Below are 56,626 nucleotides of genomic sequence, written 5' to 3' on the forward strand. Positions count from 1 at the left end.
GGGTCGTCGGCGGGGTCGGATGTGTATAAGGGACAGGGTGGGGAGGCCGTGGGATGGGGGCGCCTGTCCAGTGGGGTTGGAAACTCGGCAGCCGGACCTGCAAGAATGGTACCGCCTGAACCGGACCCTGCATAAAAAGCGGATCGTGACGGGCGGCCATTGGTCCACTCTATCTGTTTCGGAAGGCCCAATGGCCGCCCGTTACCGTATAACCGCGACGCCACACCGGCCGGGCGGCGCTTCTGCATGCCGCCGAAAACTGACTCCGCTACAAGCCGTTACCGCAGGGCGCGGACTCTGAACCAGAACTTCAATCGGCCTTGCAGTTCTATGCGCGCTGTGGCTATGGCTGGTCCTTGTTGTCTTTAAGCCCAGGTATCTGACCCATGCGCCTGCCAGGCCGTCTTTCCGCCGCCATCGACGTCCTCACCGACGTCGAAACCCGCAAGCGCCCTGTCTCCGAGGCGCTCAAGGCCTGGGGTCTCAACAATCGCTTTGCCGGGGCCGGCGACCGCGCCGCCATCGGCAATCTGGTCTATGACGCCTTGCGCCGCCGCGCCTCCCACGCCGCGCTGATGGGCAGTGACAGCCCGCGCGCTCTGGTCCTCGCCGTCGCCATCCGCGACTGGAACGAGGACCCGGCCGCCCTCAGCGACAGCTTTGCCGCTGACAGCCACGCGCCCGAGCCGCTCACCGCGGACGAACTGGCCCGCGCCGTCGGCCAACTCCCCGACGGCACCGCGCCCCATATCCTTGCCGACGTCCCCGAATGGCTCGCGCCCTCCATCGAGCGGGCCTTTGGCGACAATTGGATCGCCGAAGGGCAGGACATGGCAGGCCGGCCCTCGCTCGACTTGCGCACCAATACGCTCAAGGCCAGCCGCGACCGCGTGGTCAAATCCCTCGACCGCTTCCATCCGCGCCTCACCGCCATTTCGCCCGTCGGCGTCACCATGCCGGCCGGAGCAGGCGATGCGCGCACGCCCAATGTCACCAGTGACGAAGGCTATCTCAAAGGCTGGTTCGAAGTGCAGGACCAGGGCAGCCAGATCGTCGCCGCCCTCGCCAATGCCCAGTCCGGCGAACAGGTGCTTGATCTCTGCGCCGGGGCAGGGGGCAAGACCCTGGCTCTCGCCGCCGCCATGGGCAATAAGGGCCAGATTTTCGCCTATGACAGCGACCGAAACCGCCTCGCCCCGATCTATGATCGCCTCAAGCGCAATGGCGCTCGCAATGTGCAGGTCCGCGCCCCTCACCCCGGCGCGCTCGATGACCTCGCCGGCAAGATGGATCGCGTCGTTATCGACGCCCCCTGCACCGGCACCGGCACCTGGCGCCGCCGCCCCGATACCAAATGGAAGCTGACCCCCGACCTGCTGGCGCAACGCACTGCCGAACAGGCCGCAATCCTGGTCGAGGGCGCCCGCTACCTCAAGCCCGGCGGCACGCTGGTCTACATCACCTGCTCGATCCTGCCGGAAGAGAATGACGACCAGATCGTCGCCTTCATCAAAACCCACCCGGACTTCGTCTCACTGCCACCATCCGAGCTTTGGCAAGCCGCTTTCGGCACGGAAATCCACCCCGATGTGGAAACCGCCCAGTCCGGCATTGCGCTCACCCCGCGCCTCACCGGCACAGACGGATTCTATTTCAACGCCTTGCGCCGCGCCTCCTGATTCAAAACATCAGGACGTCGTCTCGGCCAATTCGCGCTTCTGGAGCCGTCCGGGACGGCGCTCCAGCCCGCGCGCCCAGCGCACCACCGGTTGCTCCAGCAGCAGGAAACTGAGTGTCGCCACCACAAAGCTGATGACGATTGCTGCGCCGCTCGAGGCCAGCCAGATCGTCCAGCCATTTTCTCCACTGGTCTCGAATGCCGGCGGCACCAGCCGCTCCAGCAGCCCGATCACCAGGAAATGCCAGATATAAACGCCGAACGACACCTCGGCGATATAGCGCGCCACTGGATTATCCAGCAACCGCCCGGCCAAAACCGACGAGGGCAGGGCCACCAGCCCCATGGCAATCGCCAGCGGCATAAAGGGGAACCCATAGGGCAGGTCCAGCCAGCCAAAGCCCTCATTGAGCCCGCCAATATGGGCCACCATCACCCAACCCGCAGCCACAACGCTGGCCAACCCGACCACATCGAACAAATACGAGTGCATCGCCGCCAGCTTCACCTGCACCCCGGCCGCCAGCGCCCCCAGCGCGAAAATGGCGAAGAACCCGATAGGATTAAACCGCGGCATCCACGCCTTGGCGCCGCCAACCAGCCCATATTTCCAGCCCCGCTCGACCTCGTCGATCGGCGCCCACTGCACCACCATCCAGTGCAGCGCCAGCACCACGCCAATAACGCCGACCCAGGCAAACCGCGCCGGCCAGCCCCTGAGGCCCACCGCAAACAGCACAGCCAGGAAAAACGGCAGCAGCAGATACGAGGTCACCTCAAACCCGATCGACCACAGCGGCCCATTATTGTTGACCGGAAACAGCGTCACCCAATGCCAGTCGCTGACGAGGAAGAACCCCGCGACAAACCGCACGATCTCCTCGCGCCCCAGATCATAGCCATAGATTGTCAGCCCCAGCAGGAAGCTGACAATCAGCGCCAGCCAGAACCCCGGCAGGATGCGCGCCGCCCGCCGCAGCGCATAAATCCCCAGCGAGGGCATCGGCTCCCCGGCGTCAAGCGCCCTCCAGAATGGCCGCGCCAAGAGAAACCCGCTCAGCACGAAAAACACCGCAACGCCGAAGCTGCCCATCACGGCCAAGTCCACCACGCCCTGGAACGGGCCCGGCACATTATTGCCATCCATGCGGAACGCCAGGTGATGCAACAGCACCATCAGGCAAGCGGCGGCGCGCAGAAAATCGGCGCCGAGCAATCGCTGTTGCGTCAAAAGACTCGTCCTCCGTGGGTCCTGCCCAACGCCTGCCTGATCAATTCGTTGCGATTATGACTATGCCCGCAAACCAGTCCTGCAAACTTGCACCCTTGCGGAATCTGCGGCGTGACGATATGGCCTCGCCATGAAAACCCCAGACACTGCCGCCCCCGACGCAATCCTTATCGTGGACTTCGGTTCGCAGGTCACCCAACTGATCGCGCGCCGCATTCGCGAGACAGGGGTCTATTGCGAAATCCACCCGTTTCAGAACGCCAGCGCCGCCATGGCCGCGCTCAAGCCCAAGGGTGTCGTGCTCTCGGGCGGGCCGGCCTCCACGCTGGATGAAAACGCCCCCACCATCGACCAGTCGATCCTTGATGCCGGCGTGCCGATCCTGGGCATCTGCTACGGCCAGCAGGCACTCTGCATGGCCCTGGGCGGCAAGGTCGAAGCCGGTCACCACCGCGAATTCGGCCGCGCCGAGGTCAAGGTACAAAAACCATCCGCGCTCTATGACGGCGTTTGGGACCTGGGCACCGAACACCAGGTCTGGATGAGCCACGGCGACCGCGTCGTCGCGCTCCCCCAAGGTTTTGAAGTCGTCGGCACCTCGGCCAACGCCCCCTTCGCCATGATCGCCAACGAAGCCCGCCGCATCTGGGCCGTGCAATTCCACCCCGAAGTGGTGCACACCCCCGACGGCGCCAGGCTCTACGCCAATTTCGTCCACACTATCTGCGGCGTGGAGTCCAACTGGACCATGTCAGCCTATCGCCACAAGATGATCGAAAAGATCCGCGATCAGGTCGGCACCGGCCGGGTCATCTGCGGCCTCTCCGGTGGCGTCGATTCCTCCGTGGCTGCCGTGCTGATCCACGAAGCCATCGGCGATCAGCTCACCTGCATCTATGTCGATCACGGCCTGATGCGGCTCAACGAGAGCGAACAGGTCGTCACCATGTTCCGCGATCAGTACAATATCCCGCTGGTCCATGTGGATGCCTCCGAAGTGTTCCTGCGCGAACTTGACGGCCAATCCGACCCCGAAACCAAGCGCAAGATCATCGGCCGCCTGTTCATCGAAACCTTTGAGGCCGAAGCTAAAAAGCTCGGCGGCGCCAATTTCCTCGCCCAGGGCACGCTCTATCCCGACGTGATCGAAAGCGTCTCCTTCACCGGCGGCCCCTCGGTTACCATCAAGAGCCACCACAATGTGGGCGGCCTGCCCGAGCGCATGAACATGCAACTCGTCGAGCCGCTGCGCGAATTGTTCAAGGATGAAGTGCGCGTTCTCGGCCGCGAATTGGGACTACCCGACAGCTTTATCGGCCGTCACCCGTTCCCCGGCCCGGGCCTCGCCATCCGCTGCCCCGGCGGCATCACGCCCGAAAAGCTCGATATCCTGCGCCAGGCCGACGCTATCTATCTCGATGAAATCCGCAAGTCGGGCCAGTACGACAAGATCTGGCAGGCCTTCGCCGTGCTGCTCCCGGTCCAGACCGTCGGCGTCATGGGCGATGGCCGCACCTACGAATTCGTCTGCGCCCTGCGCGCCGTCACCTCGGTCGATGGCATGACCGCCGATTTCTACCAGTTCGACATGAACTTCCTCGGCAAAACCGCCACCCGCATCATCAACGAAGTCCGCGGCATCAACCGCGTCGTCTACGACGTCACCAGCAAGCCCCCCGGCACCATCGAGTGGGAGTAGAGGGGAAACGGCGGCAATAGCATAGTTTCTACGCCGTTTTCTTTCTGACGGTCATTGCTCGGTCGGGTCTCATTTGCTTCGGTGCCCGTGGTCCACCCTTTGACCTGAACCCTAGGCTGAGGCGATGTAAAGCACGCTCTTCATTGCCTCCGACCGTAGCGTACCGTGGCGTACAAATCGGCGGGGCACGTCACCCAATGCGTCGCGTTCGAGACGAGCGTCCGCCTCTCTTGGCGTCCCCCTCTTTGAAGATGGTGAGGGTCGACCGTTGCCCACAAGGGCAGCAGTCCACAGGCCGCCGTTTTGGGGCCGAGAGCGGACCGGCCGGTTCTGTACTTCGGATGCAGATACCAGATACCAACCCCAATTTTCGGCTCACTGATCACCTGGCCTGCGACCGCTCGATGCGCTGGAGCCCAAGGCAGGGCATGCGTCTGCAGGGGGCCAACGTCGCTGGTTGGCTTCAAGAAACGCAACCGCAACTAGGGCTAAGGTCAGCGGCGACTGCGCCGAAGGTCGACGTCGAAATGAGGTGCCGCGCCATTACCGAGATCGACAAACCGGCCCTGGACATTAAAGGTCTTTTCGATCAATCCGCTGGCCGCCAGAGGGCCTGCGGGTCCTTCAAAGGATAGCCTGCCGCGATTGAGCAATACGACACGGTCGGCAACCATCATGGCCTGATTGAGGTCGTGGATGGCAAGAATGACGGTCACCCCGCGGTCGCGGCTTAGCCGTCCGACCAGTTCGAGCACCTCGACTTGATGGCCAATATCAAGGAAGGATGTCGGCTCATCCAGAATGAGGATTTCGGCCTCTTGCGCCAGCGCGGCGGCGATCCAGGCGCGTTGGCGTTCGCCGCCCGAAAGTTCGCGCAGCCCCCGGCCGGCAAGATCGGCAAGGCCAGTGCTATCCAGCGCCCAATCGATGGCGGCCTGGTCCTGCGAGCCATAGGCGCGCCATAGGCCGACATGGGCAAAGCGCCCCTGTCGGACCAATTGCTCGACCGACATCTCGTCGGGCGCGATGGGTGCCTGCGGCAGGAAGGATAGCCGTTTGGCCAGATCGCGGCGGCGCCAGCTGGCAAGGGCACGGCCATCAAGCTCCACGCTGCCGCTATCGGGCCGGGTCAGTCCCGCCAGGGCATGCAATGCCGTGCTTTTCCCCGAGCCATTGGGCCCGATAAGGGCGAGCACTTCACCCTTTTGCACCGATAGGGTCAGGGCATGCAACGCTTGCCGGCTGCCATAGCTGACACTGAGATCGGTACATTGGAGCGACATGGCGGGTCTCACGGGGTGCGGCGCAGCAGCGACAAAAGGATTGGCGCGCCACCGATAGCCGTGACGACGCCGATGGGGATTTCCTGGCTGCCGCCGATGAGACGGCCCACCAGGTCGCCGACCACAACCAACGTTGCACCCAGAAAAATCGTCAATGGCAGCACCAGGGCGAAGCGACGTCCGGCGATGAAGCGCGCCAGGTGGGGCACGACCAGCCCTACAAAGATCAGCGGCCCGACCGCGCCAACGGCACTGGCCGCGAGCATGCAGGCGATTAGCAGGATGATGCTGAACTGCCGCCGATAGCTCAGCCCGAACGATCGCGCCACATCGGCATCGAAGCGCAGCATGTCGATCGGCCGCCGCAGCAGCGGCAGTGCGAGCAGCCCCAGTAGGGTGAGCGGCAGCAGAAATACCACATGGTCCCAACTCCGCGCATAAAGGCTGCCCGCCAGCCATTGCATGACGATTTCGAGCCGCGCCGTGCCCCAACCCGAAATAATGCCCATGGCCAGGGCATGCAGCACGGCGCCAACGGCAATCCCGCAAAGCGTAACGCGGAGCGGGCTGAGACCGTGGCGCATGGCCAGAAAATAGACCACGACACCCGCCAGGCCGCCACCGAGGCAGCCGACCAGCGGCAGCCACTGCACCGGCAGCGAATACAGCACGTGCGGATCTGAATTAAAGCCATAGACGGCGACAAACAGGAAGATGCTGATGGCGAGCGTCGCGCCCTGCGAGACACCCATGATCGATGGATCTGCCAGCGGATTGCGGGTGATCGATTGCAGCAGCAGGCCCGCGACCGAAAAATGGATGCCGGCCAATAGGCCTGTGATCACCCGCGGCAGGCGGATATCGCCGATGATCAATCGGGCATCGGCCGAACCGTGCCCCAGCAGGACATTGAGTACCTCGCCAGGCGGCATATTGACGACGCCCATGAACACCGCTGCCGTGCCGGCCAGCAAGGCTACAGGCGCCAATGTCCAGAGCGGCCAATCGGGAAAGCGGGTCTGGATGGTGCCGGCGAGGTTCATGGCCCTGCTCCGGCCGTGACCAAGCTGCGGCGCTGCACCAGGTAGATGAAGAACGGCCCGCCGATTAGCGCGGTCAGTATGCTGATCGGCAATTCGCGCGGGGCGGCGATGGTGCGTGCCAGCACGTCGGCGAGAACCAGTATCATGCCGCCTAAGGCCAGATTGAGTACAATACTCCAGGCCTCGCCGGCCGGCTTCATCAGCCGCACCAGATGCGGTACGGCCAGGCCGATAAACGCGATCGGACCGGCAACCGGGGTAACCCCGGCGACCGGAGCGACTGCAAACAACAAGAGTAGCAGTTTCCATTGCCTGAGCCGTACGCCCATGCCAGCGGCCACCCCATCGCCCAGCTTGAGCAGGGCGATGATCCGGTGGCTGAGCAAAGCGCCGACAACGCCCATGCTCACCCAGGGCAGCATGAAGCCAACATGCCCCCACGAGCGTCCTTGCAATCCTCCCGAAAGCCAGAACAGTACGGATGGCGATTGTGGTCCGCCCAGCAGCAGGACATAGGTGGTGATGCCGCCCAGAAAGAGCGAGATGGTGATGCCGCCCAGCGCCAGATGGAGTGGTGACGCCTGTCCACCGCGCGCCACCCACAAGCATGCGGCAGCCGCAGCCAGACCCCCGGCAAAGCCGATAGGCGGGTAGTAGATCGAGGAAATGGCGGGCAGGAAAAAAAAGCACGATACGATGACGGTCACGGCGCCCGCCGTGACGCCGGTCAGGTCCGGCGCAGCAAGCGGATTGCGGGTGATCGATTGCAGCAGCGCACCCGACACCGCCAGCCCCGCGCCCGTCAGAAAGGCGGCAATGCTGCGCGGCAGCCGCAAGGTCCAAACGATGACGCCATCCAGTCCGTGATTGGGCGACAACACCGCCGCCACGGCGGCAGGCAGCGTCATCGCCTTGGCGCCGGTCAGCAGCCCGGCAAAGCCGATAGATATCGCCAGGGCCAACGCCATTGCAGCCAATAATGCGGAGCGCTGTGCGGGCTTCATGCGGGAGCCGCCGCCGATGGAACCGCCATGGCGCCGCGTTCAAAGGTCACGACCATGCCCAGCGCCGTGACCACGAGCCCGAGCGCCAACCCGATCCAGATGCCGGCCGGTCCAAGATGGAAATGCAATCCAAGCAGCCATGCCACGGGCACACCGACGACCCAATAGCCCACCATGGTCACCCAAAAGCCGATCCCCGCCCGCTGCACGCCGCGCAAGGCTCCGATCGCCACATTCTGCAAGCCATCGAAGACCTGCATGGCAGCGGCGAGCGGCAACAGGGTCAGCGCCACGGCCGTGACCGCTGCCTTGTCGGCGCCCAGGCCGAAAGCTGCCAGCAGGCTGTGCGGGATCAGCAGATAGAGCTGTGCAAACATCGCCATGACCGCAGCGACGACAACCAGGCCGGTACGGCCGGCCCGCAACGCCGCAGCGGCATTACCACGCCCGACACCTTCGCTCACCCCGATAGAGGTCGCGTGCGACAATCCGATGGACAGCATGAAAACGACATAGGTGATTTGATTGACCACGGCATGGCCGGCCAATGCCGCAGCGCCGAATGTGCCGACCATCAGGGTGATGACGGCGGTGAACCCGGCTTCCGAGCCGTAGGAACCCGCGGTGGGAATGCCAATGGCGAGCAGCCGGCGCACCGAATGCCAGATATCGGCGCGCGCTACCGGCCGCTCGAAGCGAAACGAGGCATGCGTGACCCACACAATGGCCCCGAACTGGGCCAGATAGGCGATGGAACTGCTGGCCGCCACACCGGCCGCACCCAGTCTGGGCAGGCCGAACGCGCCATAGATGAAGCCATAGTCGAACGCGGCGTTGATCACGATCGTGGCCAGCGTGATGACCAACAACGAATTGGTCTTTCTGCGGCCGACCACGACCCCGCGATAGGCGTAGAACCAGAAGAGCGGAAAAATGCCGGGCGCAACGAGAATGAGATAGTGCGCGGCAATGGCCGCAGCGGCCGGGTCCTGGCCCAGATGCCCCAGCATTCCGCCGCCCAGCACAAAACAGCCCGCGGCCAGCACTGTAGCGCCGCTCGCCACGATCAGCGCGGCGAGCAGATGGGCCGAGGCAACACCCTCGCGCTGGCCGGCGGCCACCAGATTGGAGGTTCCGACGATCAGTCCGAATCCCATGGTGCGGAGCAGGTTGAACGCGAAGAAGCCGAGCGCGCCACCGGCCAGCGCCTCGCCACCGAGCCAGCCCAGCATGACGATGTCCGTCGTGGAAATCGCCACCTGGGCAAGCTGCACCAGCGACAGCGGCAGCGCCAGGCCAATAATATGCCGGGCTTCGCGCAGACTAGGCAGCGAATTGGTCAAGAAGGGCAATCCTGTGCAGATGCAATGGCGAACCCGGAGGTCCAGCATTGGGTCAGCTATTCGACGCTCTTGCGGGGATGATCTTGGCCGCTTCAGCCCGGATATCGGGCATTGGGAACGTATCGGGATAGAGATAGTGCGCGGCTTCGCGCAGCACCATCTCGCGGGCAATGGGACCATGCGCCTCGACCCATTCGTCCCCGACATAGAAGACCCGGTTATTCTTGACCGCCGACAACATCTGCCAGATCGGGTTGTTCTCGTGCGGCCGATCGGGGCCGTAGTCATAGACGAAGATGACTTCGGGATCCGCGGCCAGCATGGCTTCCAGGCTCATCTCCAGGCCGAAATTATCCGGGATATGCGGGGTCGGATTGTGGCCGGCAACGTTCTCGCCGCCCAGCGCGGTGACGATCGCCGCCGTCATGTTCTCGGTATAGAATGTCCACGGCGCATCGCCGCCCCACATCACCTGGAAGCGCGGATGCACGTCCTTGGGCGCCTGGGCCGCAAATTCCTCGATATGTTTCTTGAATTCGGCATTGAGCTGCTGGGCCCGCTCGGGTTGGCCCAATATGGTGGCCAATTGGGTGATCGAGCGGTCGCTGTCGGAGAAGAGCTCCAGATTATAGGCCAGATAGGGCGCAATGTTCTGGTATTGGGCGGCATTGCCCTCGGTGTAGCGGCGCATGGCGACGATGACATCGGGCTTGGCTTGCGCCAGCAGCTCCAGATTGGGCGTGGCGCGCTGGCCGATCTGGGGCACATCGTCGAGGTAATCGAGCAGGAAGTCGGGGTTGCGGCCCTCCACCATATAGGTCGTCGCTACCGGCTTGATGCCCAGGGCAAGAGCAACGTCGGCGGCAAAATACGACACCGACGCCACGCGCTTGGCGCCGGCCGGCACCGTCACGGCAATTCCGCGATCGTCCACGAATGACATTTCCTGAGCCCCAGCGGCCGTGCTGACCAATAGTGCCAGACCGAGGACAGCGACACGAGCGCGAACCGGAGAGATGAAGGAAGACATCGAGAATTGCATATGCCCGCAGGCTCCGATAAATGTGATCATCAAAGTCAAGTTAGCGCAATAACACCACCCAAATGGCGCCACGCAATCGAAAGCTCGTCACGCCTGCATGACAAAAACTCAATCAGCATCGCGACGCCTGCCGTCGCTCAACGCCTTGCCGGCCTTCTCGGCGGCGGCCAGGCTGTGCAGTATTTCGCTGGCAGCCAGGGAATTGTGCGTGACGCCGGGGGCCATCAGCCGGCAGATCAAATCGCTTGAGGAAAGCCTTGGGTCCCAGTTGTTCCGGCGCGGGCATAATTCAATCGTACTGACCGAGGCCGGGCATCGGTTTCTCGCCCACGTCAACGGCGCCCTGGCGATGCTGCAGACCGGCGCCAGCACCATCGTGCCGGATCGCTCACACCTATCGATCCGCGCTCCGATCACCTTGGCCAGGCGGTGGTTGATCCCGCGCATCCGCTCCTTCTGCCAGGAAAATCCCGGCGTCGACATTGCCATCCACTCGCTGGCGCTTGGCGACGCTGCAGCCGCCGACATCACCATGACCTATGTGAGAGCCACCGATACCACTGCGCTCTCGCAGGCCTTCCTGCTCGATCGCACCATGGCCGTGTGTTCACCGCAGCTTCTGGCTTTGCGGGGACGCAGCCTTGCACCTGCCGAGTTGCTTGGCCTGCCATTGCTGCTCGATACCGGCGACGCATGGTCCTGGCGGCGGTGGTGCGCTGCAGCCGGTACCGGCTTTCATCCGCGCGGCGGCAGCATAACGCTCGACACCGACGAGGCTTCCATCGATGCCTGCCTGTCCGGATTAGGCGTCGGCCAGGCCAGTCCATCCTTCATCGAAAAGGAATTGCGAAGCGGGCAACTGGTCGCGCTCTGCGCCGACGTGGCGCCGATCGTGGGAGCCTATTCATTCGCTCACGCGCCCAAGAGCCTGCTCGCCGGCCAATTCGTCTCCTGGCTTCAAACCCAGAATGACACGGCCAAAGCAGCATTCGATATCGTGGCAGCTTAAACAGCGACCCGGGCCAGATCGAGTTCAGGTGCCGGCGCTTGCTGGCGACACCGACGGTGAGCGCGACTTGGTGATCGTGATCATCTTCGAACAGATCGATGACATGATCGATGAAGCCATTGCCGAACGGAGCGCGGATACCAACTGATCATCGGCGATACGTGGTGCTGGCTCAGAGGCGCCATGCGTCAGTTCATTTCGCAGCTTTGGTAAGAGACAGAGAATTCGTAAACCATGTCCGCCGCGCCCTGTGGATCGCGGGACGCGGTGTTCGAGAGACTCGCACATTCCAGTATGCGTAGCTCAACCTCTCGACCTTCGAGCTCTCGGCCAAGGTCGGGTCGCGCGTCGCCCCCGCGCTGCCGGAGCGTGGCGTCATGGCCGGGCCATGCCGCTGTGTATCACGCCCAAGGAAGCCGAGATCGTGGTTGGCCGCCAAGGCGGTCCGCTCGGTTCTCGGCTAATTCAAATTAGCTCGCTCAGATGCTCACACTTTGGCGCGCAGCAGCATGCCGAACAGATCGCGCGGATCATTGGGGTCGGCCAAGAGGTCAAGTTCCTGGTAGAACTCGCCATTGTCGAGGTGGTCGCGCACATAGCGCAGGGCCGAGAAATCCTCAGTGGCAAAGCCCACGGAGTCAAAAAGAGTGATCTGGGCGGGGCCGCTGCGGCCGGGAGCCTCGCCGGCGATGACCTGCCACAGTTCGGTGACAGGATGGTCGGGCGCCAATTGCTGGAGTTCGCCTTCGATACGGGTTTGCGGCGTGTATTCGACGAAGATATCGGAGCGCAGCAGGATATCGTGGTGCAGCTCGGTCTTGCCGGGGCAGTCGCCACCCACCGCGTTGATGTGAATGCCGGCGCCGACCATGTTATCGCTCAGGATGGTTGCGGCCCGCTTGTCGGCGGTAACGGTAGTGATGATCTGGGCGCCCTGCACCGCCTCTTCCGCACTGCCGCAGGGAGCGATGTCGAACCCTAGCCCTGCCATGTTGCGGATGAATTTCTGCGTCGCGGCCGGATCGATATCGAACAGCCGCAGCGACTTGATGCCCAGCACGGCGCGGAAGGCCATGGCCTGGAATTCGGATTGCGAGCCATTGCCGATAATGGCCATGCATTGCGCATTGGCGGGCGCAAGATATTTTGCGGCGATGGCAGAGGTCGAGGCCGTTCGCAGCGCCGTCAGGATGGTCATTTCGGAAATCAGCAGCGGATAGCCATTGCCGACGTCGGACAGTACGCCGAAAGCCGTTACGGTCTGGCGGCCGGTGGCGGTATTTTTGGGGTGGCCGTTGACATATTTGAAGCCGTATAGCGCGCCATCGCTGGTGGGCATAAGCTCGATGACGCCGGTCGGGCTATGCGCGGCGACGCGCGGGGTTTTGTCGAACAGCTCCCAGCGGCGGAAATCGTCTTCGATATAGTCGGCCAGCTCCACCAGAAACCGCTCGACCCCGATGGACCAGACCAGTTTCATCATGTGGTCGACGCTAATGAACGGCACGATATTGAGAGACTGGGTCATGGCACTCACGCTTTGCCGTTGGCACTGCCGAAGGGCAGCAAGCAGGGATCGCGCGGCAAGGTGACCAAGACGCTGGACCACCCGGTTTGCGCTGTAACCACGGCCTGATTGACCGTGATGCGGCCAAACAGGTTGATCAACTGTATCCCGTCTGGAAGCGAGATTGCATGCTCTTCTACAAGGGTCGCCGCCAGATCGCGCACGGCGGCGGTGATGTTAGTCTGAAGATCGGTTTTGGAGGCGCAGCCGATGGAGCCGATCCAGTCGGTGTGACGCAGGCGCGGCGTGGTCAGGGGATTACTGGCGTTGAGCACGTGTACGCGGATGGTTACGTCAGCGCTGGTTTCGAGAGCCGTGCCGGTGATTTCGCCGTCGCCCATCAGGGCGTGGACATCGCCCAGGGAGAGCAGGGCGCCGGGTACGTTTACCGGCAGCAAGACGGTGGTGCCGACAGCGATATGGGGGCAATCGAGGTTGCCGCCGTGACCGGGCGCGTAGAGCAAGGCGCTGGTCTGGCCGCTTTCCGGCGCGGTGCCGATGGTGCCGATCATCGGGCGGGCGGGCGTCATCATGGTGCGGCCGCCGAAATCGAGCAGCACGGTTTGCCCATTGGTGGCGGCGAACAGAGCATGCGGCTCGATGGCGCGGGCATAGGCGTCCCCGCCGAATGCCTTGGCCCAGTCGGCGTCTATATGGGTGACGGCCATAGGGGCGCGAGCGCCGATGGCGATGCCGAGGATGTCGATGGCGAGCACATCGCCGACTTCCGCGCCGGTGATGTAGATCGGTGCGCAGACCGGGTTATAGCGGCCGCCGATATGGGCAAGCACCGCGGCGTCGTCGGTCAATAGGGGCGCATCCGCGGTCAGCCGGTTGGAAAAGCAATCGAGCGTTTCGACCCGCACGATATCGCCCGAGGCGACATGAAGGGCGGGATGGGCAGCTGCGTCGAAGACATATTGATGCTGGTCGGCAGGCAGGCGCGGCGCGTGGGGGAAGGCAATGGTCATAGGGAAATCGTATGGTTTGGCTGTGCTTCAGCGGCGGTGGCTGCCAGCAATGCCTTTGTGTAATTGTGCTTGGGGGCGCCGAACACGTTTGCGGTCTGGCCCTCCTCAACGATGCGGCCGCGATCCATCACATAGATGCGGTCCGCCAGGTGGCGGACCGAGGCCAGATCGTGGGTGATGAGCAAGGTGCTCATGCCGCGCTCGGCGCGCAGGCGGCGGAACAGTTCCAGGACGCTGGCACGCACGGAAAGATCGAGCATGGAGACCGGCTCATCGGCGATGACCAGATCGGGTTCCAGCACCAGAGCGGCGGCGATGGCAACGCGTTGGCGCTGGCCACCGGAGAGGGTGTGCAGATGCCGCCGCATGAACAGATCAGCGGGGGTCAGATCGACAAAGGCGAGAGCCGCAGCGGCCATGGCGATGCGGGCCTGACGGTTGTCCCCGACATGGTGGATATCGAGACCCTCCATGATGATCTGCTGCACGCTCATGCGCGGATTGAGCGCTTCTGACGGGTCCTGGAAAATGAACTGCATGCGCCGGCGCAGCTCGCGCATGCCGCTGGCGGAGATGGTTTCGAGCGGGCGACCGCTGAATGCGACCTGTCCCGCGGTGGCCGCTTGCAGGCCGAGCGCGGTGCGGACCGTGGTGGTCTTGCCAGAGCCGGAGCCACCGATCAGGGCCACGATCTCTCGCTGACCTACTGTAAGGTTGACGCCATCCACCGCCAGGACGGGGGCGGCGCCGGATTTAAACAAACCAGTGCGGTCGAATTGGACGCTGACGCCGGTGAGGCTCAGGACGGGCGGGGTTTGAGTTGCGCTCATGCTGCAAGACCCGTTCCGGCAAAATGGCAGGCGCAGAGGCGCCCGTCGGCCTGTTGCTCCAGCCGGGGCGGTGTGCTGCGGCAGATATCGACTGCTTGCGTGCAGCGCGGGGCGAATGGACAGCCCACCAACGGCGTATCAAGGCGTGGCGGTACACCGGGAATCGAGACCGGCGCAACGGGGCTGTCGAGACGCGGCAGGGTGGCGACGAGGCGCTGCAGATAGGGGTGGCGCGGGGTGGCCATCAATTGGTTGGCGGGACCGTATTCAACGATTTCGCCGGCATACATGACGGCGAGATTGCCCTCGACGGCACTCACCAGTTGCAATTCGTGGGTCACCAGCACGAGGGCCAGATCGAGCGATTTGCATAGTGAGACGAGCAGTTCGATGATCTCGGCCTGCACCAGCGGATCGAGGGCCGTAGTGGCCTCGTCCGCCAGCAGCAGCTTGGGATCGCAGGCCAGGGCCAAAGCGATCACGGCGCGCTGGCGCATGCCGCCCGAGAGCTGGTGGGGGTAATAATTGGCGCAGGCCTGCGGCAGCCGGACCATGTCGAGCAGGGTCGCAATCCGCGCGCCCACCTTGCCGCGTGGCGTGCCGTGGAAGCGCAGGACGGCACGCAATTGGTGGGCGAGCGTGCGCACCGGATTGAGCGGATTGGACGAGGCCTGGAACACCATGGCGGCGTCTTTCCAGCGCAGGGCGGCCAATTGTTCCTCGGGGCAATCGAAAATGTCCACGCCGTCGATCACCACGCGTCCGGTGACCGTTGCAGCGGCCGGCAACAGGCCAAGCAGGGAGAGCAGCGTTGTCGACTTGCCGCAGCCGGATTCCCCCACCACAACGAGGCGTTCGCCCTTGTCGAGCTGGAAGCTGACATCGCGCACCGCGTGCAGTTCCCAAACCGCGCGCTCGCCGATCCACACATTGAGATTGTCCACCTCGACGAGGCTCATGGCTGATCTCCTGGGGTCAGGCGGCGGGAAAATGAGCGCACGCGTAAATCGGTGGTGTGAAGGCGCGGATTGATCGCGCTTTCAAGGCATTGCGAGAGCCAGTAACAGGCGGTGATCACCGTGCAGATGCACAGGCCCGGCGGGACGATGACCCACCACGCGTCGTTCAGCAGCGCATCGCGCTGGAAGGCAAAGCGGATCATGGTGCCCCAGGACAGTACATCGGCGCCGCCCAGCCCAAAAAATTCGAGTGCGGCCTGGGTCAGAATGGCGAGGGCTACGGCCAGTGCGCCGGTGGTGCTGATCAGCGGCAGAACCTGGGGCAGGATGTGGTGGATGATGATGTGGACCGGCCCGGCGCCCAATGCCTTGGCGCGCTGCACATAAACGCGCTCGCGGCCGGATTTGACCTGAGCGCGCACGACGCGAGCGGTGGTCGCCCAGAGCAGAATACCGATGACCACGATCATGCGCCACAGATCGGCGCCCCAGATGGCGGTGATCACCATGGCGAGAGGCAAAGCGGGCACGACGATGAAATAGTCGGTGATGCGCAGCAGGATGAGGTCGAGCCAACCGCGGGAATAGCCGGCCACCAGCCCGATCGTGCCGCCGATGAGAACGGCGACGGCGGCGGCGCAGAGGCCGACGATGACCGAGGGCCAGGAGCCGATGATCAGCAGGCGGACGACGTCGCGGCCGGCATCGTCAAAGCCCAGCCAATGGGCGGCCGAGGGGGGCGCATAGATCAGGCTCGTGTCGATCGGGCCGGGATCGATCTGCAACAGGCGGCTGCCGGCAGCGATGACGATGAAGGTCAGCAGCGTGCCGATGGCTACCCAAAGTTTTAGATTGGTGGTGCGAGGGCGCAGCGGCTTGGCCGGCGCAATGGTCTGGGCCGGGTCGCTCATTCAACAATCCTCGGATCGATCTTCATGTTGATGATATCGGCCAGCAGGTTGAAGACGATGACGCTGACGGTGATGACCAGCAGTGCGCCCTGCAGCAGCGGGTAGTTCCGGTCGGTGATGGCCTCGTACATGGCGCGGCCAATGCCGGGCCAGGAGAACACCGTCTCGATCACCACCGAGCCGCCCATAATGGTGCCCATGGAGAGCGCGATGAGAGTGACGATGGGGATGAGCGCATTGGGAATAGCGTAGCTGAAGAGGATGCGGCCGGCCGGAAAGCCCATGGCCTTGGCCGCGCCGACATAGTCTTCGCCCAAAGTTGCCAGGACTGATGAGCGCGTGACCAGCGTGTATTGCCCGAAACAGGCAGTGGCCAGGGTCAACGAGGGCAGGACGATGTGGCGCAGTCGATCAACAAAGAGCGGCCAGAACTCGGTTTCAAAGCTGAACGGATCGCTGGCGCCCGACGCCGGCAGATAGGCCGAAAAGGCCAGCACCAGCATGATGGCAATCCATTGGGTGGGTGCCGAATAGACGATGGTGGCCACATTGGTGATCACCGTATCGGTGGCGGTGCCGTGCTTATAGGCGGCCAGAACGCCGGTGCTGATGCCGACAAGGACCGCAATGGTAATGCCGAGCAGCGTCATGGGCACGGTATTGCCGACCGCCTTGATGACGTCCTCGGTGACGGGGCGGAGCGAGCTGTAGGACACGCCCAGATTGCCGCGCATGAGCTGATAAAGATAATCGCCATATTGTGCCATGAGGGGCTTATCGAGGCCAAACTCGGCAAGCAGAGTTGCCTTGAGTTCGGCCGAGCCGCCGGGCACGCGTGCCATGCTGGCTACGGCGTCACCAGGCAGCACGCGGAACAGAAAGAAGTTCAGTGTGATGGTGGCGAAAATGCCGAAGGCGACGATGCCGATCTTGCGCGCCAGATAGGAAAAACGGGTCATGCTGCTCGGGGGCTTGGGGGAAGGCGGCGGCAAGCGCCACCGCCTCATGTTTCGGCCTATTCGGCCGGGCGCAAATTCACGAAAGTGCGGTTGGACGTGTAGTTAAGGAAACCGATGGGGTCTTCGACAAAGCCGGTCCATTTAGGCGAATAAGCTTCGATATTGTTCTGCTGCACGGTGACGATGTAGGGGCGGTCGCGCTGAGTGATTTCCTGCATCTTCCAGACAATCGGCTGACGCTTGGCAGGGTCGATTTCACTAGCTTGTGCGTCGTAGAGTTCGTCATATTCGGGGTTGCAATAGCCGGACTCGTTGAGACCACCGACTTGCTTGCAGAGCAGAACCGAGAGGATGAAATCGGGGTCCATCTGTGGGATCCAGCCCCATTGGGCGATCGTCGAGCTGGCATAGGTATTGTCGGGGCCGACAATGGCGTCCGACACGGTGCTGCTATCGCCCTGCTCGGGCACTAGTTCCACGCCGATCTGTTTGAAATCGGCGGTGACGATATCGAGGGCGCGCAGGCCTTCGGCACCTTCGACATTGGCCGGGATCAGCACTTTGTAGCGCATGGGATGGCCATTGGCGACGCGGACGCCGTCGGCGCCCTTGGCGTAACCGGCCTCGTCGAGCAGCGCATTGGCTCGCTCCAGATCGAAGGTTTCCGGCACAATGGCGGGGTTGGACCATTCGCCGGTGACTTTGGGCACCATGGCGTCGCCGGGGACGGCGTAGCCGAGATAGGCGACGTCAGCAATCTTGGCCCGGTCGATGGCATGGGCGAAGGCCTCACGCACCTTGGGATCGCGAATTTCGGGGAAGGCCGTCTGATTTTCCGAGCTATTGAGGATCAAATTGTGGAAGCGCAGGCCGGGGAAATTGGCGACGTTGAGGCCGGCCTTGGTGACGGCATCGACTGAAGTAACCGGCAGCGGCGTCAGCACGTCGATCTGGTCGTTGAGCAGCGCCGAAACCATGGCGGTGGAGTCGCCGAAGAACTGGATGCCAACGCCTTTGAGGGCCGTCGGGGTACCATAATAATTGGGATTGGGCTGCATGATGATGGCCTGGTCCGGCTCGAACCGCGCCAGGGTGAAGGCGCCGCCGGCGACCGGTTGGTCATTGGCGAAGCTGGACAACGCTGCCCCATCGCCCTCCGCCAAAGGCGCCCAGATGTGCTCGGGCACGATGATCAGCTGCGCCAGCCGGCCGACCGCGTTGGCCGTGGGCTGCTTGAACGTGACCACCAGGGTCTGATCGTCGCTGGCCACGGCGGTATCGACATTGGCGATGGCGCGGGCGCGGCGGGCGGTGGGGCCATCGGCATGGGCCAGCAGCATGGTGATGGTGAAGGCGGCGTCCTTTGCCGTCACGGGCTGGCCGTCGCTCCACTGGCCGCCGGATTTGAGCTTGAAGGTCCAGATCAGGCCGGTTTCATCGACGCTCCAGGATTCAGCCAGGTCGGGCGTCATTTCCGAGCCGATGCCGGCCTGGCCAAGCGAGGGATAAAGCAAACGCAAGGCGGTGAGGCACGAGGACTGCGTGGTCGAATAGGGATTGAGCGAGGAGCAAGTAAAACTGGTGCCCACGCGCAGCACGCCATTGCTGGCATCGGCCATTGCCATGCTTGGCAGCGCCAGCGCCGTTCCCAGTACAGTCAATGCCAGAGCGCGCGACGCGCGTGAATGCCGTGTGCGACGGTTACGATCAGCAGCCATTTGTCCCTCGATGCCCAGCTGGGACCAGCGATTTACCAGTCCGATATAAAATATATTATACACAAGATCGCATCTGGCAAGCCGAATCTGGTCAGGCGAGCTGCGTCTATTCAAAGGGGCGATTTCGATAATGGACTTAACGGCTTAGGCGTCTTGGGCAGAGGTTTTCTGTTCAGCTAGTCGCGCAGAAAGACGGCTCCAGGCATTGAGCCAATTTTCCATTACGGCCTTTCCAGCGGCATCCGGCTTGCCGCTTTTGAAGGCCGCGATGATGGCGAGATGGTCGCCGCGAGTGAGCGAGCGGATCTGCGCATCGCCAAAGGCGAACCGCTCAAGGCGGGACAATTCGGCCTCGATCAGATTGAGGAATTCCTGCAGCACAGGCCCGGCAAGCTGGCGGAACACGTTGTGGAACGCCAGATCGAGCGCCACCAGGGCCGCCGGCTCGGTTTCAGTATCCATCTGCTCGTTGAGGGACAGCAGGCTTGCGAGATGCTCAGGGCCAAAATGGGCGAGGGCATCTTGCGCCGCCATGGCGTCCATCTGGGCGCCAACGCGATAAAGATCGGCGGCGCGCGATATGTCGGGCACGCTCACCCGGCTCTTGCGGCCCTTGCCGACCGTGATCAAGCCTTCCTGGGTCAGGCGGATGATCGCTTCGCGTACTGGCGTGCGGCTGATCCCCAGCAATTCGGCGACATCGATATCGCGGATCATTTCACCGGGCTTCAGCGGGCCATAGAGAATCCAATTGCGCAGTTCCTGATAGGCGCGATCCTGGGCATTCTCATAAAGGCTCGCGGCTTCGGCGCCTGGCAGGGGCATGGGTCGATCCTGGAGAGTTAAGACTCTGGCTCATAATATATTTTGTACAACAAGACAAAGACGCCTTCACGCGGCGTCAGACCGCCAGCGATTGAGATGCCGTTGGCAGGCTTGAGCCAGTGCCGCGCCGTCCCGGTCGCGCAGGGCCGCGACCATATCAAGGTGGTCCTGGCTGCTGGCCCGCATGCGCTGCATCGTGGTCCAGCTGTCCCTCGTGCCGGGCACTTCGCGCTCCCGCAGATCGTGGATCAACCCAGCCAAAGCGGGATTGCCGCAGCAATCGAACATCGCGCGATGGAATTGGTGATTGAGCGCCTGCAATTGTGCGGGTGGTTTTGTGTCGAGCGCGGTGTCGAAGGCCTGGGCGGCCTGGGCGATCCGTTCGATGTCGGCGGGACTGACGTGGTCGAGCACGGCCTGTGCGGCGGGTATTTCGAGCAGCAGACGCACATCGGTCATGTGGCTGCGCTCGTCCTGGCTGGTCTGCACCACTCGATACCCGCGATTGGGCACGTGTTCGAGCAGACGCGCGACGACCAGTTGGGACAGAGCCTGACGCACCTCGAACCGGGTGACGCCATAGGCCGTCTCGATGTCGATCTGACGCAGCCATTCGCCCGGCCGATAGCTGCCGACAAGCAGATCGGCGCGCAGGCGCTCGGCCACATCCGTCTTGTCGCTGCGCTTGGCCATGCCGATCCCGCCTCCAGTATTCCTCTACTAGCGAGCCAAGTTAGCCGCGTCCAACCATCCGGATAGAATTCCGGCGGCGCATCGGGCGATTGGTGCAAAGTCATGCCCCACGCCGTCCAGTGTGGTGAGCGGGGCCTTAATGCCGTGGGTGATGAGATTGCGCTGCAATGTCGCGATCCGTTCATGCCGGTCGGTGCCGGCAAGGTTCGCCTCCGCCGCGTAATAAGGCGCGCCATAGGATCGTTCGACGAGCCCCGCCGCGCGATCCTCCCCGCCGATTATCAGATGCACGGGAATGCGCGTCAGACCCGCCACGTCGAGGGGGCGGCCCAGAATAGTGGCGATATCCCCCGTGCCGGGCCAATAGGGCAGGGTGTTATCGATCAGTGTCACGCTGCCGGGCGCGGCGATCACCAGGCCCGCCAGGGTGCTCGCCTGGACGATGCCGAAACGCTGCGCGAACTGGCCGCCTCCGGAGAAGCCGAATAGGTAAACCTGAGCCGCGTCGAACGGGCAGAGCTGACTGAATTGGGCCTGCATGGCGGCGAGGATATCGAGATAATTCGCGCCAGGTTCGACGAGGAATTTATAGCCATCGCCCACGCCCGGATTGGCCGCGCCTTCGGCAAAGAGCGGCGCCAGGATGGCAAGATCGTGCTGGTCGGCCAGTTCGGCAAAGGCGTCGCGGGTTTCCCGGTAAATCCGGTCGCTACCGTGAATGGCGATCAGCAGCGGCCGATTGGCGCGACCCGATGGCGGCAGGCGATAGGCAAAGCCAAAGCGTGGGTCGATTGCGAGCTCGGCTTCACCAATCATTGCCGGCCCACCACCGTAACAGGCGTGGGACGACGCAGGGCCAATGTCGGCACCTTGCTCCGGGCGATGTCGACATCCCTAAGGTTAGCATCGACCACGAGCATGGTTGGCTCGTCGGCCGCGATGGCCATGATCTCGCCCCAGGGCGAAATGGCGACGCTGTGCCCATAGGTGGTCAGATCGGCATCGGCCCGGCCGCATTGAGCGGCGGCGATGACGAAGCAGCCGGTTTCGATGGCCCGCGCCTGCAGCAGCGGCAACCAATGGACTGGGCCGGTCACGGTCGAGAAGGAAGATGGGGCCAGGATGATATTGGCGCCGGCCTCGGCCAAAGCCACGAAGAGGTGGGAGAACCGCATGTCAAAGCAGATGAGGTGGATGGCTCCCGCTCCCGGCATCTGAGTGCCAAAGTGGGTTTGCTGTCAGGCAACCCGAGCAAAGGAGCCATCCGCCATGCAGATTACCACCATAGGCCTCGATCTGGCCAAGCGTGTTTTCAAGTTCATGCCGTTGACGCGGCTGGAGACGTCGTTTTGCGCAAGGCGCTGCGGCGATCGCAGGTTCTGCCGTTCTTCACCAAGTTGCCGCCCTGTCTGATTGGCATGGAGGCGTGCGGCACATCGCATCATTGGGCGCGCGAGCTGACCAAGCTCGGTCATGAGGTCCGCATGATGCCGCCGGCCTACGTGAAGCCGTATGTGAAGCGCGGCAAGAACGACGCGGTGGACGCCGAGGCGATCTGCGAAGCGGTGACCCGCCCGACCATGCGGTTTGTGGCGATGAAGTCGACCGAGCAGCAGGCGGCGCTGTCGCTTCACCGCACGCGCAATCTCCTGGTCAAGCAACGCACGCAACTGGTCAACATGATCCGCAGCCTCCTGGCCGAGTTCGGCATCGACATCCCCGAAGGTTTGCTGCGGGCGCTTGGCCTGGCACGCCAAATCGCAGCGAAAGAAATGGCACCAGACGTGCCTCCGATGGCGATGCAGATTCTTTGCCTGTTATGCGAACAGGTTCTCGACGCCCATATCCGTTTGCAGGCGATCGATCGTTCGATCCTTGTCCTGCAGAGAACTGACGACGTGGCACGGCGGCTGTCGACTATTCCAGGCATCGGCCCGGTCGGTGCAACAGCGCTGGCTGCATCGGTGGCTGATCCGGGACAGTTCCGTTCGGGTCGGGAGTTTGCCGCCTGGCTTGGGCTTACGCCTTCGCAAAACTCCAGTGGTGGCAAGGACCGACTCGGTCGGATTACCAAGATGGGTGATCGATATCTGAGGAAGCTGCTGGTGGTCGGTGCGACATCGTTGATCCGCGGAGCTAAATACAAGCCGGAGACTGCGGACCCCAGGCTGGTCGCACTCCTCGCCAGGAAACCGGTGCGCGTGGCGAGCGTCGCCATGGCGAACAAGATGGCCCGGGTGGTCTGGGCGATCATGGTTCGAGGCGAGGTCTACCAGGCTCGCCATATGCCCTATCTGGCAGCGTAAAGCGCCACGAGATGAGATCCTGAAGCGGGAAACAGTTCGAGCCGGCCAATCGGCTCTATGAGGTTGTGAGAGCGACGCGATGTGATGGCGAAACCGGTCAGGCCGGAAACAGGGACAACCCACGGACTGTCAGAGGCGTCATGGCCTGCTAAGCAGATTGGGACCTTGTTCGCCGACCCCATCAGGGCCAGCAGTCTCCTATGGCTGCATCAACAGGCCGGACAGAAGACTGCACCCGACCAACGCGCCATAACGTCGAATTACCTCTTGCAATGCGGGGGCCATCCACAGAAGATCGTCAGGCCCAGATTTGCCGATGGGGTGCGGACGAGCACGGCGGCATCGCCGGGGCGATAGAGCGCCGATTCCAGCTCGGAATCGTCGTCGAGCTGCGCATCGAACAAATGAACCTTGTCATAAGTCGCCAAAACCTCGCCCCGTGCGCCGATCAAGCAGGAGCGGTTGACCAGTACGCCGTCGTCCAGCCGCAGCAGAACTGAGCCGAGATTGACGCTGACGCCAAAGCGCCGTGCCGCGATGCGTGCCTGCGCGAGCACCAGGCAATCGTGTTCGCGCGGAATTGCCGCGCGCAGGGCTTGTTGGTCGCCGCAGAGCACATTGACCGCCTCAGGGAAACAAGCCAGCTCTGCCTCAGCAGCGGCTGCCCGCTCGATTTCGGCCACCACAATGGCAGTGTTGCTTTCGACATCGAGCGTCGTCGTCATCTGATGCAGTGAAATGCGCATGCAAACCCTCAAATTGGCGCCAATTTAAGCGCCAATATTTCGAGCTTGCAGCGTCAAGTCAACCTTCGCGGCGGCGACGTCAAAAGAGGGGCATCCGCGAGGGTTATTGCGGATATTCGGGCCATTGCGTGCCAACCAACCAGCTTGGCGCTGATCTGCCTTGAACGCAGCCTCCGAAGCGATGCGGATCGGCCGGATGGACCTGACCGTTGACCATCGCTCTCTGCTGTTCTATTAAAGAACAAATAGAGAACAGAAATGGCCGGTCAAAATGGATATGCAGCTTGATCTGTTTGGCGGTGGCACGCCAAAATTAGTGCAGGCGGGGCGAGTGTTCCCAACGCATCGCTGGTATTTCACCCTTCTGCCTCCACCCGCGATTGCCCAGGACGTGGAGTACTTCGCCTTGCAAACGTCGCGGCGTTTCGGTGTCCGGCGCCCCATTCGGGCGGCACGGATCCACGCGTCGCTCCATGGTATAGGCGAGGGTGACGAGATACCGGCCGACGACCTCGATGCCGCGCTGGAGATTGGCCAAGCTATCCGGCGGCCGGCATTTGACGTCACGTTCGATCGGCTCATGACGTTGGATGGGGGAGGCAAGGGCCGCAGAGGGCGGCAATTTCCGACAGTGCTCAGCTGCTCGACAGGGCAGCGTGAGATCCAGGCGCTTCATGCCGGGCTGCGGCGTGAGATGCTTCGGCGAGGCCTTGAGGGCGGCCCCTCAAGCATCTTGCCGCACATGACTTTGTGGTATGATACCGGCACGGTTCCCCAGCAGCCCCTGTCCCGGCCATTCCGCTGGCGCGTGCGGCAGTTCTTTCTCGTTCGCACCACACTTGGCGAGGCGCGGCCCGAATGTCTTGGGGAATGGCGGCTGGGCCGCTAACGCCCAAGCCAAGCGCGCATTTGCATTCCCCCGGCACCGTGCTAAACGTGCGCCCCAATTCATTCGTGACGCTAGGCCATCCATGTCCCAGGACAATATTTTCCGCGAAGTCGACGAGGAGCTCCGCTCCGACCGTATGCGCGCCTTCTGGCGCCGCTTCGCGCCCTATGTCATCGGTGCGGCGGTTGCCGTGGTTGCCCTGGTCGCCGTCAACGAAGGCTGGTCCTGGTACCATTCCAACAATGCCGCGCAGTCTTCCGACGAGCTTTATGCGGCCTTCGACCTGATCGAAGGCGGCGACCTGCCGGCGGCGCAGGCCGCACTCGATAAGGTGATTGCCGATGGCTCGGGCCGCTATCCGACCCTGGCCGAATTCCGCAAGGCCGGCGTACTGGCTAAGGCAGGCAACACTGCAGAGGCGGTCGCCGCCTATGACGCGCTAGCAAATTCGCTGGACAATATCCGCCTGCGCGAACTGGCTCTCGTCCTCGCGGGCAACCTGCTGATCGATACCGGCTCCCTGGCCGATGTGCAGTCGCGCGTCGAAACCATCGCCACCGATGGCAATCCGCTGCGCAATGCCGCCCGCGAAGCCCTCGGCCTTGCTCACTACAAGGCTGGCGACTTCGCCGCCGCCCAGACCAGCTTTGAGGCCGTCGTCAACGACCCGATGGCCCAGAGCAGCACGCGCAACCGCATGGGCTATTATCTCGCCCAGCTCGTGTCTGAAGGCGTCATCGCCGCTGATGCTCCGGCTGCCACGTCAGCCGACGACGCTGCCAATGCCATCGACCAGATCGTCAGCGACGACGCTCCGGCGGCCGATAGCGCCGAACCCGCTGCCCCCGCTTCTCCTGCCGCCACCAACGAGACCGCACCGGCCCTGCAATAGGGCCGGCCGGATTCTGCCTGATCGGAACACAGTTTCTATGACCGTCACAATTGCCATCGTCGGTCGCCCCAATGTCGGCAAATCGACCCTGTTTAACCGCCTCGTCGGGCGCAAGATTGCGCTGGTTGACGACACGCCGGGCGTCACCCGTGACCGGCGCGAGGCCGAGGGCCATATCGCCGACCTGACGTTCCGCATTCTCGACACTGCCGGCTACGAAGACGTCACCGATGGCAGCCTTGAAGACCGCATGCGCCAGCAAACCGAAATGGCCATCAGGGAAGCCGACGTCATCCTGTTCATGATCGACGCCCGCGCCGGTGTCGTGCCGCTCGACCAGCGTTTCGCGCAGGTGCTGCGCAAGGCCGGCAAGGACGTGCATCTGGTGGGCAACAAGGCCGAAAGCAGCGCCGCCGAGGCGGGGCTGGTCGAGGCCTTCAAGCTCGGCTTTGGCGAACCGATTCCGCTCTCGGCCGAACACGGGCTGGGCCTCTCCGAACTCTATTCCATCGTCTCCAAGGCGATCGACGAGGCCGAGGCCAATAAGGAAGCCGAGACCATCGCCGATCTCGACGAAATGCCCGAGGTCGATGTCGACATCACCGAGGACATGCTCGACGGGGAGGGCGAGGAAGCCACCCTGCGCTGGAATCCCAAGCGCTATCTCAACGTCGCCATTGTCGGCCGCCCCAATGCGGGCAAGTCCACGCTGATCAACCGCATGGTCGGCGAAGACCGCGTGCTGGTCGGCCCCGAGGCCGGCATCACCCGCGACAGCATCCTGGTGCCGTGGGAATGGGAAGGCCGGGTAATCAACCTGGTCGATACCGCCGGCATTCGCCGCCGTGCGCGCGTCCAGGAAAAGCTGGAAAAGCTGGCTGTCGGCGACAGTCTGCGCTCCATCCAATATGCCGAAGTCGTCGTGCTGATGCTCGATGCCACCATTCCCTTCGAAAAGCAGGATCTGGCGCTGGCCGATCTGGTCGAACGCGAGGGCAGGGCGCTGGTTATCGCCGTCAACAAGTGGGACCTGATCGAGGACAAGAACGCGGCTCTCGCAGCGCTCAAGGAAGCCTGCACGCGTCTACTGCCGCAGCTGCGCGGCGTGCCGCTGGTCACGCTGTCCGGTCTCACCGGCAAGAATATCGACAAGCTGATGGACGCGATCTTCAAGATCGAGCGCAGCTGGAACTCCCATGTCTCCACCGCCCGCCTCAATCGCTGGCTGACCGGCATGACCGAGAGCCATCCGCCACCTGCAGTCTCCGGCCGCCGCCTCAAGCTGCGCTACATGACGCAGGCCAAGACCAGGCCGCCCAGCTTCATCCTATTCGCCTCGCGGCCCGAGGCCCTGCCGATGGCCTATCAGCGCTATCTGGTGAATGGCCTGCGCGAGGCCTTCGACATCCAGGGCACCCCGATTCGGCTTTGGGTACGCGCCGGCAGCGACAATCCCTATAACGACAAGCGTAAGCGCAAGATCGGCTGATGCATATGAAGGGCGGCCTTGGCCGTCCTTCACTGTTTTGCCCACAGCCATAGTGCATTCGGCGCGATTGACGCTATATTGCGCAACCTTAAGCGACCCGATGCTGAGTGCGGGGCCGCATCCATTGTTGAGACCTTGTTCCTAGAAATACTGATCGTCGTCGTTCTCACTATCGTCAATGGCGTGTTGGCGATGTCCGAACTGGCAGTTGTCTCGTCACGGCCAGCACGCCTTCGTGCCATGGCCGACCAGGGCAACAAGGGGGCCGCCACGGCCATCCGCCTCGCCGAAGACCCCGGCAAATTTCTCTCCTCCGTCCAGATTGGTATTACCCTGGTGGGTATCCTGTCCGGCGCTTTCTCCGGCGCCACCCTGGGCTTGCGCCTGACCGATTGGCTAAAGGATATCGGGGTGGCCGCCAGCGTGGCCGATGTGCTGGGCGTCGGCGTTGTCGTGGTCGCCATCACCTATATCTCGCTGATCCTGGGCGAATTGGTGCCCAAGCAGATCGCCCTGCGTGATCCGGAAGGCGTCGCCTCACGCGTGGCGCCGGGCATGAAACTGCTCGCCGCCATAGGTTCGCCCATCGTCTTCATCCTCGATATTTCCGGCAAGGCGGTTCTGACCCTGTTGGGGCAGAACGAGGAATCCGAGGAGAAAGTCACCGAGGAAGAGGTCAAGACCCTCATCGCCGAGGCCGCCACGACGGGCATTATCGAGAGCGACGAGCATTCGATGATTTCTGGCGTGATGCGCCTCGCCGACCGCTCGGCCCGTGGCCTGATGACGCCGCGTCTCGATGTCGACGTGATCGATCTGTCCGATGACAGCGACGAAATCCGCAAGGCCATCCTGGGCACGCACCGCTCGCGGCTGCTGGTGCAGGATGGTGACGCCGATTCGATTATCGGCGTCGTGGCCATCAAGGACATCATCAGCGTCTTCGCCAATGGCCAGCCGCTCGATGTGCGCAAATTCGTGCAGCCAGTGCCGGTCGTGATGGATCATGCCGACGCGCTCGACGTGGTGCGCGCCATCCGCAACGCCACGGTCCACATGGCTCTGGTGGTGGACGAATACGGCCATTTCGAAGGCATCGTGACTTCGGCCGATATTCTCGAGGTCATCACCGGCGTCTTCCAGGAAGAAACCGGCGACGATCCGGCGCTGGTCCGGCGCGAGGACGGTTCCTGGCTCGTTGCCGGGTGGATGCCCGTGGACGAGTTCAGCGAAAAGCTCAAGGTGGCCATCCCCAAGGATGCCAAGTTCGAGACCGTTGCCGGCTACGTCCTGTCCATCATCAACCGCCTGCCGGCGGTGGGCGAGACCTTCGAACACAATGGCTGGAAATTCGAGGTACTCGATCTCGATGGCCGCCGCATCGACAAGATCTTGATGACCCAGCTTTAGCCAGCGCGCCTTTGCTACAAGAAAAGGGCGCCGCGCGGCGCCCTTTTTGTTGGCCTGGTATGTGGCCCTAAATCTCTTCGAAAGCGCCAGTCCGCATGTCGAACAGCTGGCCGTTTTCCTTGAGCGCGGGGTTCAACAGATCGATCAGCCTGGGCGCGATCTCGGCAGGCGTCGGCAGCGTCGCCGGATCTTCCCCGGGCATTGCCTTGGCCCGCATCGCGGTACGAACCGCGCCAGGGTAAAACACATTGACCCGCACCTTGGTCTGCTCGACTTCGCCGGCATAGGATTTGACCATGGCGTCTACGGCGGCCTTGCTGGCGGCATAGAGGCCCCAATAGGGTCGGGCAGAGCGGGCTGACGAGGATGAGACGAAAACCGCCCGCCCGGCATCAGCCTGCCGCAGCAGCAGGTCACAAGAGCGCAACAGCCGGTAATTGGCCGTTACATTGACCGCAATGACCTTGTCGAAATCTTCCGGCGACACATGGGGCAGGGGGCTGAGCACGCCCAATTGCCCGGCATTGGCGACCAGGCCGTCCAACGCGCCCCAACGCTCGAAAATGGCCGCGCCAAGCCGGTCAATGGCATCGCCATCGCGCAGGTCGAGCGGCACCAGCGTCGTCGAGGAGCCCAGGTCCTGGATTTCGTCATCCAGTTCTTCGAGCCCGCCCACGGTGCGAGCCACCGCAACCACATGGGCGCCGCGCCGTGCCGCCTCGATGGCGCTTGCATAACCGATGCCGCGCGAGGCGCCGGTGACGAGGATGACCTTGCCGGCAAGGTCATTGGATACAGCCATTAGCCGGCCTCTTTGAGCAGGGAGATGTGTTTCGGCTCGTTCTTGGCGCGGCCGTTCAGATCGGTCAACTGTGTCGGATAGTCGCCAGTGAAATAATGGTCGGTAAATTGCGGCGCCCTGGGATTGCGCGGCTCGCCACCCACCGCGTCATAGAGCCCGTCGATAGACAGGAACGCCAGCGAATCCGCGCCGATGAACTGGCACATCGACGCCAGATTCTCATGCTGGTTGGCCAGCAGCTTTTCCGGGTCCGGCGTGTCGATGCCGTAATAATCGGAGAAAAAGATCATCGGGCTGGCGACCCGCAGATGCACTTCGGTCGCCCCCGCATCGCGGATCATCTGCACGATCTTGAGCGAGGTGGTGCCCCGCACGATCGAATCATCGACCAGCACGACACGCTTGCCGGCGATCTCGGCGCGATTGGCCGAATGTTTGAGTTTGACGCCAAAGGCGCGGATCGATTGCGTAGGCTCGATAAAGGTGCGGCCAACATAATGGTTGCGGATAATGCCCAGCTCGAACGGAATGCCGCTCTGCTGCGCATAGCCGATTGCCGCCGGCGTGCCGCCATCGGGCACTGGCACCACCACATCGGCCTCGACCGGCGCTTCCTTGGCGAGGTTAATGCCCATGCCCTTGCGCGCCGAATAGACGCTGCGGCCGGCCACCACCGAATCGGGGCGGGCGAAATAGACATATTCGAACAGGCAGGGCCGCTCGGGCGCGGGCCGGGCCGGCTTGCGTTCATCGATGCTGATCGAGCCGTCCGGCTGGATCTCGCAGATGATGACTTCGCCATTCTCGACGTCGCGAATGTACTTGGCGCCGATCATGTCGAGCGCGCAGGTCTCCGAGCAGAAGATCGGCTTGCCATCCAATTCGCCCATCACCAGCGGACGGATACCCACTGGGTCGCGCGCCGCAATCAGCTTGGTGCGGGTCATGGCCAGCATGGCATAGCCGCCTTCCATCTGGCGGATGGCGTCGATGAAACGGTCGGTGGTGGAAGCATGGCGCGACCGTGCCACCAGATGCAGCACCACTTCGGTGTCCGAGGTTGACTGGCAAATGGCGCCGGTGGCGATGATTTGCCGGCGCAGCGTCAGGCCGTTAGTGAAATTGCCGTTATGAGCAATGGCGATGCCGCCTGCCTCGAGCTCGGCGAACAGCGGCTGCACATTGCGCAGCGCCACTTCGCCCGTGGTCGAATAGCGCGTATGGCCCATGGCGATCGCGCCGGGCAGCTTGGCCAGCAAAGCGGGGTCCGTATAATGGTCGCCCACCAGCCCCATGCGCTTTTCAGTATAGAACTGTTTGCCGTCGAAGCTGACGATACCAGCCGCTTCCTGGCCGCGATGCTGCAGGGCATGCAGCCCCAGCGCGGTGAGGGTGGCGGCATCGTTATGCCCCAAAATGCCAAACACGCCGCACTCTTCATGCAGCGTGTCGCCATTGAGATCGAATGAGTCGTCGCTCGGATGGTTCACCGGGCTCTCCATGCCAATGCTGCCCTCAACTGCAGAACTGCCGCCGCCAATGGCGACAAGGCTGTGCGCAGCGCTGTCGCCCTACGCAATAGCCCAAATTGGTGTCCCCGACCAATGTTGTCACAACGGGTCAGGGTTGTGGCGAGCACAGCGCGCTCACCGGAAAATGATCGTCCTCAGGCGCCAGGCGCAACCGGAGCCGGCGGCGTTGCCGGCGGAACCGTGCCGTCTTCGGTCGAGTCTGTGCCTTCATCCACCGGCGCCTGTGGCGCTTCGGGGTCTTCGGTCAGGCCCGTGCCACCCTGGAGGATTTCGGTAACCTGCTGCTCAAGACCTTCCGGCAGCATGGAGATCAGCGTATTGCCCATATTCTGCAGATGCGGCAGCGATTGCGACTGCGCAGCCCATGGCGGCAGATTGTTGGGCAACAGCCAGGTGCCGAAAATCGTGATGACGATGGCGATCAGCACACCGCGCAACACGCCAAAGACGAAACCCAGCGTGCGATCGATCGGACCGACGCGGCTATCGACGACAAAGTCGGCAATGCGCATGGTCAAAAGATGCAGCACGATCAGCGCGACGATGAAAGTCACCACCACCGTGGCGATATCGGCAACGATTTGCTCGGCAATATATTGCCGGGCAATTTCAGGATGGTACTGCCACATATAGATGGCGATAGCGGCCGAGCCGGCCCAGGTCGCCAGCGAAAGCACTTCGCGGGTTAGCCCGCGCGCGGTGGCCAGGATTGCCGAAATCAGCACCAGTACACCAACACCAACGTCGAACGCTGTCAGCATATGTCTTCGCTTAGCTCCAGTTGCCGCCCCGGCTTATTGGGCTTCGTTTAGCCGCTTTGTGTTGCAAAGCCAAGGCTTACGGCACCTCTGACCTGCGATCTTCCCAGAAAGAGACAAAACTGTGCCGGCTCTACCACTGCTCCGGCTCATTTGCCGGAGCCTTGCCATTGGCCGCAATCCGCCCCACCAGTTCCGATAAAGCGGTGAACTCGGACACATCAAGCCCGCTATTGCGGTCTGCATTGCTCAGCCGTCCGGTCGACACCGCTTTGAAGCCCAATTTACCCGCTTCCCGCAGCCGTAGCGAGCCATGCACCACCGGCCGCACGCCGCCCGCCAGCGAGATTTCGCCGAAATAAACCGAATCCTTGGGCAGGGGCGAGCCGGTCAGCGAGGAAATCAGCGCTGCCGCCACCGCCAGATCGGCCGCCGGCTCATTGATTTTCAGTCCGCCCGCTACGTTAAGATAGATATCATTTGCCCCGATCCGCACCCCGCAGCGCGTTTCGAGCACGGCCAGCACCATGGAAAGGCGCGAGCTGTCCCAGCCCACCACCGCCCGTCGCGGCGTGCCCAGCGGAGAAGGCGCCACCAGCGCCTGGATTTCGATCAGCAGCGGCCGTGTGCCCTCCATGCCGGCAAAGACCGCCGAACCCGCCGCGCCCTCATCCCGCTGGTCGAGAAATAGCGCCGACGGATTGGAGACTTCCTCCAGCCCCAATTCGGTCATGGCGAACACTCCGATCTCATCGGTCGCGCCATAGCGGTTCTTCACCCCGCGTAGAATGCGGAATGTGTGGCTGGTGTCGCCCTCAAAATAGAGCACCGCATCGACCATGTGCTCGACCACCCGCGGCCCCGCGATCTGCCCATCCTTGGTGACATGACCCACCAGCACGACCGCGGCCCCGCTTTTCTTGGCAAAGCGCGTCAACGCCTGCGCCGAGGTGCGCACCTGGGTCACTGTGCCGGGCGCCGAATCGACGCGGTCGGTCCACAGCGTCTGGATCGAATCGATGATGACAAGGTCCGGGGCAGGGCCATTTTCCAGCGTCGCCAGGATGATCTCGACATTGGTTTCGGCCGCCAGCAGCACTTCGGCATCGCCCAGCCCGAGCCGCTGCGCCCGCAGCCGCACTTGTGCCACCGCTTCTTCGCCGGAAACATAAACGACGCGCTTGCCCCGATTGGCCAAAGCCGCCGCCGATTGCAGCAACAGCGTCGATTTGCCGATACCGGGGTCGCCGCCCACCAGCAGGGCCGATCCCATCACAAAGCCGCCGCCGGTGACCCGGTCCAGTTCGCCAATGCCGGTCACGACGCGCGCCGCGCTCTCGGTTTCCCCGGACAGCGGCACCAGATTTGCCGGCTTGCCATTGGCCTTGGCCGATTTGGGGCCCGCGCCGACGCCGCTATCGGCCAGCTCCTCCACCATGGTGTTCCAGTCACCACAGGCGTCACAGCGCCCCTGCCACCGGGTCGAGACGGCACCACAGGCTTGGCAGACGAAGGAAGATCGGGATTTGGCCAATGGAAACTCGCGAATGCAACTATGCCGACGCTAGCCGCAAATGCCAGTCATCGCAAGAACAAATAGCGAACAATTATCCCGGCAGATTGCCGTCGCCCACATAGCTGCGATTGTATCGGCCCTGCTTGAGCGAGGTCAGGATCTCGTAGCCGATCGTGCCGGCCGCATCCGCCTGGTCATCCGCGCCGATCAGGTTGCCCAGCACTTCGGCGCCTTCTCCGGGCGAAGGTAGGTCCGAACCGAGTTCGGTAATATCGACGATGGACGTATCCATCGATATCCGCCCGATCACCGGGCACACCTTGCCGCGAATGACCACCTTGCCGCCCGGGCGCATATTCGTGCCCGAAAGCGAGCGCAGGAAGCCATCGCCATAGCCATGCGCGATGATCGCCAGGCGGCTATTGCGCGACAGCGAAAAGGTGGCGCCATAGCCCACGGTTTCGCCCGTGCGGGCCTCGACCACCTGCAGTATCGGCACATGCAGCGTCGCCACCGCCGCCATCGGGTTCTTGCGCCCGCTCACCGCCCGGCCGCCATAAAGTGCAATGCCGGGCCGCACCATCTGGAAATGATAGTCGCGCCCGCTCATCAGTCCGGCCGAATTGGCAAGCGAGGCAGGAATGCCCGGAAACTGATTCAGCACCGAGCTGAACAGCGCCAGCTGCGTGCGGTTTTTCTCGTGGTTGGGCGTGTCGGCGCAGGCCAGATGGCTCATCACCATTTGCGGCGCATAGCCCAGCGTTTCGATCTGCTGGCGCACTACGCTGGCTTCATTGAGGCGAAAGCCCAGCCGGTTCATGCCGGTGTCGAAATGAAAGGCCGAGGGATAGGCCTCGTTGCGCTCGACGCATTTGGCCAGCCATTCCTCCAGCATTGCGACGGAGGAAATCACCGGCATCAGGTTTTGCCTGATATAAAGATTGGCAGCGCCCGGATAGAGCCCGTTGAGTACGAAGATATGCGCATCTGGCACCGCGGCGCGCACAGCCATGCCCTCGTCGGGCGTCGCCACGAAGAAGAAGCGCGCGCCTGCGGCATGCAGCGCCTTGCTCGCCATGGTGATACCCATGCCATAGGCGTCCGCCTTGACCACGGCAGCCGTCAGCGCCCCGGCGCTCACGCGGTCGAGCGCGCGCCAGTTGCGGGCCAATGCGCCCAGATCGATGCTCAATTGGCCCCCAAGGCCCGAAGTCAGCGCCATGCCTATTCCATGCGTTCAGGCAGATAGTCCGCCCGAGCCAGATTGCCGAAGCGGGTATATTGCGCCTCAAAACTTAACTGCACAGTACCAGTGGGGCCGTGGCGCTGCTTGGCGATGATGACTTCCGCCTTGCCGTGCACTTTTTCCATCTCGCTCTGCCAGGCCAAGTGCTCGGGCGTGCCCTCTTTGGGTTCCTTGTTCTTGAGATAGTATTCTTCGCGATAGACGAACAACACCACGTCAGCGTCCTGCTCGATAGAGCCCGATTCGCGCAAATCCGCTAGCTGCGGATGCTTGTCATCGCGCGACTCGACCTGGCGCGACAGCTGGGACAGCGCAATCACCGGCACTTCCAGTTCCTTGGCCAGCGCCTTGAGCGTGGTGGTGATTTCGGTCAGTTCCTGCACGCGATTCTGGCTCGAAGCCTTGCTCGAGCCCGTCAGCAGCTGGAGATAGTCGACGATGAGGCAATCGAGCCCCTTCTGCCGCTTCAGCCGCCGCGCCCGCGCCGCCAGCTGCGCCACCGAAATACCGCCGGTATCGTCGATATAAAGCGGCATCACGCTCATCATGTTGGACACATCGACCAGCTTGGTGAACTGGCTGTCGTGAATCTTGCCGCGGCGGATGTCGGAGGAGGAGACTTCCGCCTGCTCGGCCAGAATACGCGTCGCCAGCTGTTCCGAACTCATTTCGAGGCTGAAGAACCCAACCACACCGCCATTGACCGTCTTGAGATGCCCGTCCGCCTGCACCTCGCTTTTATAGGCCTTGGCCACGTTGAACGCGATATTGGTCACCAGCGAGGTCTTGCCCATGGCAGGGCGGCCGGCCAGCACGATCAAGTCGCTGCGCTGCAGGCCGCCCATCTGCCGGTCCAGGTCATCCAGCGCCGTGGCAATGCCCGATAGGCCCCCGTCACGCTGATAGGCTTCGCCCGCCATGCGGATAGAGGCCTGCAGCGCCGTGCCGAAGGCCTGGAAACCGCCGTCATAGCGGCCCTTTTCAGCCAGCTGGAACAGCGCGCCCTCGACCTTTTCGATCTGCTTGACCGGCGTCATCTCGACATCGGATTCGTAGGCTTCCGACACCATCTCCTCGCCGACCAGGATCAGGCTGCGGCGAATCGCCAGGTCATAAATGGCCTGGCCATAATCGGCCGCGTTAAGCACGGTGGTGGCTTCCGCCGCCATGCGCGCCAGATATTGCGCCATGGTCATTTCAGGCAGCAGCTGGTCGGGCAGGTGGGTCTTGATGGTGGTCGGGTCAGCCGATTTGCCGGCGCGGATGATCTTGCCGACCAGCTCATAGATGTCGCGGTGGATTGGCTCGTAAAAATGCTCGGGCTCGAGAAAGTCGGACACCCGATAGAACGCGTCATTGTTCAGCAGGATAGCGCCCAGCAGCGCCTGCTCGGCCTCCACATTGTGCGGGGCCAGGCGGAAGGACTTGTCCTCGGCACTATGCAGCCGTGCGATCTCTGCCATTCTTTCCCCCTATAAGTTAACGTGTCTTAACCGCGCTGCGCCGCGAGTCGATGCCTAACTTTAGCAGGTCTATGTTTGGTTAATTGCCCACAGTCGGGGCCAGTGAACTGTGTGGTTTACGGGTATAACAGACTCACTCAGTTGCAAATGAAAGCGGCGCGGTCATGGCCGTAAGTGAGTCTCTCGGCACCAGTAGACCTCATCCTGAGCCTGTCGAAGGACGAGGTCGTGGCACCCAAGCCTCCACTCGCCCGACCTCGTGGTTCGACAGGCTCACCATGGGGTCTTCTTTGTCTCGGGCTCGCTGTCTCCCAAACAAAAAAGCCGGGCACAAGGCCCGGCTTTCCAATCCGTCAAAGGCTGAGCCTTAGATTTCGTCGTCGAAACGGTCGTCCTGCTGCGCGTCCTTCTGGCCGGCAGCAAAGTCGCCTTCAACGTCGTCTTCATACTGGGTGACGGTCACGTCTTCACCAGCGCTTTGGCGGGCCGCTTCGTCTTCCGAGCGGGCGACGTTGACCGAGATCGATACGGCAACTTCCGAATGCAGGTTCAGCGGCACGGTGTGCACGCCGACCGACTTGATCGGGTCTGCGAGGTCGATCTGCGAACGCTGCACGGTGAAACCTTCGGCAGCCAGGGCTTCCACGATATCGCGCGAAGCGACCGAACCGTAGAGCTGGCCGGTTTCGCCGGCCTGGCGGATGATCACGACGACCTTGCCGTCCAGACCTTCGGCAATGCCGGCGGCCGACTTGCGGCGGTCTTCATTGCGCTGTTCGATGTGAGCGCGCTCGGCCTCGAACTTCTGGCGGTTGGCGGCAGTGGCGCGCAGCGCCTTGCCCTGCGGCAGCAGGAAGTTACGGGCGAAACCGTCCTTCACGCTGACTTCGTCGCCGATGGAGCCGGTGCGACCAATGCGCTCGAGCAGGATGACTTTCATTTAAGATTCCTTTGGGCTGTCCCGTCTCTCGGACGGTTAGGAGCCACGGACCATCCGCAACCCCAACTTTGTGCCCCTCAAGAAATGAGAGGCACAAGTAGGCCAAACAGGAAGTCGTTGGGCTGGATGAGATAGTGGTGGTTCGCGAGAACCGGAGCGGAACGTACTAATGTACGTGAGCACCGGAAGCGCAGCGAACCGCCGCTAGATCGCCAGCCCAGCGAACTTACTGGACGGCATACGGCATGATGCCGATGAAGCGGGCGCGCTTGATCGCCCGTGCCAGTTCACGCTGCTTCAGCGCCGAAACGGCGGTGATGCGGCTCGGCACGATCTTGCCGCGCTCGGAAACGTAGCGGCTCAGCAGGCGCACGTCCTTGTAGTCGATCTTTGGCGCGCCTTCACCCGAAAACGGGCAGGTCTTGCGGCGGCGCTGGAACGGACGGCGGGCCTGGGCAGTGGTCAGGTCTTTGATAGCCATAGCTTTTCAGTCCTTATATTAGAAACGGCGCGGGCGGCGTTCGCCGCTGAAGCCACCGCGTTCACCGCCACGATCCGGACGGGTGCCGTCACGGTCGTCGCGATCGCGCTTCTGCATCATGGCAGATGGGCCTTCTTCCAGCTCGTCGACACGCACGGTCATGAAGCGCAGGATGTCTTCATTGATGCGCATCTGGCGCTCCATCTCGGCAACGGCGGGTGCCGGTGCGTCGATGTTCATCAGCGTGTAGTGAGCCTTGCGGTTCTTGCGGATGCGGTAGGAGAGGCCCTTGAGGCCCCAATATTCGTTCTTGGTGACCTTGCCGCCGCCATTGGCGAGGACTTCGGTCAGCGCAGCGGTCAGTTCTTCGACCTGCTGCTGCGATACGTCCTGGCGCGCCAGGAAGATATGCTCGTAAAGGGCCATGAATGCGCCTTCCTTCGTGGTTTAACACACATGCAATGTCGGGCGCGGAGCCTCCTTGAAGCCGGAAAGGCGTCAAAGCAGTCTTGCAAAGAGCGGGAACACGGGAGGCCGGGCATAAGCCCTATTCGTCAACAACGAACCCTCCGTTCAGCCCCCGGCCAAACGAATTGCTGGCGACCCCTTAGGGCCAAACGGTCTTCAAATCAAGCGGAAATGCCGGTTTGGCGGCGCGGGAGCCGGGCTAATGAACGCAGGTCCGGCTCACTTGGGGGATTGGCTCAGTTCGGTTCGTCCCCGACGGCAAGGATATTGCCTTCCGAATCCTTGAACCATGCGGCGTGGAACTTGCCCATTGTGGCAATTCCATCGACGGTCTTGAGGCCCGGCATGTCGTAGTCTTCGAACTTCACGCCGTGCTTGCGCAGGTCGCGGACCTCTGCCTCCACGTCATCGGTGGCAAAGGACAGCAAGGTATTGGGCGCCTGGCCGGCATTGGGCGTTGGGTAGAGCAGGAAGCTGGTGCCTCCGCCAACCTTGTAGATGCAGCCCATCTCGTCTTCCATGGCGGGCGAGAGCCCAAGTTTGTCGTGATACCAGGATTTTGCCCGGGTCATGTCTGCAGCCGGGATGGTTGCGTAGGCACGATGATCTGTGAGCATAACTTCCTCCCTTTCTGAGAGCTGTCACAGTCCACAGGCTACGCCTTCGCCAATCCGGTGTAAACGTGATCCGCAGGGCATCCTACCGGCCTGCCAGGCGCTTTTCGATAAACTCCATCGCACTGCCCACGCCATTCTCGCTGGCGATAGCAGCCCCCAGTGCCGCCGCCCGCTGCCGCACCGCTGGCTCGTCCATGGCGCGGAAAGCGGCGGCGAGATCGCTCACCGCCCCGCGCCAGTGCCAGATAGGGTTGCATGTCGCCGCGGGTACCCAGCGTATGGATGGAGAACCGTATCAGCCGGCCCGTTTCTGCCGCCACCCAGCAAAGAAAGCCTCGGCAAAGCCGGGTTCGATAAACTGGATGCTGCCCTCGGGCAGGCCCAGGATACGGTCGGCTACGATGCCCTGCGCAATCCAGCGCCGCTGGAAGGCCGCCGCCGCGCTCTTGAAAGCCTCGTCGGACGTGGCGCCCACCAACGCCGCCACGCTGTCATGCGTGGTCGTCGTCAGGCCCAGCAGAATCTCTGCCATGGCGTTGGCGTCTCCGGGCAAGAAGCTACCATCATCCATGCCCTGCCGCAGTATTTCCGCCATGACCGGGGTCATCACGCGGCTGACCCTTCTGAACACGTGGTGGTAAAGCGCGATATTCTCCGGCCGGAACAGCGCCTCGAACAGCGCCAGCGCTTCAGGCGCGCGCTCCACCTTCAATCGCCTGTTATGCTTGAGAAACCGGTCCAGCCGCTCGAAGCCGTTGAGCGTTTCGTCGGCGACGATGGCCTGCGTCTCGGCAGCGGCCTCCTGCGCCATCTGCTCGGCAAGTGCCTCGAGCACAGCCTCCTTGGATGGGAAATAGTAGTAGAACGCGCCTTTGGAGAGCCCGGCGCGGCCGATAATGTCCTCGACGCTGGTCGCGTCATAGCCATGTTCGAAGAACAATGCCTGTGCCGCCGCAATGAGGTCGGCGCGGCGAACCGTTGGGTTTTTGATGATGCGGGACATGTCTTAACCTTGCGAACCTTTGTCCGGCCAAGCCGAACGAGCTGAAAGTCGACATAACAGACTGACGGTCAGTCTGTAAAATCACAACCAGCCTCCGGCGGAGTGGCCACTTGCGCCGGCGAGGGAAGGCGGCAGACCTCGCTCCCTCTGCGCTGCGGCCGCCGGGTGACCTTACGCCTTGACTCTGCCACAGAGTCCGGCCAAACGCCGCGCAACTGGACAGTCGGGTTGCGAATTGTCTAACTGATCGCAAGGGGGGCCATATCATGACCAAGCGCGCATTCACATTTCCCGGCCAGGGCAGCCAGGCTGTCGGCATGGGTAAAGATCTTGCGGCGGCCTATCCCGAAGCACGCGCCGTGTTTCAGGAAGTCGACGAGGCGCTCAACCAGCGCCTTTCGGCCATCATGTTCGAGGGGCCCGAGGACATACTGCGTCTGACTGAAAATGCCCAGCCGGCATTGATGGCGGTCAGCATGGCAGTCATTCGTGTGCTTCAGTCCAAAGGCGTAACGCTTGCCGATCACGCCGCCTATGTCGCCGGACATTCGCTTGGCGAATATTCCGCGCTCTGCGCCGCCGGCACATTTTCGCTGTCCGACACGGCCCGCCTGCTCAAGACGCGCGGCCAGGCCATGCAAAAGGCCGTCCCCGTCGGCCATGGCGCCATGGCGGCTCTGCTTGGTCTTGACCTCGAAACGGCAAGCGCCGTTGCCGCCGAGGCGGGGCAGGGCGAGGTCTGTGACGTTGCCAATGACAATGCGCCGGGCCAGGTCGTTATTTCCGGTGCCGTTGCCGCGGTGGAGCGGGCCGTTGAGATCGCCAAGGGCAAAGGCGCCAAGCGCGCGCTGCTGCTGCCGGTCAGCGCACCATTCCACTGCTCGCTGATGCAGCCGGCCGCCGACGCCATGGCCGCGGCTTTGGCCGAAGTCGGCATGCAGGCCCCCGTCGTGCCGCTCGTTGCCAACGTGCTCGCCACTCCTATTTCCGACCCCGCCGAAATCCGCCAGCGTCTGGTCGAGCAGGTCACCGGCGTTGTCCGCTGGACCGAAAGCGTCACCTGGCTGACCACCCAGGCTGGCGTGACCCATCTGCATGAGCTGGGTACCGGCAAGGTACTCACGGGCCTGGCTAAACGCATCAATGCCGAGGCCATCGCCAGCGCGGTCGGCACACCGGCCGATATCGATGCTTTCGTCGCCGAACTCACCGCTTAAGCAACTTGATTCAAGCCTGAAGCCCTTGATTCACTTTCTCCGTGGAGGAGACCTAAATGTTTGATTTGACTGGCAAGCGTGCCCTGGTAACCGGCGCTAGCGGCGGCATTGGCCGCGAAATTGCCAAGGCTCTGGCCGAAGCCGGCGCCACCGTCGCCCTCAGCGGCACCCGCGTCGGTGCGCTGGAAGACGTGGCCAAGGAAATTGGCAAGGACAGCCCGGTTCTGCCCTGCAACCTGTCCGAGCTTCATGAAGTCGACAAGCTCGTGCCTGCCGCCGAGGCGGCCATGGGCGGCATCGATATCCTGATCAACAATGCCGGCATGACGCGCGACAATCTTTTCATGCGCATGAAGAATGAGGAATGGGACGAGGTGCTGGCGGTCAATCTCACTGCCGCTTTCCACCTTACCCGCGCCGTGTTGCGTGGAATGATGAAGCAGCGCTACGGCCGCATCATCGGCATTTCCTCGGTCGTCGGCGTCATGGGCAATCCGGGGCAGGGCAACTATGCTGCCTCCAAGGCCGGCCTGATCGGCATGAACAAGGCGCTGGCCCATGAAGTCGCCTCGCGCGGCATCACCGTCAATTCCATCGCGCCAGGTTTCATCGCTTCGGCCATGACCGATGAGCTCAATGACAAGCAGCGCGACGCTATCCTGGGGACAATTCCGGCAGGCCGTTTGGGAACTGCACAGGAAATTGCGGGTTGTGCAGTCTTCCTTGCGAGCGACGCTGCGGCCTATGTCACGGGGCATACATTGAACGTAAATGGCGGCATGGCGATGATCTGATCTGCGGAAAAGCCCGGTTTTAGGGGGGTGCGCCTTATGGCTAACCTCGAAAAAACGTGCTACCTCGCCCCGCGGTAACCTCTGCCGGTCCGTCTTGCGAGCGCCGGAAAGGCCGCTTACATTGCCTCTGTGCAGGCCAAAACCATGCTTGAAGATTTGGCATTGCGCCAATAAGAAGCGAAACGAAACGTCGATTTCTAAAAGGGAAGTCAAATATGAGCGATGTCGCTGATCGGGTCCGCAAGATCGTTGTGGAACACCTCAATGTGGATGCCGAGAAAGTGGTCGAAAAGGCCAGCTTCATCGACGATCTGGGCGCCGATTCGCTCGATCAGGTCGAGCTGGTGATGGCTTTCGAAGAAGAATTCTCGGTCGAGATTCCGGATGATGCCGCCGAGTCGATCCAGACTTTCGGTGATGCTGTTTCTTTCCTCACCAAGGCCGTCGGCTAAGCCTTAGGGCCAGCTGGGATAGGCAGGTAGAGTATGGAAATGCGCCGCGTCGTCGTCACCGGATTGGGCCTCGTTACGCCCCTCGGTTGCGGAGTTGAAGCCACCTGGGCCAATATTTTGGCCGGCAAAAGCGGCGCCAAGCGCATCGACGACTTCCGGGTCGACGATATTGCTTGCCAGATTGCCCACCGCTTGCCGCTCGGCGCCTATGCCGACGGCAAGTACAATCCCGACGATTGGATGGACACCAAGGAGCAGCGCAAGGTCGACGATTTCATCGTCTACGCCATGGCCGCTGCAACCCAGGCCATCCAGGATGCTGGCGTCGAGCCCAAGACCCAGGAAGATCAGGAACGCACCGGCGTCCTGATCGGCTCTGGCATCGGCGGGGTCGGGGGCATCTACGAAGCCTCCATCACCCTGCACGAAAAGGGCCCGCGCCGCATCAGCCCGTTCTTCATTCCGGGCCGGCTGATCAATCTGGCCTCTGGCCAGGTGTCGATTCGCTTCGGCCTCAAGGGGCCGAACCATTCGGTAGTCACCGCCTGCTCGACCGGCGCTCACGCCATTGGCGACGCAGCCCGCCTGATTGCCCTGGGCGATGCCGACGTGATGGTTGCCGGTGGCACCGAAAGCTGCGTCAATCGCCTTGCCATGGCGGGCTTTGCCGCCTGCCGTGCGCTCTCCACCAATTTCAACGACGATCCGACCGCTGCCTCGCGCCCCTATGACAAGGATCGCGATGGCTTCGTCATGGGCGAAGGCGCCGGCATTGTCGTGCTCGAAGATTACGAGCGGGCCAAGGCCCGCGGCGCCAAGATCTATGGCGAAATCATCGGCTATGGCCTGTCGGGCGACGCCTATCACATCACTGCCCCTTCCGAGGACGGCGATGGCGGTTTCCGCTGCATGCAGGCCGCCATCAAGCGCGCCGGCATTACCCCCGCCGAGATCGATTATATCAATGCCCACGGCACCTCGACGCCACTGGGCGACGAAATCGAGCTTGGCTCGGTCACCCGCGTGCTGGGCGATGCTGCCTCCACCGTCGCCATGAGTTCCACCAAGTCGGCCATCGGCCATTTGCTGGGTGCTGCCGGCTCGGTCGAAGCCATCTTCTCGCTGCTGGCCATGCGCGACAATATCGCGCCGCCCACCCTCAATCTCGACAATCCCTCGGTCGATACCGTGATCAATCTTGTGCCCAAAAAGGCGTTCAAGAAAGAGATCAACGTCGCGCTCTCCAACTCCTTTGGATTTGGCGGCACCAACGCGACCCTGGTGATGCGCAAGGTCCACTGACCTTCTCCGCCAACAAAGCCGTTCACATCGCGGGCCAGGAACGGCGTGCCCTATTGCCTTTGCATGGCCGCATGCGAACAATACGGCCAATTACAGGCCCAGCGTTTGGCGCCAGATCGATGACAAGACCCGCCGCAACCGCTTGCGAACGGGCTCCCAGGGTGGTGATGCATCACGATGAATGAACGCAAGGCCAGGCGGCCGAAACGCCGCTCCAGCAACGGCTTCGTTGATATCCTTAACGGCTTTCTGACCCTGCTTGTGCTCGGACTGCTACTCGCCGGCGGCGTCCTGCTCTATGGCGCGTCCCAATTTTACGGCGATGGCCCGCTGCAGGAAGACACCACCTTCCGCGTCGAATCGGGCAGCGGGCTGGCCTCCACCGCCCAGCGCCTCGAAGAACAGGGCGTGATTTCCAACCGCTTCATCTTCCAGGCCGGTGGCCGGGCGCTGGAACGCCAGGCCAATATCAAGGCCGGCGATTTCCGCATTCCCGCTGGCGCCAGCATGGCCGAAATCCTCAAGGAAATTACCGAGGGTAATCCGATCCGCTATGCGGTGACCATTCCCGAAGGCTGGACCTCCTGGGATGCCATTCAGCGCCTCAATGGCGACAGTAATCTGGTGGGCGAAGTCACCTCCCTGCCCGCCGAGGGCTCCATCCTTCCCGGTAGCTATGACTATATGCCCGGCGATACCCGCCAGTCCGTGCTCGACAAGATGCAGACGGCGATGACCACTGAATTGGCTGCCATCTGGGCCGGCCGGCAGGACGATCTGCCGCTGGAAACACCCGAGCAGATGCTGGTTCTGGCCTCGATCGTCGAAAAGGAAACCGGCGTCGCCAGCGAGCGGCCGCAGGTTGCCGCCGTCTTCGTCAATCGCCTGCGCGAAAGCATGCGGCTGCAATCCGATCCGACCATCATCTATGGCATCACCAAGGGCCAGTCCAATCTCGGGCGCGGCCTGCGCCGCTCCGAAATCGAGGCCCAGACGCCCTACAATACTTACCAGATCGACGGTCTGCCCCCGACGCCGATTGCAAATCCCGGCGTCGAAGCCCTAAAGGCCGTCGCCCATCCCGATAGCCACGATTATCTCTACTTCGTGGCCAAGGGTGCGACGCCTGCCGAAGGCCATGTGTTTGCCGAGACCTATGCCGAGCACCAGCAGAATGTCGCCCGCTATCGCGAGATCGCGCGCGCCGCTGCTGAACAGGCCGAGGCCGATGCCGAGGCCGCCCGGCAGGCGCTGGAGGCCGAAGAGGCCGCCGGCGCACCAGCAACTCCGTGAGCCATTCGCTCGCCAGCATGACGGGCTATGCGCGCGCCACCGGCGCAGCGCCTGGCGCGTCCTTCACCTGCGAAGTCAAATCCGTCAACGGACGCGGCCTCGATATCCGCATGCGCCTCGCGCCCGGCTTCGACGCGCTTGAAGGTGATATCCGCCAGCTCATCGGCAAGGCCCTGTCACGCGGCTCGATCACCTTCACCCTCTCCGTCGAACGCGATGGGGCAGGGGGCGACCTACTGGTCAATCAGCAGGCCCTCGCCACCGTGCTGGCCGCGCTCGCTGATCTCTCTGGCCGGATCGATGCCGGCCGGCCCCGCCTCGATGGCATTCTCGGCCTCAAGGGCGTCCTTGAACAGCGCGACCGCCCCATGGGCCCCGCCGCCGAAGAAGCTCTCGCCGCCGCCATTCTCGACAGCGTCGCCCGGGCCCTGGCCGATCTCGTCCTCGCCCGCCGCCAGGAAGGCACGCATATCGCCGCGGTGCTTCTTGAACGCCTCGACGAGATCGAGGCTCTGGTCGCCCGCGCCGAGGCCCACCCCGCCCGCAGCCGCGACGCCATCCTGACCCGCCTGCGCCAGCAGCTTGCCGAGCTCACCGCCGATATCGCCGTCCCCGATGATCGCCTCGCCCACGAAGCGCTGCTGCTGGCCACCAAGGCCGATATCCGCGAAGAACTCGACCGCCTCACCGCCCATATCGCCAGCGCCCGCCAACTGATCGCTGCGGGTGGTCCGGCCGGCCGGCGCCTCGATTTCCTGGCCCAGGAATTCAACCGCGAGGCCAATACGCTGTGTGCCAAGGCCAATGCCGTGGAGCTCACCTCTATCGGCCTTGACCTCAAGGCGGCGATCGATCAACTACGCGAGCAAGTGCAGAACATAGAATAGGATTTGGCGATGGAATTTCAGCGCCGCGGCGTCATGCTGGTCATCGCCTCGCCGTCGGGCGCGGGCAAGTCGTCCATTTCACGCGCCCTGTTCGGCGCCGATCCCAATATCAGGCTCTCTGTCTCGGTCACGACGCGCGCGCGCCGCACCGACGAGGTTGATGGCAAGCATTATCACTTCATCGACGTGCCCACCTACAAGCGCATGCAGGCCGATGGCGAACTGCTGGAATCGGCCGAGGTGCACGGCAATTTCTACGGCACCCCCCGCGCCCGCGTCGAAGAGCAACTGGCTGCCGGCAACGACATCCTGTTCGACATCGACTATCAGGGCACGCTTCAGCTCTACCGCAATAGCCGCAAGGACATGGTGACGGTCTTCATCCTGCCGCCCTCCATCAAGGAGTTGCGCGCCCGTCTCGAGCGTCGCGCCCAGGACAGCGTCGGCACCATTGAAAAGCGCCTCCAGAACGCCCGCGACGAAATGGATCACTTCCACGAATATGACTATGTCATCGTCAATGAAGATCTCGAGGCCTCCACTCAGCGCGTGCGCTCCATTTTGGTTTCCTCCCGTTTGGAACGCGACCGCCAGCTCAATTTGAGCAGTTTCGTCAAAGACTTGCAGAGCCAGATCGATTCTCTTTGAGAGGTCGGGCCATGCTCCCAGTAGACCTCATGGTGAGCCTGTCGAACCACGAGGTCGTGCCAGCATGACCCCACCCACCACCATCAAGCGCGGCACGCCGGCTTTCATCCGCGCCAATATCGCCTTCTTCCTCGCGGCCTTCGCCACCTTCGCCACACTCTATTCGGTCCAACCACTGCTGCCCATCTTCGCCGAGCAGTTCGGCCTCGACGCCGGCGCCAGCTCGCTGGCGCTCTCGGCAACCACGGCAATTCTCGCCATCGCCCTGCTGCTCGCCAGCTGGGTCTCCGATCGGCTCGGGCGCCGAACGCTCATGGTCTGGGCCATTCTGCTCACCGCCGGCCTCGGGCTGCTCCTGCCGCTGGCCCCCAATTGGACCACGCTCATCGCCATCCGCACGCTGATTGGCCTGACCCTCTCCGGGCTGCCCGCCGTGGCCATGGTCTACCTTGCCGAAGAGATGGACCCCGACGCCCTGGGCTTTTCCATGGGCCTTTATATCGGCGGCACCGCCATTGGCGGCATGGCCGGGCGGCTCGTATCCGGCATTCTCGCCGATTCCCTGGGCTGGCGGCCCGCCCTTGCCATCCTCGGCGCCGCCATCGCGATAGCCGCCCTCATCGTCGTGCTCCTGCTCCCCAAGCCGCACAATTCCGCGCGCAACCGCCTCTCCGCCCGCGACCTCACCCGGCTCATAGCCCTCCAGTTCCGCGACAAGGGCCTGCCCTGGCTCTTCCTCTCAGCCTTCCTGCTGATGGGCTCCTTCGTCACGCTCTATAATTACGCCGGCTTCCGCCTCGCTCTGCCGCCATTTTCAATGAGCCACACCGCCATCTCGGCCATTTTCGTGGTCTATCTGCTCGGCAGTTTCAGTTCCGCCTGGGCCGGCGGCCTCGCTCAACGTCTTGGCCGTCGCAAGGTATTCTGGGCCATGGTCCTCACCATGGCCGTTGGCGTATTCCTCACCATCGTGCCATCGACGCCCGTCATCATCGCCGGGCTCGCCATCGCCACCATCGGCTATTTCGCCGCCCATGGCATAGCCAGCGCCTGGGTCGCCCGCCGTGCCGTGGTTGGCCGCGCCCAGGCCTCGGCCATCTATCTCTTCGCCTATTATCTGGGCTCGTCCGTGCTCGGCACGCTGGGCGGCTATGCCTGGGTCGCCTGGGGGTGGACCGGCGTCATGCTGGTCAGCGGTGGCGCCATCGTCGCCGCCATGCTGGTCGCCATCCGCCTTATGGCTCTGCCGCCACTGCCCATAGCCGAAAAACCCGCTGAGCCACCCGCTGGGCTGTAAGGCCGGCCCTAGCGCTTGAGCCCCGGCAGCGCCTTCGCCATCGCCAGGAACACATCAACCGGCAATTCCTCGGCCCGCTCATCGCCCTTGAGCCCGCCAGCAGCCAGCAGGGCATCCACCGGCACGCCCGTAGCTTTAAGACTCTGCCGCACCATCTTGCGCCGTTGCCCAAAGGCCGCGCGGGTCACCTGCTCCAGGTCCTTGACCGTCACATCACCCGCAACCGGCTTGGGCACCAGATGCACCACGGCGGAGGTCACATTGGGCGGTGGCACAAAGGCCTGCCGACCCACATTGAACGCAATCCGCGCATCGGTTCGCCAACCCGCCAGCACGCCCAGCCGCCCATAGGCATCGTCGCCCGCCTTAGCACAAATCCGCTCGGCCACCTCACGCTGAAACATCAGCGTCAGGCTCTCGAAATAGGGTGGCCACGGGTCGCTGGTCAGCCAACCGGTCAGCAGCGGCGTCGCGATATTATATGGCAGATTGGCAATGATCCGCGTTGGCCCATCGGCCAGCAGCCGGTAATCCATCTCCATGGCATCGCCACCGATTACCGTCAGCCGGCCCGGATAAGCCTCGGCAATCTGCGCCAGCGCGGGCAGGGCGCGCGCGTCCCGTTCAATGGCGATAACTTCCCTGGCGCCCTCGGCCAGCAGGGCGCGCGTCAAACCGCCGGGGCCAGGCCCCACTTCAATGACCCGCACGCCCTCCAGCGATCCGCCGACCCGGGCAATGCGGGCCGTAAGGTTGAGATCGAGCAGGAAGTTCTGCCCCAATTCCTTCTTGGCGCGCAGTCCATGCTCGGCAATGACTTCGCGCAGTGGTGGCAGGTTGTCGATCTGGCTCATGCGGCCTGCGCCGTCATTGCATCGGCCATGCGGATCGCCGCCAGAAAGCTCTTGTCCGAACCGCGGCCAGTCCCCGCCAGATCAAACGCCGTGCCATGGTCCGGCGACGTCCGCACGATGGGCAGCCCAAGGGTCACGTTCACCGCATCCTCGAAGGCAATAGTCTTGATCGGGATCAGCGCCTGATCGTGATACATAGCCAGAACCGCATCATAATTGGCCCAATGGGCGGGGTGGAACAGGGTATCGGCGGGCAGGGGGCCAACAGCATCGATCGCCTCGAATTGCAGTTCGGCCACTGCAGGCCCAACGATTTCGAGATCTTCCCGCCCAATGGCCCCGCCTTCGCCGGCATGCGGATTGAGCCCCGCAATGGCGATCCGGGGATTGGCAATGCCGAAGCGCTGCCGCAGGTCATGCGCCACGATCCGCCCCGTTTCCACGATCAATTCCTTGGTCAGCAAGCGGGGCACATCCTTGATCGGCACATGGATCGTTACCGGCACGGCGCGCAAGCCCCCATGCGCCAGCATCATCACCGGCAGTTTCGGCACGCCCCCGCCCGCACAAAGCTCGGCCAGAAATTCGGTATGTCCCGGATGCTTGAACCCGGCATGATAAAGACTGGCCTTGTTGATCGGCGCCGTCACCAGCCCGCGGCACGTCCCGGCCAATGTAGCCTCGACAGCATCCGCAATCGCCTGGATAACCGCATGCGCCGCCAATGGGCTGGCCTTGCCGGGGTGATCCGAAACCAACCCCTCGACCGGTACCACAGGCAGGGCACCCGCAAATACCGTACTCGCCTCGGCTGCACCCGTCGCCGCGATATCGAAGAACAGCCCCAGCCGCTCGGCACGCGCCTTGAGGAATTCCACATGCCCGAACACGCAGAAATCCGGCAGGTTCAGTTCGGCGCGACGTGCATAGAGCGACAGGATGAGATCCGGGCCAATGCCGGCCGGCTCGCCCATGCTGATGGCCAGCGGCTTGCTCATCATGCCCCCGTCGGTCGCCAGCTGCCCGTTTCCGGGCAGTGGCTTAGTTGTAGATGATCTTGGCGCGGCTGCGCAGGTCGGCCAGGTAATTGGTGGTCTGCTGCTGCAGGGCGCTGGTGCCCGCTTCGGCTTCCAGATCGCCCTTGATGAAGGTCAGGTCTTCCGCCTGGGTCTTCTGGCAGACCGCCAGCATGGAGACGCCGGTATCCACCACGCGCGGCTTGGTGATGCCGCCCACATTGAGGCCCGCCAGCTCCTTGGCGATGGCTTCGGGCAGTTGCGTGGCGTGGCGGCGGCCGACATCGATCACGGCGGCATCGGTATAGCTCAGCGACAGCTGCACGGCGCTGTCGCAGCCGGCAAAGCTGGAGCGGTAGCGATTGGCCTGCGCCGTACGGCCACCGGCACCCTGGCCGCCGGGGGCCACGAAGATGATTTCTTTCAGGATATAGTCGTAGGTCTGGAAGGCGGCGACCTGGCTTGCAGCCTTCTGGTCCAGCTCGAGATCGGAAATCCGTACCTGCGGCATGATCGCCTGCTCGGTTACCGCATTCCAGGCAATGGCGGCGCGCAAACGGTCGCGCAGCGTCTCGATGCCAACGCCGTTCTGCTGCAGCAACTGGATCAGCTTATCCTGGCTGATCTTGATGTTGCGCGACACCTGCTGCAGGCCTTCATCGATCTGCGCATTGGAGACGGTGATGCCCAGGCGCTTGGCCTCGTCCATCTGCAAGGCTTCGTCGATGAGCTGATCGGTCGCGCCCTTGCGGCCGGTCTTGTTGCCTTCCATGGTGAACAGGCGCAGCCGTTGATCGACCTGGGTGTCGGTGATCGGGGTGCCATTGACGGTCACTACAGTCGCGGCCAGGCTGGGCGCGGCCATGGCCACGGTCAAGACCAGGCCAACCATCGCTGCGGCCGCTGCGCGTCCAAAGTGTTGCAATGCCATCATCGTCTTCCGCCTGTCCAAGAATTCGTGCCCGCTCTCAATGCGGCGGGAAAAGCACGGTGTCAATTGCCCCATGATTGCGGCCAAAATCCGCAATACACACTACCGTGTAGTGGAGCCCATGAGTCCCAGATCGAGCCCCGCTGGCGTTTTCAGCCGGAAGCTGCCCGTAAAGCGCATGTCATCGGGGCTCGTATGGGTGGGGCCGGTGCGCGTCGCAGTGGCGCCAATCACCACATAGCCATCGTCATAGGTCAGGCCCGCGCCTACTTGCAGCCAGCTGCTATTGGTAATGTCCCAATAGGTATTGCCGGTGACGCGCCAATAATCCATCAGCGGCACACCCAGTTCCAGCCCGATTTCCTGCTGGTCCTTGACTACCCCTGCCTGCGTGTTGGCCGCGATGTAATTGTAGTCCACCTTCGCTGAATAGCCCGCATTGCTATAGGTCACGCCCAGTCCGGTGCGCGTCAGCAGCCAATCGTCAGTGTTTACCTGCACTTTGCCGCCCACCTTGAAACCAGGTGAGAAAACGCCATAGGCGCCCAGCACGGCATAGGATGTCTCGTCTTCCAGCCCGCCGCCCACGCCCGTCTGCGCCTGGTCCGGGGCCGCAAAGGCATTGGCGCCTGCCAGGTGGAACGATTGACCGCCCAGCAATTCGAGATAGGAGCCATCCACGAAATTGGCCTGGTAGCGCCCGCCGATATTGGCGCGCAGGCCCGTCTCCTGCCGGTCGCTGCCGCTGAAGCGGTTATAGCTGAACAAATTTGTGTCATCGAAGACGAAACTCTGCGCATCGTCATTGGTAATGCCCACCGCCGTCGTGTCCGACCCGCGATAGACCAATTGGCCGATCGGCTCGATCAGCTGCACCGTCGAGCCATCGCTGGCCGCCATCGGGAAGCGCACATCCATCGCCGCAATCGGGGTCGCACTCCACAGCGTCGTTTCGCCCGGCGCACCGGCGGCGGCGCTGGTGCCATCGTAATAGGCGACATCGGCCCGGCCACCCAGATAGGGCGTCGCCACGAAACCACCCGCACCAATCCACTGGTTCTGCCAGCCCGCCTGGAATACCGCGTGGGTCTTATCGCCGGAATAGCCGAGGTCGTAGGGTTTGCCATTGGCGCCGGTGAGTGCGTCATCGTCCCGCCGCACACCGAGCAGCCGTCCGCTGATCTCGAACCGCCCCATGCCTGGGGCCATTTCGATGAAATGCTCGAACCGGGCATTGGGCAGCGCCTTGGCTTGCCGCCGTTGGCTGGCATCGGTCACGTCACCCAATTGATTGAACTGCTGCATCCGCACGTCGATATAGGTGTCGGGCGTCAAATTGGTGGCATAGACTTCGTTGACCGACGATTTGGCCGTGGTCATCCGGTAGTCTTCAAGATAGGCCGCGTCGGTAAATTTGGTATAGGACCATCCCACCGTCCAGTCCTCGATCGGGCGGAATTCGCCAGAGCTTTGCAGCGCCCCGCGCCATTCCTCCTGTGCTTCGGAAAAGCTGAACGCACCGGGATTGAACTGGTAGAGGCCGGACACCTTGATGTTGAACGAGCCGTTGTCGAAACGCTGGATCCACTCCGCGCCCATCAGGAAGCCCTGGCCGGTCAGCAGCGTCGGCGTCAGGATCACCTCGGTCCACCGCGTCGAGTAGACCGCCACAGGCACTTCGACCTTTAGCCCGATTTCTTCGCTATAGTCGAACGAAGGCGTGCGCAGCCCGGCAATGGTTCCCGCGCTGGTATCGGGCAGCCAAAGGTAGGGCAGCCATGCCACCGGGATACCCAGCACGGCAAGGCTTGGCTGCTCCAGCGCCAGCGAACCATCCGCCCTGTTCTGCGTGACGCGGTTGGCATGCATCGACCAGCCAATGCGCCGGCCCTTGTCATCCACACATTCCCCGCAGGGGGCATAGGTGGCGTTGTTCAATACGGTCTGCAGCGCGGCCGCGTAATCGGCGCTGTCCGCCGTGATCCGCGCGCCGTCATAGCTGGTAATGGTCAGCGCATCGAGCAGCGCCTGCTTCATGCCGCCGGTCAGCTGCAGGTCGTTGGTTTCGGTGACATTATTGGACGGATCGCGGATGGTGACGGCGCCCACGAAATGCGCATCGCTGGTCAGCCGGTTATAAACCAGGTTCTGCCCGCTCAGCGTGTAGCCGCCGCGGGTGACCACCACATTGCCGCTGGCAGTGATGATATTGGTATTGCCGTCAAACGCCAGATTGTCCGCCTCGACGCCTGTCGGGGCGCTGGGGTCGATCGGGGCATTGAAGAAATCGGCAGGAAGCAGACCCTGCGCCATCGCGCCGCCGCTAAGGGCAATAGCAAGTGCTGCGCCGGCGGCTGCCAGACGGAGCGACGATCGAATATGTGTGCCCCAGCCCTTACTCACGTACGCCCGTCTTCCTTATGCAGCAGCACCGTCACGCCAATGACGATGGCCACGAACGCTGGTCCGACTGCGGCAAACGCGGGATCGAGAACGCCGGTCGACCCGGCCCGGTCGGCCATCTCGGTAATCACGAACACAACAAACCCAAGCACGATCCCATAGAGAACCGCGGGACCAAAATTAGACGACCTTCGATAACCTGCGGTAAACGCAAAAGCAATGAACAGCGAACCTGTTAGCACCAGCGGCAGAGCCAGCAGTTTGATCAGCCGCATCGACGCTGCGCTGCGGATTGCGCTGTCCGCCACCCCGGTTTGCAACAGGCGCGCAAGCTCGAAAAACGTCATGTCCTCGGTGGACGCTAGCCGCAAATTGACCTCGGCGGGCGTCGACGTGGTGGGCAATGTGTAGTTGAAAACCTCATGCGGCGGCGTGTCGGGATTCCGCACTATGGCTGTCGGCAGCACCCAATAGCCATTTTCCAGCCGCGCCTCGGGAGCCTCGATTCGATGGTCTGGGGCATTGCTCAGGTTGAACACCGTCACATTGCCCAATACCGATCCGCCCGGCCGCATGTCGGTCGCCAGCATCACATAGCGCGTATCCCCCGATCGCTGCTCAAGCCAGATTTCGCCCGGAGTCAGCATCGAGGCTTCACCCGGGGGCGTTGGATTGAGTTCGCGATTGATCTGCGTGCTGATCGTTTCTGCCCCCAACGCGATCACGAAACTGACCAGCATCAGGGCGATCGTCGGCGCGCGTACGATCCGCCAGATCGACAAACCGCTGCTTTTGATCACCGTTAGTTCATGCCGCGCCTTGAGGTCGATGAAACCCACAATGGCGCCCATCAACACCGTCACCGGCAGCGTCTTGATAGTCCAGCGCACCCCGCTCATGGCCACCATCAGGAAGGCCATCGCCGTGCCCCGGCTTTCAGCCACGAAATTGAAGCGCCCCGTGTCCAGCGATTCCACCAGTGTGATGATTCCGTAGAACACGAATACGGTCGCCCCTATGCGGCCCGCCAGCCGCGACAGCACCAGCCAGTCGATCCGGGTCATGCTGGCACCACCGCGCCGGGGTGACGCGGCCGGGCCCGGATCAGCAGAGTTGTCCCGCCCACCACCATCATCAGCAACGCTCCGGTCGAGGGCCCAAGCGGGCTATAGGCGCTGACGCCCAGCTCGACAAAGGCCAGCAGCATCACGACCACTTCCATCGGCAGTGCAAAGCGCGTCCGCCGCCCGCTGGGAAAGCCGCAGATCGCCAGCACCAGCATGCAGATGCCAACCACCTTGAGCCCTTCGAACATGCGCTTGGAAAGCTCCTTGACCAGTTCGGGCGGCCACGTGCCGCTGGCCAGCGCCGCGCCCACCAGCGAGATACTGTCGGTTTCGAGCAACGGGTCTACGGCCCCGGTAGCCTGCGACAGCCGCTCGACATTGAGGTCGTACCGGCGAAACGAAATTTCCGAGAACTGCCCGGTGCTCGACGTATATTGCAGCGCCCCGTCATACAATTCGATGACATAGCCCTCGCCATCAGAGGAGACGCGGGCGGTATCGGCCATGTAGGTGTGACGCATGTCCGGGTCGCGCCGGTCATCGGCAAAGAATTCGGTGATTTCGCCATTGCCCACCCGCCCGCCGATCAGCAGCAGCACGCCCGGCGTCACCTGGGTAAAGCGCTTTGGCTTCAGCGTCGTGCTGATCAGGTCGGCGGCCACGCTGGCCGAAAGAATGTTGAGGCGCTTGTGGGCCATTGGCGCGAGAAAATTCGAGATCAGCAACACCGCCAGAACACCGGCCACCGCCACCACACCCGTGGCCCGCCACAGCGAGGGCAGGCCATAGCTGGTATGGATGATGTGCAATTCGCGGCTGGCCTGCAACGCCAGCAGCGCCCGCGCCAGCCCGATTCCCATGCAGACGTAAAAGAAGGTCAGCGCCAGCGGCGGCATGGTCAGCAGCGCCTGCAGCGCCAGCGTCACCAGCCCTTGCCCCTTCACCGCCACCACGTCGAACGAGCGCAGGCAATTGACCAGCCAGAGCAGCACGCACACCACGCCGAACAGGATCATCGCATCGATGACGAACAGGCGAGACAGATAGGCGGTTAGTCGCTTCATACGGCACCCATGGCGTCTACAAGCGCCGCTTTTATGTCCGGTTCAGGATTGTGTCGACACTGGGATACTTCGCACAGTCGCACAAGCTGGGGACAGAAACCGCGCCCCTTTGCCTCACCTGTGTTGCGGGATTGACGCGGCCCCCATTCCCCTCAATGCTCCGGGCAAATCTTTCGCATGGCGCCCGCCATGCCTTGCAAGGCCGACCAATGCCCAACAAACTTTCGATCCAAACGGCAGCCTTTGCCGGCGTTTCCGCACCCCTGACGATCATTTATGCCGCCGAAGGCCAAGCCCCCACCGGCGCCGCCGCCGCCATCTGGTCCGCCACCAGCCTCGATTGGCATACTGTCAGCGCCTCCGCCGCCTTCAAGGGCAAACAAGGCCAGGCGCTTGATATCATAGGACAGGGCGCTGGCCGTCTGATCGTCCTAGGCAAGGGCAAGGCCGATGAAAAAGCCCCCTTCAATGCCTGGACCGATCGCGGCGGCTCGCTCTTCGCCAAGATTGCCGCCGCCCGCGCCGAGTCGGTCGCCGTCATCGTGGATGAGCCAGGCGCCACCCCTGCTGCCATTGCCGAACTGGCCGCTGGCCTGCGCCTGCGCCATTACAAGTTCGACAAATACAAGACCGTGCGTCCCGACGAGCCGGCCGGCGACATCGCCATCACGCTGCACGTCGCCGATCCCACCGCTACCGATACCGCCATTGCCAATCGCGGCGCCGTCGTCGAAGGCACGCTGCTCGCCCGCGACCTGATCAACGAGCCGGCCAATGTCCTCGGCCCGGTCGAATTCGCCGCCAGGGCCGCCGAATTATCCGCCCTTGGTGTCGATGTCGAAATTCTCGAACCCGCCGAGCTCGAAAAACTCGGCATGGGCTCGCTGCTCTGCGTCGCCCAGGGCTCCGATCGCCCCGCCCGCCTCGTCGTCATGCAATGGCGCGGTGGCGATGTCGGCGCTGCACCCTTGGCTTTCGTCGGCAAGGGCGTCGTCTTCGACACCGGCGGCATTTCCATCAAGCCTGCCGCCTCCATGGAGGAAATGAAGGGCGACATGGGTGGCGCCGCCGCTGTCACCGGCCTGATGCGGGCGCTGGCCGGCCGCAAGGCACCGGTCAATGCGGTCGGCGTTATCGGTCTCGTCGAAAACATGCCCTCGGGCAATGCCGTCCGCCCGGGCGATATCGTCACCGCCATGAGCGGCACTACCATCGAGGTGATCAACACCGACGCCGAGGGCCGTCTCGTGCTTGCCGACGCGCTCTGGTACACGCAGGACCGCTTCAAGCCCCGCTTCATGATCAACCTGGCGACCCTTACCGGTGCCGTCATTGTGGCGCTGGGCCACGAGCATGCAGGCCTCTTCTCCAACAATGACGAACTGGCCATCCAACTGCTCAATGCCGGCCTCACCGCCAATGAAAAGCTCTGGCGCATGCCGCTCAGCCCCGCTTACGACAAGCTGATCGAATCCAAATTCGCCGATATCCGCAATTCCGTCGGCCGCCCCGCCGGCTCGATCACCGCCGCCCAGTTCCTGCAGCGTTTCGTCAACAACGTCCCCTGGGCGCATCTCGACATTGCCGGTACCGCCTTCGGCACCAGCGCCACCGAAATCAACGCCTCCTGGTCCGCCGGCTTCGGCGTCGCCCTGCTCGATCGGCTAGTCAGGGACTATTACCAGGGCTAGGCTGCTTTCCGACAGTGATCACAGGCTTCCGGCACCGCTAAAGTGTGCCGAGCTTCTGGTCAGGATGAGACGAAAATGGTGGGTGTCGAGCACCGGAGCGGAGCGTATCTTAGGATACGTGAGCACCGGAAGCCGAGATACCCGCCATTTGCAGGCCGTCATGGCCACAAGATCGGTACACTTTATGCCCGACGTTCTGTTCTACCACCTTGAAGCCCGCCCGCTCGAAGCGGTCATTCCGCTCCTGCTGGAAAAGACGCTAGAACGCGGCTGGCGCGCGGTGGTCGAAGTCGGCTCCACCGAGCGCGCCGAAGCGCTCGATGCCCATCTGTGGACCTATCGCGAGGATAGTTTCCTGGCCCATGGCCTGGCGGGCGAGGAAACCGA

At 62.9% G+C, this 56,626-nt stretch carries 53 protein-coding genes and 1 pseudogene (1 of these 54 cut by a window edge); 18 read left to right on the top strand and 36 right to left on the bottom strand.

Annotated features, from left to right (window positions below):
* Window positions 1-386: 386 nt before the first annotated feature.
* A complete protein-coding gene (locus FF80_RS11325; RefSeq protein ID WP_035100393.1) occupies window positions 387-1,679 on the top strand; it encodes an RsmB/NOP family class I SAM-dependent RNA methyltransferase in 1,293 nt (430 codons plus the stop codon).
* Window positions 1,680-1,688: 9 nt separating this feature from the next.
* Here the strand turns inward: FF80_RS11325 and FF80_RS11330 are convergent, their stop codons facing one another.
* A complete protein-coding gene (locus FF80_RS11330) occupies window positions 1,689-2,909 on the bottom strand; it encodes an acyltransferase (protein ID WP_035100395.1) in 1,221 nt (406 codons plus the stop codon).
* A 130-nt stretch (window positions 2,910-3,039) separates the two neighbouring features.
* Between FF80_RS11330 and guaA the strand changes: the two genes are divergently transcribed.
* Window positions 3,040-4,608, top strand: coding sequence for a glutamine-hydrolyzing GMP synthase (gene guaA / locus FF80_RS11335; RefSeq protein WP_035100397.1), 1,569 nt, complete (start codon window positions 3,040-3,042; stop codon window positions 4,606-4,608).
* A 494-nt stretch (window positions 4,609-5,102) separates the two neighbouring features.
* Here the strand turns inward: guaA and FF80_RS11340 are convergent, their stop codons facing one another.
* Genes FF80_RS11340 through FF80_RS11360 form a run of 5 tightly spaced genes read right to left on the bottom strand, consistent with a single transcriptional unit; the run spans window position 5,103 to window position 10,323 of the window.
* Complete coding sequence (locus tag FF80_RS11340) at window positions 5,103-5,891, bottom strand: ABC transporter ATP-binding protein (protein WP_035100399.1); 789 nt, start codon at window positions 5,889-5,891, stop codon at window positions 5,103-5,105.
* An 8-nt stretch (window positions 5,892-5,899) separates the two neighbouring features.
* Complete coding sequence (locus tag FF80_RS11345; protein ID WP_052153431.1) at window positions 5,900-6,934, bottom strand: iron ABC transporter permease; 1,035 nt, start codon at window positions 6,932-6,934, stop codon at window positions 5,900-5,902.
* Window positions 6,931-7,938, bottom strand: coding sequence for an iron ABC transporter permease (locus tag FF80_RS11350; protein WP_035100401.1), 1,008 nt, complete (start codon window positions 7,936-7,938; stop codon window positions 6,931-6,933). The genes FF80_RS11345 and FF80_RS11350 overlap by 4 nt, the downstream gene beginning before the upstream one ends.
* Window positions 7,935-9,281: an MATE family efflux transporter gene (locus FF80_RS11355; RefSeq protein ID WP_244445763.1), complete on the bottom strand. Its 1,347-nt coding sequence runs from the start codon at window positions 9,279-9,281 to the stop codon at window positions 7,935-7,937. Before FF80_RS11355 ends, FF80_RS11350 begins: the two co-directional genes overlap by 4 nt.
* Window positions 9,282-9,333: 52 nt before the next feature.
* A complete protein-coding gene (locus FF80_RS11360) occupies window positions 9,334-10,323 on the bottom strand; it encodes an ABC transporter substrate-binding protein (RefSeq protein ID WP_052153432.1) in 990 nt (329 codons plus the stop codon).
* A gap of 97 nt (window positions 10,324-10,420) precedes the next feature.
* On the opposite strand from FF80_RS11360, the gene FF80_RS11365 reads away from it, so the two are divergent.
* On the top strand, window positions 10,421-11,332 hold the full coding sequence (locus FF80_RS11365) for a LysR substrate-binding domain-containing protein (protein ID WP_052153433.1): 912 nt from the start codon (window positions 10,421-10,423) through the stop codon (window positions 11,330-11,332).
* A 487-nt stretch (window positions 11,333-11,819) separates the two neighbouring features.
* On the opposite strand, the gene FF80_RS11370 is transcribed toward FF80_RS11365, so the two are convergent.
* The 11 genes from FF80_RS11370 to FF80_RS11420 all read right to left on the bottom strand — a co-directional run bounded on the left by FF80_RS11370 (window position 11,820) and on the right by FF80_RS11420 (window position 21,979).
* Complete coding sequence (locus tag FF80_RS11370) at window positions 11,820-12,860, bottom strand: ornithine cyclodeaminase (protein ID WP_035100405.1); 1,041 nt, start codon at window positions 12,858-12,860, stop codon at window positions 11,820-11,822.
* A gap of 5 nt (window positions 12,861-12,865) precedes the next feature.
* Window positions 12,866-13,870: an acetamidase/formamidase family protein gene (locus FF80_RS20990; protein WP_052153434.1), complete on the bottom strand. Its 1,005-nt coding sequence runs from the start codon at window positions 13,868-13,870 to the stop codon at window positions 12,866-12,868.
* Entirely contained in the window at window positions 13,867-14,700 is an 834-nt protein-coding gene (locus tag FF80_RS11380; protein WP_052153435.1) for a dipeptide/oligopeptide/nickel ABC transporter ATP-binding protein, read from the bottom strand. The genes FF80_RS20990 and FF80_RS11380 overlap by 4 nt, the downstream gene beginning before the upstream one ends.
* The gene (locus tag FF80_RS11385; RefSeq protein ID WP_035100407.1) at window positions 14,697-15,659 is read right to left on the bottom strand and encodes an ABC transporter ATP-binding protein; all 963 of its coding nucleotides are present in this window, start codon (window positions 15,657-15,659) and stop codon (window positions 14,697-14,699) included. The genes FF80_RS11380 and FF80_RS11385 overlap by 4 nt, the downstream gene beginning before the upstream one ends.
* Entirely contained in the window at window positions 15,656-16,570 is a 915-nt protein-coding gene (locus tag FF80_RS11390) for an ABC transporter permease (protein WP_052153436.1), read from the bottom strand. Before FF80_RS11390 ends, FF80_RS11385 begins: the two co-directional genes overlap by 4 nt.
* A complete protein-coding gene (locus tag FF80_RS11395; protein ID WP_035100409.1) occupies window positions 16,567-17,529 on the bottom strand; it encodes an ABC transporter permease in 963 nt (320 codons plus the stop codon). The genes FF80_RS11390 and FF80_RS11395 overlap by 4 nt, the downstream gene beginning before the upstream one ends.
* Before the next feature lie 56 nt (window positions 17,530-17,585).
* Window positions 17,586-19,247, bottom strand: coding sequence for a peptide ABC transporter substrate-binding protein (locus tag FF80_RS11400; RefSeq protein ID WP_152558353.1), 1,662 nt, complete (start codon window positions 19,245-19,247; stop codon window positions 17,586-17,588).
* A gap of 144 nt (window positions 19,248-19,391) precedes the next feature.
* Window positions 19,392-20,072 carry a GntR family transcriptional regulator gene (locus FF80_RS11405; RefSeq protein ID WP_035100413.1) on the bottom strand — a complete coding sequence of 227 codons (681 nt, stop codon included), beginning with the start codon at window positions 20,070-20,072 and terminating at the stop codon, window positions 19,392-19,394.
* A gap of 66 nt (window positions 20,073-20,138) precedes the next feature.
* The gene (locus tag FF80_RS11410; RefSeq protein WP_035100415.1) at window positions 20,139-20,765 is read right to left on the bottom strand and encodes a GntR family transcriptional regulator; all 627 of its coding nucleotides are present in this window, start codon (window positions 20,763-20,765) and stop codon (window positions 20,139-20,141) included.
* A 27-nt stretch (window positions 20,766-20,792) separates the two neighbouring features.
* On the bottom strand, window positions 20,793-21,581 hold the full coding sequence (locus FF80_RS11415; protein WP_035100417.1) for a hypothetical protein: 789 nt from the start codon (window positions 21,579-21,581) through the stop codon (window positions 20,793-20,795).
* Window positions 21,578-21,979, bottom strand: coding sequence for a nitrilase-related carbon-nitrogen hydrolase (locus tag FF80_RS11420; RefSeq protein WP_052153437.1), 402 nt, complete (start codon window positions 21,977-21,979; stop codon window positions 21,578-21,580). Before FF80_RS11420 ends, FF80_RS11415 begins: the two co-directional genes overlap by 4 nt.
* Window positions 21,980-22,034: 55 nt before the next feature.
* Here FF80_RS11420 and FF80_RS11425 point away from each other — a divergent pair.
* Window positions 22,035-23,071 (top strand): annotated as a pseudogene (locus FF80_RS11425) (IS110 family transposase).
* Between the two features lie 260 nt (window positions 23,072-23,331).
* On the opposite strand, the gene FF80_RS11430 reads toward FF80_RS11425, so the two are convergent.
* Window positions 23,332-23,817: a nitrilase-related carbon-nitrogen hydrolase gene (locus FF80_RS11430; RefSeq protein ID WP_052153438.1), complete on the bottom strand. Its 486-nt coding sequence runs from the start codon at window positions 23,815-23,817 to the stop codon at window positions 23,332-23,334.
* A 271-nt stretch (window positions 23,818-24,088) separates the two neighbouring features.
* Here FF80_RS11430 and FF80_RS21910 point away from each other — a divergent pair, with 271 nt between their 5' ends.
* From FF80_RS21910 to FF80_RS11450, 4 genes are all read left to right on the top strand, one after another.
* The gene (locus FF80_RS21910; RefSeq protein WP_035100419.1) at window positions 24,089-24,706 is read left to right on the top strand and encodes a 2'-5' RNA ligase family protein; all 618 of its coding nucleotides are present in this window, start codon (window positions 24,089-24,091) and stop codon (window positions 24,704-24,706) included.
* Between the two features lie 82 nt (window positions 24,707-24,788).
* Complete coding sequence (locus FF80_RS11440; RefSeq protein WP_052153439.1) at window positions 24,789-25,598, top strand: tetratricopeptide repeat protein; 810 nt, start codon at window positions 24,789-24,791, stop codon at window positions 25,596-25,598.
* 37 nt (window positions 25,599-25,635) lie between these two features.
* Window positions 25,636-27,087, top strand: coding sequence for a ribosome biogenesis GTPase Der (gene der / locus FF80_RS11445; protein WP_035100420.1), 1,452 nt, complete (start codon window positions 25,636-25,638; stop codon window positions 27,085-27,087).
* Window positions 27,088-27,237: 150 nt separating this feature from the next.
* A complete protein-coding gene (locus FF80_RS11450) occupies window positions 27,238-28,497 on the top strand; it encodes a hemolysin family protein (protein WP_035100490.1) in 1,260 nt (419 codons plus the stop codon).
* 67 nt (window positions 28,498-28,564) lie between these two features.
* On the opposite strand, the gene FF80_RS11455 is transcribed toward FF80_RS11450, so the two are convergent.
* The 12 genes from FF80_RS11455 to FF80_RS11505 form a co-directional block, all read right to left on the bottom strand.
* Window positions 28,565-29,299 (bottom strand): SDR family NAD(P)-dependent oxidoreductase, encoded by a 735-nt coding sequence (locus FF80_RS11455; RefSeq protein ID WP_035100421.1) that lies wholly within the window; start codon window positions 29,297-29,299, stop codon window positions 28,565-28,567.
* Entirely contained in the window at window positions 29,299-30,801 is a 1,503-nt protein-coding gene (gene purF / locus FF80_RS11460) for an amidophosphoribosyltransferase (RefSeq protein WP_035100422.1), read from the bottom strand. Before purF ends, FF80_RS11455 begins: the two co-directional genes overlap by 1 nt.
* Window positions 30,802-30,965: 164 nt before the next feature.
* Window positions 30,966-31,592 carry a CvpA family protein gene (locus FF80_RS11465; RefSeq protein WP_035100423.1) on the bottom strand — a complete coding sequence of 209 codons (627 nt, stop codon included), beginning with the start codon at window positions 31,590-31,592 and terminating at the stop codon, window positions 30,966-30,968.
* A gap of 130 nt (window positions 31,593-31,722) precedes the next feature.
* The gene (radA, locus tag FF80_RS11470) at window positions 31,723-33,123 is read right to left on the bottom strand and encodes a DNA repair protein RadA (protein WP_035100424.1); all 1,401 of its coding nucleotides are present in this window, start codon (window positions 33,121-33,123) and stop codon (window positions 31,723-31,725) included.
* Window positions 33,124-33,196: 73 nt separating this feature from the next.
* Complete coding sequence (alr, locus tag FF80_RS11475) at window positions 33,197-34,327, bottom strand: alanine racemase (RefSeq protein WP_035100425.1); 1,131 nt, start codon at window positions 34,325-34,327, stop codon at window positions 33,197-33,199.
* A 2-nt stretch (window positions 34,328-34,329) separates the two neighbouring features.
* Window positions 34,330-35,814 (bottom strand): replicative DNA helicase, encoded by a 1,485-nt coding sequence (locus FF80_RS11480; RefSeq protein WP_052153440.1) that lies wholly within the window; start codon window positions 35,812-35,814, stop codon window positions 34,330-34,332.
* A gap of 367 nt (window positions 35,815-36,181) precedes the next feature.
* Window positions 36,182-36,754 carry a 50S ribosomal protein L9 gene (gene rplI / locus FF80_RS11485; protein ID WP_035100427.1) on the bottom strand — a complete coding sequence of 191 codons (573 nt, stop codon included), beginning with the start codon at window positions 36,752-36,754 and terminating at the stop codon, window positions 36,182-36,184.
* 226 nt (window positions 36,755-36,980) lie between these two features.
* Complete coding sequence (gene rpsR / locus FF80_RS11490; protein WP_035100429.1) at window positions 36,981-37,235, bottom strand: 30S ribosomal protein S18; 255 nt, start codon at window positions 37,233-37,235, stop codon at window positions 36,981-36,983.
* An 18-nt stretch (window positions 37,236-37,253) separates the two neighbouring features.
* On the bottom strand, window positions 37,254-37,661 hold the full coding sequence (gene rpsF / locus FF80_RS11495; protein ID WP_035100430.1) for a 30S ribosomal protein S6: 408 nt from the start codon (window positions 37,659-37,661) through the stop codon (window positions 37,254-37,256).
* 278 nt (window positions 37,662-37,939) lie between these two features.
* On the bottom strand, window positions 37,940-38,320 hold the full coding sequence (locus tag FF80_RS11500) for a VOC family protein (protein ID WP_035100432.1): 381 nt from the start codon (window positions 38,318-38,320) through the stop codon (window positions 37,940-37,942).
* Window positions 38,321-38,402: 82 nt separating this feature from the next.
* Window positions 38,403-38,546, bottom strand: a complete 144-nt coding sequence (locus FF80_RS21915; RefSeq protein ID WP_160172829.1) for a hypothetical protein — start codon at window positions 38,544-38,546, stop codon at window positions 38,403-38,405.
* Window positions 38,547-38,615: 69 nt separating this feature from the next.
* A complete protein-coding gene (locus FF80_RS11505) occupies window positions 38,616-39,323 on the bottom strand; it encodes a TetR/AcrR family transcriptional regulator (protein WP_035100434.1) in 708 nt (235 codons plus the stop codon).
* 266 nt (window positions 39,324-39,589) lie between these two features.
* On the opposite strand from FF80_RS11505, the gene fabD reads away from it, so the two are divergent.
* From fabD to FF80_RS11545, 8 genes are all read left to right on the top strand, one after another.
* Window positions 39,590-40,540: an ACP S-malonyltransferase gene (fabD, locus tag FF80_RS11510; RefSeq protein ID WP_035100436.1), complete on the top strand. Its 951-nt coding sequence runs from the start codon at window positions 39,590-39,592 to the stop codon at window positions 40,538-40,540.
* Between the two features lie 56 nt (window positions 40,541-40,596).
* Window positions 40,597-41,334: a 3-oxoacyl-[acyl-carrier-protein] reductase gene (gene fabG, locus FF80_RS11515; protein WP_035100438.1), complete on the top strand. Its 738-nt coding sequence runs from the start codon at window positions 40,597-40,599 to the stop codon at window positions 41,332-41,334.
* A 215-nt stretch (window positions 41,335-41,549) separates the two neighbouring features.
* Entirely contained in the window at window positions 41,550-41,786 is a 237-nt protein-coding gene (locus FF80_RS11520; protein ID WP_035100440.1) for an acyl carrier protein, read from the top strand.
* 39 nt (window positions 41,787-41,825) lie between these two features.
* Window positions 41,826-43,088 carry a beta-ketoacyl-ACP synthase II gene (fabF, locus tag FF80_RS11525; RefSeq protein ID WP_035100494.1) on the top strand — a complete coding sequence of 421 codons (1,263 nt, stop codon included), beginning with the start codon at window positions 41,826-41,828 and terminating at the stop codon, window positions 43,086-43,088.
* Between the two features lie 177 nt (window positions 43,089-43,265).
* Window positions 43,266-44,381 (top strand): endolytic transglycosylase MltG, encoded by a 1,116-nt coding sequence (gene mltG, locus FF80_RS11530; protein WP_052153441.1) that lies wholly within the window; start codon window positions 43,266-43,268, stop codon window positions 44,379-44,381.
* On the top strand, window positions 44,378-45,268 hold the full coding sequence (locus tag FF80_RS11535) for a YicC/YloC family endoribonuclease (RefSeq protein WP_244445764.1): 891 nt from the start codon (window positions 44,378-44,380) through the stop codon (window positions 45,266-45,268). Before mltG ends, FF80_RS11535 begins: the two co-directional genes overlap by 4 nt.
* Window positions 45,269-45,277: 9 nt before the next feature.
* On the top strand, window positions 45,278-45,916 hold the full coding sequence (gene gmk / locus FF80_RS11540; RefSeq protein WP_035100442.1) for a guanylate kinase: 639 nt from the start codon (window positions 45,278-45,280) through the stop codon (window positions 45,914-45,916).
* A gap of 64 nt (window positions 45,917-45,980) precedes the next feature.
* Window positions 45,981-47,213, top strand: coding sequence for an MFS transporter (locus FF80_RS11545; RefSeq protein ID WP_035100444.1), 1,233 nt, complete (start codon window positions 45,981-45,983; stop codon window positions 47,211-47,213).
* Window positions 47,214-47,221: 8 nt separating this feature from the next.
* Here FF80_RS11545 and rsmA read toward each other — a convergent pair whose 3' ends face one another.
* From rsmA to FF80_RS11575, 6 genes are all read right to left on the bottom strand, one after another.
* Entirely contained in the window at window positions 47,222-48,067 is an 846-nt protein-coding gene (gene rsmA, locus FF80_RS11550; protein ID WP_035100446.1) for a 16S rRNA (adenine(1518)-N(6)/adenine(1519)-N(6))-dimethyltransferase RsmA, read from the bottom strand.
* Complete coding sequence (gene pdxA / locus FF80_RS11555) at window positions 48,064-49,068, bottom strand: 4-hydroxythreonine-4-phosphate dehydrogenase PdxA (protein ID WP_035100448.1); 1,005 nt, start codon at window positions 49,066-49,068, stop codon at window positions 48,064-48,066. Before pdxA ends, rsmA begins: the two co-directional genes overlap by 4 nt.
* Before the next feature lie 40 nt (window positions 49,069-49,108).
* A complete protein-coding gene (locus FF80_RS11560) occupies window positions 49,109-50,014 on the bottom strand; it encodes a SurA N-terminal domain-containing protein (protein ID WP_160172830.1) in 906 nt (301 codons plus the stop codon).
* Window positions 50,015-50,116: 102 nt separating this feature from the next.
* Window positions 50,117-52,417 (bottom strand): LPS assembly protein LptD, encoded by a 2,301-nt coding sequence (gene lptD / locus FF80_RS11565; protein ID WP_152558355.1) that lies wholly within the window; start codon window positions 52,415-52,417, stop codon window positions 50,117-50,119.
* Window positions 52,414-53,481, bottom strand: a complete 1,068-nt coding sequence (locus tag FF80_RS11570) for an LptF/LptG family permease (RefSeq protein ID WP_035100452.1) — start codon at window positions 53,479-53,481, stop codon at window positions 52,414-52,416. Before FF80_RS11570 ends, lptD begins: the two co-directional genes overlap by 4 nt.
* The gene (locus FF80_RS11575) at window positions 53,478-54,548 is read right to left on the bottom strand and encodes an LptF/LptG family permease (protein WP_035100453.1); all 1,071 of its coding nucleotides are present in this window, start codon (window positions 54,546-54,548) and stop codon (window positions 53,478-53,480) included. The genes FF80_RS11570 and FF80_RS11575 overlap by 4 nt, the downstream gene beginning before the upstream one ends.
* 209 nt (window positions 54,549-54,757) lie before the next feature.
* On the opposite strand from FF80_RS11575, the gene FF80_RS11580 reads away from it, so the two are divergent.
* Both FF80_RS11580 and FF80_RS11585 read left to right on the top strand, forming a co-directional pair.
* Window positions 54,758-56,239, top strand: coding sequence for a leucyl aminopeptidase (locus tag FF80_RS11580; protein ID WP_035100454.1), 1,482 nt, complete (start codon window positions 54,758-54,760; stop codon window positions 56,237-56,239).
* A gap of 184 nt (window positions 56,240-56,423) precedes the next feature.
* Window positions 56,424-56,626, top strand: partial view of a DNA polymerase III subunit chi gene (locus FF80_RS11585; RefSeq protein ID WP_035100457.1) — the 5' end (the start) only. The gene runs 244 nt beyond the window's last position; 203 of the gene's 447 nt are visible here — the first part of the coding sequence; it begins with the start codon at window positions 56,424-56,426; its stop codon lies beyond the right edge, outside the window.

The sequence above is a fragment of the Devosia sp. LC5 genome, from assembly GCF_000735585.1.
Classification (GTDB): Bacteria; Pseudomonadota; Alphaproteobacteria; order Rhizobiales; family Devosiaceae; genus Devosia.

What these genes read in the sequence shown, in the direction of transcription:
- FF80_RS11380 (WP_052153435.1), bottom strand. Translation starts at nt 14,700, where the DNA reads ATGAGCGCAACTCAAACCCCGCCCGTCCTGAGCCTCACCGGCGTCAGC.
- purF (WP_035100422.1), bottom strand. Translation starts at nt 30,801, where the DNA reads ATGGAGAGCCCGGTGAACCATCCGAGCGACGACTCATTCGATCTCAAT.
- FF80_RS11415 (WP_035100417.1), bottom strand. Translation starts at nt 21,581, where the DNA reads ATGATTGGTGAAGCCGAGCTCGCAATCGACCCACGCTTTGGCTTTGCC.
- FF80_RS11465 (WP_035100423.1), bottom strand. Translation starts at nt 31,592, where the DNA reads ATGCTGACAGCGTTCGACGTTGGTGTTGGTGTACTGGTGCTGATTTCG.
- FF80_RS11365 (WP_052153433.1), top strand. Translation starts at nt 10,421, where the DNA reads ATGACAAAAACTCAATCAGCATCGCGACGCCTGCCGTCGCTCAACGCC.
- der (WP_035100420.1), top strand. Translation starts at nt 25,636, where the DNA reads ATGACCGTCACAATTGCCATCGTCGGTCGCCCCAATGTCGGCAAATCG.
- alr (WP_035100425.1), bottom strand. Translation starts at nt 34,327, where the DNA reads ATGGCGCTGACTTCGGGCCTTGGGGGCCAATTGAGCATCGATCTGGGC.
- FF80_RS11580 (WP_035100454.1), top strand. Translation starts at nt 54,758, where the DNA reads ATGCCCAACAAACTTTCGATCCAAACGGCAGCCTTTGCCGGCGTTTCC.
- FF80_RS11500 (WP_035100432.1), bottom strand. Translation starts at nt 38,320, where the DNA reads ATGCTCACAGATCATCGTGCCTACGCAACCATCCCGGCTGCAGACATG.
- fabG (WP_035100438.1), top strand. Translation starts at nt 40,597, where the DNA reads ATGTTTGATTTGACTGGCAAGCGTGCCCTGGTAACCGGCGCTAGCGGC.
- rpsR (WP_035100429.1), bottom strand. Translation starts at nt 37,235, where the DNA reads ATGGCTATCAAAGACCTGACCACTGCCCAGGCCCGCCGTCCGTTCCAG.
- FF80_RS11570 (WP_035100452.1), bottom strand. Translation starts at nt 53,481, where the DNA reads ATGACCCGGATCGACTGGCTGGTGCTGTCGCGGCTGGCGGGCCGCATA.
- FF80_RS11385 (WP_035100407.1), bottom strand. Translation starts at nt 15,659, where the DNA reads ATGAGCCTCGTCGAGGTGGACAATCTCAATGTGTGGATCGGCGAGCGC.
- FF80_RS11405 (WP_035100413.1), bottom strand. Translation starts at nt 20,072, where the DNA reads ATGCCCCTGCCAGGCGCCGAAGCCGCGAGCCTTTATGAGAATGCCCAG.
- FF80_RS11410 (WP_035100415.1), bottom strand. Translation starts at nt 20,765, where the DNA reads ATGGCCAAGCGCAGCGACAAGACGGATGTGGCCGAGCGCCTGCGCGCC.
- FF80_RS11370 (WP_035100405.1), bottom strand. Translation starts at nt 12,860, where the DNA reads ATGACCCAGTCTCTCAATATCGTGCCGTTCATTAGCGTCGACCACATG.
- FF80_RS20990 (WP_052153434.1), bottom strand. Translation starts at nt 13,870, where the DNA reads ATGACCATTGCCTTCCCCCACGCGCCGCGCCTGCCTGCCGACCAGCAT.
- rpsF (WP_035100430.1), bottom strand. Translation starts at nt 37,661, where the DNA reads ATGGCCCTTTACGAGCATATCTTCCTGGCGCGCCAGGACGTATCGCAG.
- FF80_RS11400 (WP_152558353.1), bottom strand. Translation starts at nt 19,247, where the DNA reads ATGGCTGCTGATCGTAACCGTCGCACACGGCATTCACGCGCGTCGCGC.
- FF80_RS11360 (WP_052153432.1), bottom strand. Translation starts at nt 10,323, where the DNA reads ATGCAATTCTCGATGTCTTCCTTCATCTCTCCGGTTCGCGCTCGTGTC.
- FF80_RS11350 (WP_035100401.1), bottom strand. Translation starts at nt 7,938, where the DNA reads ATGAAGCCCGCACAGCGCTCCGCATTATTGGCTGCAATGGCGTTGGCC.
- FF80_RS11390 (WP_052153436.1), bottom strand. Translation starts at nt 16,570, where the DNA reads ATGAGCGACCCGGCCCAGACCATTGCGCCGGCCAAGCCGCTGCGCCCT.
- FF80_RS11545 (WP_035100444.1), top strand. Translation starts at nt 45,981, where the DNA reads ATGACCCCACCCACCACCATCAAGCGCGGCACGCCGGCTTTCATCCGC.
- gmk (WP_035100442.1), top strand. Translation starts at nt 45,278, where the DNA reads ATGGAATTTCAGCGCCGCGGCGTCATGCTGGTCATCGCCTCGCCGTCG.
- FF80_RS11560 (WP_160172830.1), bottom strand. Translation starts at nt 50,014, where the DNA reads ATGGCATTGCAACACTTTGGACGCGCAGCGGCCGCAGCGATGGTTGGC.
- FF80_RS11455 (WP_035100421.1), bottom strand. Translation starts at nt 29,299, where the DNA reads ATGGCTGTATCCAATGACCTTGCCGGCAAGGTCATCCTCGTCACCGGC.
- rsmA (WP_035100446.1), bottom strand. Translation starts at nt 48,067, where the DNA reads ATGAGCCAGATCGACAACCTGCCACCACTGCGCGAAGTCATTGCCGAG.
- FF80_RS11345 (WP_052153431.1), bottom strand. Translation starts at nt 6,934, where the DNA reads ATGAACCTCGCCGGCACCATCCAGACCCGCTTTCCCGATTGGCCGCTC.
- fabD (WP_035100436.1), top strand. Translation starts at nt 39,590, where the DNA reads ATGACCAAGCGCGCATTCACATTTCCCGGCCAGGGCAGCCAGGCTGTC.
- FF80_RS11325 (WP_035100393.1), top strand. Translation starts at nt 387, where the DNA reads ATGCGCCTGCCAGGCCGTCTTTCCGCCGCCATCGACGTCCTCACCGAC.
- mltG (WP_052153441.1), top strand. Translation starts at nt 43,266, where the DNA reads ATGAATGAACGCAAGGCCAGGCGGCCGAAACGCCGCTCCAGCAACGGC.
- rplI (WP_035100427.1), bottom strand. Translation starts at nt 36,754, where the DNA reads ATGAAAGTCATCCTGCTCGAGCGCATTGGTCGCACCGGCTCCATCGGC.
- pdxA (WP_035100448.1), bottom strand. Translation starts at nt 49,068, where the DNA reads ATGATGAGCAAGCCGCTGGCCATCAGCATGGGCGAGCCGGCCGGCATT.
- fabF (WP_035100494.1), top strand. Translation starts at nt 41,826, where the DNA reads ATGCGCCGCGTCGTCGTCACCGGATTGGGCCTCGTTACGCCCCTCGGT.
- FF80_RS11575 (WP_035100453.1), bottom strand. Translation starts at nt 54,548, where the DNA reads ATGAAGCGACTAACCGCCTATCTGTCTCGCCTGTTCGTCATCGATGCG.
- FF80_RS11440 (WP_052153439.1), top strand. Translation starts at nt 24,789, where the DNA reads ATGTCCCAGGACAATATTTTCCGCGAAGTCGACGAGGAGCTCCGCTCC.
- guaA (WP_035100397.1), top strand. Translation starts at nt 3,040, where the DNA reads ATGAAAACCCCAGACACTGCCGCCCCCGACGCAATCCTTATCGTGGAC.
- FF80_RS11340 (WP_035100399.1), bottom strand. Translation starts at nt 5,891, where the DNA reads ATGTCGCTCCAATGTACCGATCTCAGTGTCAGCTATGGCAGCCGGCAA.
- FF80_RS21910 (WP_035100419.1), top strand. Translation starts at nt 24,089, where the DNA reads ATGGATATGCAGCTTGATCTGTTTGGCGGTGGCACGCCAAAATTAGTG.
- FF80_RS11430 (WP_052153438.1), bottom strand. Translation starts at nt 23,817, where the DNA reads ATGCGCATTTCACTGCATCAGATGACGACGACGCTCGATGTCGAAAGC.
- FF80_RS11505 (WP_035100434.1), bottom strand. Translation starts at nt 39,323, where the DNA reads ATGTCCCGCATCATCAAAAACCCAACGGTTCGCCGCGCCGACCTCATT.
- FF80_RS11395 (WP_035100409.1), bottom strand. Translation starts at nt 17,529, where the DNA reads ATGACCCGTTTTTCCTATCTGGCGCGCAAGATCGGCATCGTCGCCTTC.
- FF80_RS11420 (WP_052153437.1), bottom strand. Translation starts at nt 21,979, where the DNA reads ATGCCGGGAGCGGGAGCCATCCACCTCATCTGCTTTGACATGCGGTTC.
- FF80_RS11480 (WP_052153440.1), bottom strand. Translation starts at nt 35,814, where the DNA reads ATGGCAGAGATCGCACGGCTGCATAGTGCCGAGGACAAGTCCTTCCGC.
- FF80_RS11520 (WP_035100440.1), top strand. Translation starts at nt 41,550, where the DNA reads ATGAGCGATGTCGCTGATCGGGTCCGCAAGATCGTTGTGGAACACCTC.